Raw genomic sequence first — 55775 nt, 5'->3', positions numbered from 1 at the left:
GTCATGGACGTCATCGCAGGAGCTGCTTTCACGTACGCGGCGGGCGGATTCACAGCGGTACTCGACGGTATCGTCGGGCCGTGGATGCTCGATCACTTCCGCAGCCACACAACGGATATCGCCCTCCACTACGTCGTACTCCGGCCCGACCGCAGCACCGCTCTCTCGCGCGCTCAGGCTCGCACGGCGCCCGATGCGCTCGTCGACGAGCACCCGATTGTCACGATGTGGGCGCAGTTCGCGTCCCTGGGCGAGTACGAGCCGTACGTACTCGACACGTCGACCGACGATGCGCGCCGCACAATCGAACGCGTCACCGACGCCCTTGCTTCCAGTAGGTTTCGCCTTCGCCTCTAGCTCGGCAACGTCGGACGGTGAACACGCCAAGGAAGAAATTGGTGCGGCAGCCGCGACATCACAACTGGGCAGCCCAGCCTCGACGTCGCGGGCGTGGACGCGCCGCGCCGGGCGGCGCGTGCGGGGTCGACGGGGCTTGGACGCCCGCCGTGGAGCGAGCGGGCTGGCCGACGACTGCGTACGAGCCAGCCGAAGCCGTACGGCCGGTCCTGGAAGAGCGTGGACTGGAAACGCGGCGATGTTCATCAATGGTGGGTTGTTCTGGGCGGCATGCGGATTGGATAGGTTGACCAGTCGGTAATCACACTTAAGGCCGGCTCTTGATCACTCAAATCTGGATGGATTCCAGATGGATGGCATACAGGTGCCGCAGTCAGGTGTCGATTGGAGCAGTCCTGCGGCGGTGGCTGTGGTCGGACCGGGGCAGCGTAGACCTGCCTCACCCCGTCGTCAGCCCAGCGACCGTAGGTAGATGAGCGTCGCCTGCACGCGTCTGTCACCGTCCTGCAGCGGCAACTTCGAGAAGATGGACCCGACGTGCTTGCGCACGGCGGCTTCGGACACCGTCAACCGCTGTGCGATCAGGGAGTTGGTGTGCCCCTCGGCGACCAGTGAGAGGACCTCCCGCTCGCGGTCCGTGAGAACCGCCAGCGGCGCGCGGCTGCGGGTGGCCTTGACGAGAGCCCGCACGACGTCGGGATCGACGATGGTCTCACCACGAGCCACCCGATCCACGGCGTCGAGAAACTGACGGACATGTCCGACGCGTTCCTTCAGGAGGTATCCCACGCCGCCCCGTGCGGTGTCGTCGCCGAGCAACTCGTCGAGATAGGCGACCGAGACGTATTGGGACAGTACAACGATCGGGAGGTCCGCATCGCGCTGGCGGAGTGCCGCCGCCGCGCGCAGTCCGTCATCGGTGTTGGTCGGCGGCATCCGGACATCGGTCACCACGAGGTCCGGTCGGTGCGCCTCCCACGCGTGGAGGAGCCCCTGCGCATCCGCCACACCCGCGCACACCACGTGTCCGGCGGACGCCAGCACGCTCTCCACGCCGGCCCGTAGCAGTGGGCTGTCCTCTGCGAGCACGATCCGCAGCGGCCGTTCGGTCGGACTCACACCGGACACTCCATCCGAATTGTCGTGGGACCCCCGACCGGACTTGTCACAGAAAGGTTTCCGTCGAGAGCGCCGAGACGACCACGCAGCCTGTCCAGACCGCCACCGGCAGTGATGTGTGCGCCGCCCGCGCCGTCGTCGGTGACGGTTAACAGCCACATGTCCCCGACGCGGTCACCCTGCACGGTGACATGTCGAGTCTGTGCGTGTCGCACGGCGTTCGTCAGGGCCTCGGACACCAACACGTAGGACATGTGCTCGACCGGCGGCGACAGTCGTTCCCCCGCACCGGTGACACCGTCGAGCGCGATGGTCACGTCGAGCGGGACGTCTGCCACCAGGTCCGTCAGCGCGGGGGCGAGGCCCCGCTCGATCAACGCCCGCGGCGAGTAGCCGCGCAGCACGGCCCGCAACTCCGCGAGCGTCTCGTCCACCTGCCGGTGAGCATCGGCGGCGAGCCGGCCCGTCGGTCCGTCCGAGTCGGCTGCTTCGGCCAGTCCGAGGTTCATCGACAGCGCAACCAGTCGGTGCTGTACCCGGTCGTGTAATTCCGATTCGAGGAGGGTCCGCTCCGAGCCCTCTGCGTCGAGTAGCGCGGAACGGGTCGTCTCGAGGCGGGCCGCTTCGAGACGCCACGGATCGGCGTCGGACCCGAGGAGACGACGGGCCATCGCCGCCTCGAACGCGGCCCAGGCGCCGACCGCCACCAGCAGCAGCACCGTGCCGACTGCCCCGGCCAGCGCCAAACCCCAGGCACCCGAACTGGTTTCGACAGTCCACGCGCCGAGATCGAAGTGGTCGTCGCGGATGACCACGGGCGCGGCTAGAAGCATCCCGACAATGGTGACGCCGAAGATCGCCAGGAGGGTGGCGGCCCCGCCGGAGATCGCCGCACACAGGACGTACGCGACATGCCGCATCGTCGGCAGTCGCTCCTCGTTCGCGGACGCCGTCACCTCCACGTCCGCACGGTCCGCGATCGACCGATCGACCAGCCTCAGTCGCGCGCTGTGCGCGCGAAGCATCGGTTCCCACAACGCCGTCCGCAGTCGACGCGTCATGCCCAACAGCAGGACAGGGAGGATGCCGATCACGGTGACAACCGAGAGGACGCCCGCGGTGGCGAGGCAGGCCAACGACCGCCAGGGCCACACGGTGCGGAGGTACCGGGGGCCAGACCGCAGTGCTGCCGACACGCCACCCCTCACTGCTCGGCCCCGATCGCCGCGCGCCGACGTACCCTCGTCGTCCCGGCGATGAGGAGGACGACGGGAACGTAGGCGGCGCACATGAGAAGCGTAACGGCACTCGCGTTGGCGCCGGGATCCACGAAACGCTCGAGACCGACGGCCACGACGAGGTTGCTGCCGCCGTGCAGGATTGCGGGCGGCCACACGGACCCACTACGACTCCACAGCCAACCGATCACGAATTCCAGCAGCACCGACAACGGAAGCCACATCAGCATCGCCACGACCGCGTCGGTGGCGGTACCGCCGGCGCCGAAGTACCCCACCCAGGGCAGAGGCCAGTGCCACACACCCCAGATCAGGCCGGTCGCGACCGTCGTTGCGAACGGCCTGCCCGGAACGAGACGATCCCGCAGGTAAGCGGTCCAACCGAACTCCTCTCCCCAGAACACGGGCGCAGCCACAATTGGGACCACCACCGCGATCGCCACGAAGGTCAGGTCGTCCCGCCCGAAGTTCCACGCCGCGACGTCCCACACGCCCGTCACCGCGGCCGCTGCCAACGCGGTCGCGAGAACCGCTACCGGAAGCAGCGCGGCGATCAGGTACGACGACCACGCCCCACGCAGTCGGGGCCTCAGCCCCGCATCGGAGAACCCTTCGCGGGTGATCCACCGGCGCGTGACGATCGCGGCGACGGCGGGCACGAACGCGGCGGTGAGCAGTTGGACGACTGGGTCGTCGAGCGAGTAGCCGGCGGCCCACACGATTGCCCACGGAACCCAGGAAGCCCCGAACGCGAGAACGAGGAACCAGAGAACTCCACGTGCGCGCACGGACGAATCGAGGACGGTTGCAGATGGCCGAAAGGTCGAAGCAGTGGTCATGCCTCCACTTCACGACATGGTGAACGGAAAGGCTGTAGCCCACGCGACCGTCTCGGGGTGGCGTGCACGCTACCTATGACGCGATGCGTCGCTGCAACCGCGGCAGGCCAGAGGTGGGTGGATGGAGGGGTGTTCACCATGGCAGAGCGTTCTGGGCTGCATGCAGATTGGGCAGGTCTACAGGTCAGTAATCACACTTAAGAATGGCCCCGGATCACACAAATCTGGAGAAGTTCCAGTCTTTTGACCGTTGGGTGGGCTCGAGTCCGGGATAGGCCAGCCTTCCCGGACTGAGATGCAGGACGGGTTACCGGGACGCCTGCGCCGGCGTCTGATCCATCTCGGATTTGCTACGCCAATTCGAGATGGCCGTCCGACTTGGCGATCGCCTTGCAGGACAGCCGACAGCGATAGGGTCCGCCTATCGATGGAGGACGACGAGATCAGCCCCGGCCGAGGATCTCGGCCGGGGCTGATCAGTTTGAAGAGATTGGGTACCCGATGCCGAAGAAGTGCATCACAGCGGCAACAGTCGGCTGCAGCCAATTTCGGACCTCGAGCGGAAGGCCGGCGTACGGGTCGTAGCCACCCGGTGATGCATTTGCGACCCCGCCCCCGAGAAGACCGAGCACCCCTACTGTCGCAACGAGCGTTGCTGCTCTCATCTTGTTCATATCGGGAGAATCGCCCAAAACATACCGAGCGTTACGCCCAACTTGGGTGGGCGCCCAATCGGCTTCGCGCAAGCCTGAGGGCGTACTGGTAGCCGATCGTCATACAGGACCCGCGAACCCGTGCGCGGCGGATTGGGAAGAGCCGCGGCGGCAGTCATCCCCTCGGAAACGCCAAGAAGCGACGCGAGAACACCGCCACGTAACGCCGCGAGGCACAGACGAGGAGTCCAGATCGGTCCGCACCATCCACGCGTAGGATTAGCGGGAAGCCACCGATAGTGATGCGCGTCAGACCCGAGTGAAGGAACGACGGCCGCCATGTCTTCTGCTACCCAACAGGCGCCAACCAGCATCCTGACTGTCTCTATCAAAGCGGCGGACCTGCCAGATTTCGCCAGCGAAGGGCCGATCCTCGTCGAGGTGGACACCAGTGAACAATCCGGGCGGACATATCGCCGCAGCTACCTGGTCGAAACAACTGTTGAGCGTCGGCAAGACAATGAACCCCACAATCCGGAAGTCCGCGTCACCTTCGCTGAACCGGGCATCGACGCCATCACCTTCGCGCCAGCAGACGATGTTGTCGTGCACCGCCCATTCCTCGCCAAGCATCGGTAACCGGCAGACCCGTCGGGGCTGAATCTCGTGTCCACACAGAGGCTGCTCGGCAGCAGTCACGTTTTTAGCCATGAACTGTCGCCGAAACCTCTGTAGTGCAGAATATTTCAGGGATGAATTGCCCCGTGAAGGTTCTCGATGCTGCGCGCGTGGGTGGCGAGTTCTGCGCGCGCGGATTTCATCGCGGTGGCATGGCTGAGCGGGATCACCCGCCCTTGCACAGCCCCACCATCGTCCGGCCACCGTCGATTTGTTCCGGGCACCCGTTCCCTATCGTCTTTCACGCGCTGTCGATCCGCATATACGCGGCGTCTGAACGCTGCGTCTAGGGGTAGTGGCATGGGTTCCATTCTGTCAGTGCGGGGTTCACCGGCGGGAAATCGGGAGGCCGGGCGCGCACAGCTCACTCTCGGATGGCGCGCGCGCCGCCACGAGACCCGCTTCAAGCGCTCTGAACTGCAGGTTCGAGTGAGTGACCGCGCTCACGAAGATTCTGTAGTGGCGACTGTAGACAATCGAATGTCGCCGTTGTAATCTTCCAGCCGTAGATGAGAGACGGATCCAAGGGGCGTGGCAGAGGACGAACTGCCCGCATGAAGGAAGACCGGTAAGTAGGGCGGGACGCGTCGAGAAGATGTGTTGAGTGTGTTTCGGAAGACTCGACGCGTCCCGCCGCTCTACCGGGCAGTCAGATGAGCCCGGTAGAGCGGAACAGGAAGTTGCAGGAAATGCGACGCACGCAGGCGTCGCACCTGGGCGGTTGCAAGATCGCCGCGCAGGAACATTGAAAAGTCCCGACTAGGAGGTGGTGCACGGTCAGCTGTTACACGATCGCGTCCCGTCCGCCGAGGCGGGGAACCAGTAAGGAAGCCGGCCGAATGGCTGGTCTGTTCAAGTGAATCCCCTCGGGCCCCGGCGCCGCACAGGCGCCGGGGCCCCCGTCCGTGCATACGAAAGGTGCCACGAACATTCCGGCGAAACCGAACGACCGCGGCCCGGGAGACAGAATCGACGACGAGGACTTCCCGGCGTACAGCATGGGACGCGCCGCCGAACTCCTGGGCGTCACACAAGCCTTTCTCCGCAGCCTCGACACCGCGAACTTGGTCACCCCGGTGCGATCCGAAGGCGGCCACCGACGCTACTCCCGATATCAACTACGCGTCGCCGCCCGCGCCCGCGAACTAATAGACCAGGGCACCGCACTCGACGCCGCCTGCCGCATCATCATCCTCGAAGACCAACTCACCGAAGCCCAACGGATCAATACCGAATTCCGCCAGGCACAGCAGCACCCAGACCAGGCCACGAACACTGAAGCCACCACCGACTGACCCGGCTGTATAGCGCCATGGACTCACGACGCGGAGCTCGGGGAGCAGTCCCATTCCCTAGTTATCGCACCGATACCTGTCGGTCGCGCGGAGGAGGCTCTCGCTAGAGGTCCGCCCCCGTCGACTTCACTCGGACGGCAGTGCAGGAACAATGGGCCCGAAAGGAGTTACCGCACATAGCAGCTCACTATGTGCGGTAACCTCTGAGTCGTCCTGGCGCGATTCACCTGACCCGCGGGGACGACTCGGGAAACTATCTGCGGTAGCGGTCGGACTGCCCCCACTCAGGTTGACTCGTGGGGTTGAGCGGTTTGCAGGGCGAGCAGCGACGCCGACCCGGCCGGGTCCAACCTGCCCGCGAGTTGATTCCACAGACGCTTGTCAGCGACCTCACGGCCCGCGGCGACCAGCCTCTCCAACCCCGTGATGCCGGGCAGCAGGTTTGGCATGCCCGCAGCCACGCCACCGCGCCCTCGAAGATCACCTTCGGTCCGTCGCCGGTCATCCACGCCTGGTCCGCGATCCACCGCCAGCTCCGCCTCCACGTCCGCGAACGCGGCCAAGCCGTACTCCTGCGTGATCTCGGCCTGATGCTCGAACCGGGTCATTCGCCGATCTGCGTAGTCCTTCAGACATGCCGGGTCGTCGATGCCCAACTGCTCGGCCGGGTACTCCACCCAACTCCGGCGGCACATCCAGCGGGTAGGTCAGGAACATGCCCAAATGACAGACCGTGATCATCTGCACGGCGTAGCCGAGCCGGTTGTAATCGCGGCGACGGGCCGCGATCAGCCGCCGGTCCTCATCGTCCGGGTGGAAGAACCGCTCCATCTCCACACGTGAATACGAACCGACCCGGCCGTAGCCCCCATCCATCACGGCGCCATGAAATCACCTACACCGCAACACCGCTCACCGTTGCGTAGATCCGGCACCACAGCCCGGCCTCAAGCCCAAACCTCCGCTAATACTGCAACGGCGTTTTGATGGTCGGTGCTGTAGATGTATGAGGCCATGACGTTGGTGACGCCACGGTTGGGCATGGCGGCCGGTGGCTGGCCGCCGATGGCGTGCCGCAGCGAGGCAGTGATCCACGCGGCAGGTTGACAGCAACCGCGTGGTCACGGTGGAGGGTGCCCTGGGTCGCACTGCTTCGCGATCCAGAAGCAGATCACCTCCACGACATGGCTGCGTTCGGTGTCGCTGAGCGCACGGCCGGCTGGGATTGCGTGCCAATGCTGCAGGCAGATGCGGCAGCAGGTCGCGGTCGTGTGTTGAGCGACGAAGACAGGATGGCCGCAGTAGGGCGTTTGCCGGCCGTCGTTGTGTGGTTGGGCGGGGGCAAGCCGGTCACGGATCAGTTCGTCTGTGTGCCCGCGCACACAGTCGCAAATCCGCGGTGTTCGACCATTGCGCGGTCCCGGCCGCTCAGCTGGAACTTCGCGCGGAAGGGTTGCTGTCCGATCCGTTCCAGCTTGGCGTTCAACTCTTCGATCAACACGGGCGACTCCGTCGTGTTTCAGTTGTGCTGGGCGGTGATGTTGAACATCCAGCTGATCCCGAACTGGTCCACGAGCGAGCCTGCCTCGTCGCCCCAGACCTGCATTTCCAGCGGCAGGGTGACGGTGCCGCCGACGGACAGCTTCTGGAAGTAGTCGCGGAGTTCGCCGTCGTCGCCGCCGAGGAAGACCGCGACGTTGTTCCCTGGCCGATAGGGCGGATGGCCTGGCCGGTCGTCGGGGAAATCCCATGCCATCAGCGTGTAGCCGGCCGAAGTGTCTAGACGAGAGTGCATGATCTTGTCGGCGTTGGGTGCGTCCGGTAAGCCGAAGTCCGCGACGGTTCCTATCTCCAGCTCGCCGCCGAAAACCTGCCGATAGAACTCCATTGCCTGCCGCGCGTTGCCGTTGAACGTGATGCACGGATTGACCTGAGACCCCACTTGGACGCTCCTTCGTGAAGTGACCATCGGGCTGTCCGATGGGCGCAGAATCAAGGTCTCAACGAATCACGACACCTCCTGTCGTGATTACTGGTAAGTCTTTTGTTTATGCGCGCCGACCGGCTGGTCTCCCTGGTGCTACTACTGCGCCAGCGTGGACAGTGGACGCCTCATTCCGAACTCGCGCCACTCGCAGTCGATTATTGCGAACCCTGATCTCGGAGCCTGCCTGTCCTGGCCTTCTGGGCCTCCAGCGCCGGAGACGCATGGCCGCCCCAGCATCCGTTTTTCCGTACCCCTGGGTTCTTCTGTAGCAGGTGCTACCGGACGAGAATGGATATGTCAGGATTTCCCGGCGATGTCGGGAACAAATCCACTGAATTGGGAGAGATCATGCTCGGCCTCTTTCTGGGTCTGGGCAGCACCGCCCTCGCGCTGGGTCTGGGTGTGGGCTTGGCCCTCACCATCGGACTCGCCCTCGGCAGCGCGGCCCTCGGGCTCGGCTTGCTGATCAGCGACGCAGCCATCAAGTACAACATCGACGAACTCGAAGACTGACCGACATATCGTCGGGTTCCTCGTCGTCATGGGGTGATGTGCCAACCAAGGGTTAAATTTCAATACTGCGCGGCAAGGGGAGCTGAATGCCCTTGTGCGCGTTTCACGCCGAGAGCGGCCGACGACAGCTGCCAAGACGCATGCAGGCACAAAACTGTCCTGCCCAACGATCGTCAAACCGGACACCGGTGGACTGTAGAGAAGTTTGGCGTAGGGCCGCGGACTAGACGTGCTCGCACCATCGTCGGCGAGGATTTCCCGCATTCGGTGCTACGAGCCGCTCGCGCAATTCCCGTAGCTCGGTGCTGGTTTCCTGAGGTTCTCTGGTGGCGCGACGCGCTGCTCAACTGTGTTCGCTCCGCGGGTTTCGTGTGTCTGGTCACCCAGGTAGCGTTTCGCCGCCGATCGGGGCGAGCACCTCACCGGAGTAGTACGAGGACAAAAGGCAGGAGGCGAAGAAGACATAAGAGGGGGCGATCTCGTCCGGCTGCGCGGCTCGACCGAAGGGTGCCTGGCTACCGAACCCGGCGACCTTGTCGGCGCTCATCGTAGCCGGGATGAGCGGGGTCCAGACCGGTCCGGGTGCCACGCAGTTGACCCGGATACCGCGATCGAGGAGTGCCTGGGCCAGCGCGTAGGTGAGTGCGATGACCGCACCCTTCGTCGCGGAGTAGTCGATCAGGGTCCGGTTCCCGCGTAGGCCGTTGATCGAGCTGGTGTTGATGATCGATCCTCCATCTGGCAGATGGTTCAGTGCGGCTTTGGTGACATGGAAGTAGCTGTCGATGTTCACGGCGAAGGTGCGTCGCCACTGTTCGTCGGACAGTTCGGCGAGGTCCTCGACCGGGTTCTGGTAGGCGACATTGTTGACCAGGATGTCCAGCGCGCCCAGTTCGTCAACGGTGTGTTCGACCACGGCGCGGCAGTGTGCCGGTTCCGCTAGATCGCCTCTGAATCTGGCGCAGGTGCGTCCCTCGGCGGCCACCAGGGCGGTGGTGTGTTCCGCATCCCGCTCCTCCTCGAGGTAGGCGATGGCGACATCGGCACCTTCCTTGGCGAACGCGACCGCCACCGCGCGGCCGATGCCGGAATCGCCGCCGGTGATCAGTGCCTTCTTGCCCTCGAGCAAGCCACGACCCCGGTATCGGCGCATCTCGTCGTGCGGTTCCTCGGCCATCTCCTCCGTCTCGCCCGGATAGTCGATGGTGTGGGGGGTGTGCTCGGTGCTCATCGTCGTGGCCTCCGCGGCAGAACTTGGTTTCATCGACACCGGGCTACCCGACTGCACGAAGGCGAAACGCGAACCCTTCTGCCCGCCGTATGCGTATGCGTATGCGACCGGGGTATCCAACGGTAGGAACGCGAAGGGAGTCACGGTGAACGAGGACAGGGATGACATTCGAGATGACGCCAGGACCGCTCGACCGCACGCCGGCGAAGCGGTGATCGACACGCGCAGCTGGGTCGGCTACGCGGTGGTCGCGGCAGGCGTGGTGCTGATGGCGCTGTGCCTGGTGGCGGCCGGATACGGGTTCGAGGGTTGGGCATGGATCAGCGGTGTCACTGGCCTGAGCTTGTTTGTTGCCGGCGTCGCCCTGGTAGTCCTCGAACATCGGCGGATCAGGTCAGCGCCTCATGATCCGCTCACCCGAGGCTGAGTCGACCAGGTCCTTCGGAAGCTGCGTGACAACAGCGGGACAACCACATAGCCGCGCGCCGATCGCGATCGATCGACTGAGCCGTCGACAGCGACAGCGACCGGAGTGGGGGAACTTGAGCTAAGTCGTCGCCCGCCAAGTCACGCAGGGGCCCGGCTCAGGTACGACGTCCGTCGATCACGTCACGCGCCCGATCGAGCATGGCCGCGAATGGTCCGACGAGAATGTTCTCTGCCTTTGACTCGACTCCTGGATGCGGGCGTGTGGGTGCGATCGCTTCGGCCAATTTGACCGAGTTGGTCATGCGGGCGAGCTCTTCGTCGGTCAGGGCCTTGCGTAGCCGATCGAACTCCTCGTTCTCCTCATGCTCGGCGTGCTCGAGGACCGCGGACTGTAGCTCCCTGATCTTCGCGGTGAACTCGTCCGAGTCGACATCGAGCTCCTCGAGCTCGGACAGCGCCACCTTGGCTTCGTGTTCCTCTTCGAGCCGCTCCTCGATGAGTGGCTCTCCGTTGTCGAGGTCGCGTCGGGCGCGGGGATGAACGACCTCTTCCTCAGCGGCCTCGTGGATCGCGAGCAGTCGTCGGAGCTCGAAGAATGCTTCCTCTCGGGCTTGGCCAGACTGGGCGAGGACCTCGCGGAACAGGGTCTTGATCTGTTGGTGCTGGCCAACCAGGAACTGGACCACATCTTCGGTCGATCGGATTTGTGTCGTGGGCATCGGCTCGGCCTTCCGTGTCGCGGTCATTTGCCACACCTGGCCTACCCGCGGGGCCTGGGCACGAAACTCACCCAGGAAACACACAGCGAATTCCACAACGGCTGTCCACAGCCCTCAGCACGACGCGGTCGGTACGATCGAGCCGTGTTCGGCCTGCCCTTGGCGATGGCCCGATTCAACTACAGGCTCGTACGCCTACCGCTCCAGCTGATCGAGGATGTCGCTGTCGTGCGTCTCCCCGAAGAGTCGGCGCTGCGCCTGGGATACGAGCGAATCCTCATCGACTGCGATCGCGTGGCCGCTCATTTGCTGCGTGACGAGTCGGCCGCAGCTCGCGCCTGTCGACTGCATGAGGAGACGGCCCCGGCGCGCGTGACTCGCGCACTCGAACTGCGCAGGGTCGAGCAGCACGAAGAGGCCGTGCACGCGGCCGAGGCGGAACTGCTGCACGGGCATCGCGAGAGATTTCTGCGCCGCCTGAGCGAACACGTCTCGCAGAGTCCCGCCGGGCGATAGCCCAAGGGGCCCGGGTGCATCGAGCCGAAAAGGGGCCTGTACAGCGCGCGACGAGGGTGGTAGACCCTAGTTGGTTGAGTCCACAGCCGCCCCCGCTTGCCTCTCACGTGAGCCCGTGAGCAATCAGCATCTGCTTCCTGGCGTGGCGCACTCGACCCGGGAGGTGCAGCAAGAACCAGGAGGCCTGCTGTGTCGATTTCACCCATACTCACCCGCCGGCCGATGCCAGACGGCCCCGGAATTGGCCGAATCCCCGCAGGTGTACTCAGCGTCGGAATTGGCGCCATCGAGGTATCGGGGGAGGTGGACGCGCATACCTTGCCCGACCTCGAAAGGCGGCTCGACGCAGGAGCCAACGCCGCCGAATACGGCCTCGTCGTGGACCTCTCCAGAGTTACCTTCCTGGCGGTATCGGCCATCGAAGCTCTCACCCGGGTGCATTGGCGTGCCGGGTGCGCGGGGGTGGACGTCGTCCTGGTCGGCGGTCCCCACTGCGTGGAGCGCGCCCTCTCCGTCACGGGCGCTGACAAGCAGTTCCACTGCTTCGCCTCGCCGAAACGCGCATTCGAAGCATGCGAAAGCCGCTATCGGTGGTCCCTTTCTCTGGTGGTGCCGACCCAGATCCATTGCAGCGCTGCGGGGGTAAATTGCTAGTGGTGGAGGTTCGGCGTGCTCGTGCCGCTGCGTGGATTCAGCACGCCGAACAGGGGCCGTCGGAGGCAACTGTCGGCTGCCGACGGTCTCTGTCCTTGCGCAGGCCGTGGATCAGTTCCTTCAGCCAAGTCCGAGGCGGCCCCGCTGTATCGATCGACCGTCAGGATCCGGCCAGTGACGGAGGTGTAGATTTCCCTCCTCACGCGGCCTTATGTTCGATACGGTCGGTGCGTCCGCAACGCACACTCCCGCGGGCACGGCCCCCATCAAGCTGCTGCCCGCGCTGGTGGGGGCCGCCCAGGGAATGCGCCTTAGCTCGATAGCTCGACGAGATCGCCGAGTGTCGTGGTCATTTCAGCCGGTGGCGCGAAGTCTGCTCAGCATTAGTTGCTTGCCCTGCTCGGCGCCCTTCCGGCTGTCTGCCTGCGCGCGTCGAAAGAAGTCGCCAACCCTCGGCATCGCCACAGCGTTCGGCGTCGGCATTGAACGTATCCATCTTGAGCGCATTGGTTAAGCACGCTTCCGTGGACGAGACCAGAGTTTGGACGTCAGGTCGGCCGCCCGGCCATGCATCGAGGATGCCCAGTGCATACCGGGCGGACGGGACGGCGCACTCTGGTCCAGACGCGTAGTCAGTGATTGCGTAGCGCGTCGACGAGTTCCGACTTGTTCATTTTTGAATACCCTGATAGCCCAATCTCCTTGGCGCGCTTCTTCAGTTCTGGAACGGTGCGGTCCTCGTAGGACGCTCCCGACCCGCCCTTCTTGCCAGTGCTGGACCGGCCCCGGGTTGCGGCAGCGTTCGAGATCCGCGCCGCCTTTTCCTTGGAGTCCCCCTTCTTTCGGAGCTTCTCGTACATCTCCTGATCCTTCAGGTGAGAATCCGAACCCTTCCGTGGCATCCGCCCCTCCTTCAATTCGCTTCTGTCTGTTCCAGATACCCCGGGCGGGCCAGGATGAAACGGCTTCCGGCCCAGGTCTCGGTGGGTGCCAGTGCGTTCACCGTCGAGAACAACCCCTGCAAACGAATAGAGCGCGCGGACGATTGGCAGGTGTGAGGTCGTCCGAGCGCGCGTGGCCGGTACCCGGGTACCTGGCCACTGGCCTGGAGGAGAACGGGGCGGCCATTAGGCTGTCCACCAACAGAGACCGGGGTCGCTGCTGTCACGGCCGGTCGATGCCTCGACTCGCTCGGACCGGGACCGGAAGATCCGACCAACTTGGAGAGATCGTCGTCGAAGCAACAGCATTGGAAGGCCCCGCGGCCTGCCAGGAAATGAGTTTCGGTTTGTCCGAACGCGGAGGGGGTAGCCAACGCCTGCATGACCACAACCATGGAGGTGCGATCGTGGCAGAGAACAAGTCTGGGCCCGCCGAAGGCGTCAAGGGCGTCGCCGAGGGTATGAAAGGAAAGGCCAAGGAGGCCGTGGGCGCCGTCACCGGAAACGAGGAACTGAGCCAAGAGGGCCGGGCGCAACAGGACAATGCCGATGCGGAACGTGAGGCTGCGAGCAAGGAGGCCGCCGCTGAGAAGGCCCGAGGTAAGGCAGAAGCGCAGGAACAGCGGCAACGCTCCCATCAGGATTGACTCGATCAATCAAACAATCGCTATCGGCCTTCGGCAGATCGAAGGCCGAGGCGAGGAACTCTCGTGCTGATCGGTGCCGACCCAGTCGTAGACGACACTGAACAGGTAGATGTGGATCTTCGGTAGGTGGGCGAAGTCTGCGTTCCCTCAATCGGCGCGACGGCAGCCGAGCGAGGCGACCCGGCTCTGGAGACTGCGACACGCTTGTCTAGTCGACACGCTTGTCCAGTCGCACGCTCGTACGGAGGTCGAACTTGCGTGTTGCGCAGTACATTCGGTCCTGGATAGATGCGGGGATCGTCTGCGCTCACTCTCCGCCGGTGATGGTCGAACCCGTCCGCACCGTCTGCCTCGTCGATCATCCTGCACGTGTTCGCGTATCGCTTGATTCCTTCTCGGCCCGCAACCGTCGGTTCTCATCCACCGCCCTCTGGAGCGAGGGGAAGATTCGGAATTGGTCCGTCAGGCCGGTCACTTCAAGGGCTCGTTCCACACACTGTGGTGGCGCTACGAGGAGTAGCTGTAGACCATTGGCGGACGCATGGATATTTGCGCGGGCCAGTGCCTGTGCGCCAGAGACTCCTAGAAATGATGAGTGAGTCAGATCGATTATCAGGCTCATGACCGCTGAATCGATGCCGGCGTCGAGGGCTGATCGCAGAGTTCCGGCGGATGCGTAGTCGATTTCCCCTCTGATGTCGACGACCGTCGACCCGGGCCCACCGCGGCGATCCTGCCCTGCGCGCAGGCAGTCGTCCAAGCGGCTGTAGTGATGAATGTGAATCTTCATGTCACGGCCTCCGGTCTTGCGGACGTCGTCGCTCGAAGGAAACTGGATTGACCCTGGTGAGAAGAATGGCGTGGACTTGCCGCCCTGAGCGCTTCGGCTTGGCTGTGTTCTCTACCAGGTTCATGCCCACCAAGAAACATGGCGGATCTGAAGAGTGTTTCGCCGGGTGAACCCCTTTTTCAAGATCGCTGGGGTGGGTGTCAAGCATCGAGCATTCAAGCGCGAACTCGGCCTGCCATGCCCCCAGAGTGTGGCCTCAGTGCCGACAGGAACGATGTCGGCAGTGAGGCCATATTTCCCATGTCCCGAGCGTTGCGGGTGGTACCCAGGCACGGGATTGGACGGCGAACCAGGTCCGCCATCGACTGCGACCGGGCCAGAACGTTGAGTCAGGCGTCGATCACCTTTTGCTCCCGTTTGCCCGCGATCTCAATCCTGCGTGGTTTCGCCTTCTCCGCGACAGGAATGGACAATCTCAGGACCCCGTCCTCATAGCTTGCCTCGATGCCGGCGGTATCGAGGGTTTCGCCGAGGAACAGTTGCCGGCTGAACACGCCACGTGGCCGCTCGGCGGAGACCAGTTCACAATCCGTGCTCAACTCCGGGCGTTCTGCGTGAACGTTCTGCTCGACATCGAGATCGATCGAGTCGGCCTTCACCCCGGGAAGATCGAATTCGGCAATGAACTTGTCACCGTCGCGCCACGCATCCAGAGGCATCACAGCCGGACGCGCCACCGTCCCGAAGACCTGCTGGGCGAGGCGGTCGAAGTCACGGAACGGATCAGTACGCATCAACATCATCGTCACCTCCAGGCAACTTCATACAGATGAACAGTTGATACCCTTGTCAACGCGGGAAGGTAACCTCATGTTCCCGCCATAGATTATGATGGCACTATGGCTTACCTGGTGCAAGAGGATCAAAAGATGGAGGGCCGCGGATGGTGAACGAGTCCACCCCGCGCTCCCGGTTGGGTGTCTACGGCATCTCGGTCGCTTCCGAGTTGTCGGGCATCGACCCGCAGACATTGCGCCTGTATGAACAGCGAGGCCTGCTCACCCCAGCCAGGACGGAAGGCGGAACCCGGCGTTACAGCGACGACGATCTGGCAATCCTGCAGAGGGTCGCCGAGCTCGTTGACGCTGGTGTGAACCTCGCAGGTGTAGCGCGGATTCTGTCGCTCGAGGCGGACAATCTGCGCCTTGAGTCCGAGAATGCGGACCTGCGTGCTGGGCGCGAGGCCACTTCCCCTCGGCGGCAGGTCCGTTAGGGCGGTCTGCCTGCCGAGCTGCCCATCAATGCGGTGTCCGACCCGTGCCTCTCGCGGTTCCCAGCGATTCTTCCTCTTCTGATGAGTAGAGCAACTTTTCTATGCCGTATGGCATAGGAAAAAGGTAGTGAAGTCTGGAACCTAGCGACGTCCGGTGCTAGCTTGAAAGTGCACAGTGAGTCGCGTTCGCACTGGGCGGGCGCACAGGCGTCAGGGAGGTGCAGAGCTGTGCGCCGCGAAGATGATCACACGAAGCCCCGGGCCGGCGAGTCGACTATGCGTAGCCGCGACCCCGTTTCCCCCGCTGAGGATCCGGTCCATTGGCCGGATCCAAGCCCCCTCAACGAGTGGTGGCAGGCCGTGATGAAGGGCAATCGCAGTGCTTCGATCTGACGATGCAGCTTCCCGTCGATGGAGCTTGATTGTCCGCGGTGTCCAGGGTGCGCGACAGCGGAATCGGGTCTTCTGCGCAGGCGACCGGAAGGCTCCTCGCCGAGTGAATGCAGAGTCCGGACCGATGAGTTTTCGAGCGCCGGCGGGTCTACCTGAGGGAGTCGCCGATCGCCGTGCGCACTGGCGGGGCCGTCGCCGCCACCAGACGACCGGGAAGAGGGTGGTTCCGGGAGGTCGGCGGTGCGCGACCGCGCTTGACTACGAGGGGAACTACATGACAGTCACAGCAGACGACATGCGCTCGTTCGAGACCATCATCGGACGGTGGAGGACGTCGGGCACTGCGTTCGACGAGCAAGGGGAGCCCGCCGCGATAATCGACGGCACCGACGAGTACGAGTGGATGCCCGGCGGGCGATGGATCGTCCATCGTGTTGACGTCACGATGGGCGACGACCACGTGCAGGCCCTTGAGCTCATCGGTGACCACGACGCCGCGACCGACACGTACGCCATGCGGGCGTTCGACGGCTCCGGCGCGTACGGGAGGATGACCGCGAACCTGAACGCCGACCGATCATGGACGTTCCTGGGCGACGGGATGCGCAGCACCCTCCGGCCGTCCGAGGACAAGTCGTCCATGACGGCGCGATGGGAGCGGCAGGACGACACTGGCGGCTGGATTCACTGGATGGACATGCGATTCGTCGCTATGGCGTAGCGCACGCCCAACCCGGATTGCATTGGGTTCGAAGGGTGTCCTACTTGACGATCGCTAATAGTCGACAGCGATAGGTGTGGGTGATGGATGGATGGATGGATGGATGGAATGGAAGGGCGTTCACCAATGGCGGAGCGCGCTGGGCTGCACGCGAATTCACTAGGTTGACCAGTCGGTAATCACACTTAAGGATGGCTCCAGATCACACAAATCTGGATGAGTTCCAGGCTGTCAGTTGGCGTGACTCGTCAAACAGGACATTCAGGCATCGCGCCCGGGATTCGACTTGTCTACGCGCCTACCCAGCGGCGCGTGGTGGTCAGGCCCTGAGTGCGCTGGCTCGGCGCTCGAGGACCTCATCGGTTAGTCGACACGGGACCAGGGCGGTGACGCTGCGTCCCCAATTGCTCGCAGTCGAGCGGTGCTATCCGGGTGTCCCAGGAGGGGCGCTGTTGGTCCAAGCGCAGGCGAGTCGGTTCCTGCGTCGTTCCTTGGCCTCGATAGGTGCGGATGCTCCGTCTGGCTGGGGTGCACTGTGACTGCCGAACGCTCGGGATGGGGAATCGACACAAAAAGGACCAATCGGTTCGTTTAACTAGACGTGGGCTGGAACGTGTTCTACGTTCGGGTTCATGGCACTCAACATTGCACGCGATGACGTAGCTATCCCGAACGTCGGTGCAGTGGTTGGGGGTTGTGGTGAGTGCTCAGCCAGCCTTGCCGCCGAAAGGTGTTGACGAGTGGTGGACGTCCTCGACGAGGACTTCAGTGTGGTCGAGCCGATCGGGGCGTTCCTGGAGCACCTGACCGCGATCGATCGTTTCTTCGCCGTGCCCCAACCACGGTCCGATCGGTGCGGCCGGCATGGATGGATGGCGCGCGGCCCGTCACGGAGGAACAACGCTATGCGGCGCACGGGCGACGTGCCGCGTCGGCAACTCTCAAGCGCGACAGTGAAGGAAGCACACCGATGACGGACATGATCGCCGTGCGGTTCGACAGCATCGGCTCGCTGGACGCACTGCATCTCGACCGCGTCTCCCGGCCGCAAGTTGGCGAGGGCGAGGTCGTAGTGCAGATCCGTGCGGCCGGGCTCAATCCCAGCGATTTCAAGAATGTGCTCGGCAAGTTCCCATACACGACGGTGCCGCGGACCCCGGGCCGTGACTTCGCCGGCACCGTAGTTGCCGGCCCTGCCGACCTGCTCGGTCTCGATGTGTGGGGAAGTGGTCGAGAACTCGGGTTCACCCGGGACGGTTCACACGCCGAATTTGTCGCGCTGCCGGCACGCGGGGTGGCGGCCAAGCCAGAGAATCTGTCATTCGCAGCAGCAGCGGCGAGCGGTGTGCCGCACCTGACTGCATGGGAGGCCGTGGAGCGCTGCGGGATCGGCGCTGGGACGACAGTGGTTGTGATCGGCATGGGTGCGGTCGGCAGCGCCGCCCAGGCTCTAGCGGCCGCCCGTAAAGCCCGCGTCCTGGTGGCCGTCCGCCGCGCCGAGCACGCCGAGGAACTACGGGCCAGGGCCATCGAGGCGATCGTGCTCGATACCGGGCTGGACGCGCGGGTGCGTGACCACTTTGACGACGGTGCCGAGGTCGTGTTCGACACGACCGGATTCTGGCTGCCGGCCGCGATTCCGGTGTTGGCGGCCGGTGGACGGGTGGCGATCATTGCTGCTCCCGCAGACGGTCACGAGCGCGTTCCGGTGCTCGAACTCTATCGACGTGGAGCCACTCTTATTGGAGTCAATTCCGCCCGCCACGACACCATCAACAGTGCAGGCGGACTCAACGCCCTGCGGCCATTGTTCGAGTCCGGTGCACTCGACGCACCGGCAGACATCATCCCCCGTCCGCTGGACCAAGCGGTGGAAACCTATAGCGAACTGGCCGCCGGGGCTGCAAGCAAATTCGTCTTCGTCCCCTAGCGCTGACTGCGAACAACAAGACATACGAATAACTTCGCCGGGTGGAGGAAGACGGCGCTCGTGATGGAACGGCGGTTGGATGGTGGACGCGGTGGATGGTTGGGTCGGTCGCGTCGCGCCATGGATGGATGGAGGAAGGAAGGATGGACGATGGAGGGGTGTTCACCAATGCTGGTTCATGCGGGGTCGCAAGCGAATTGGGTAGGTTGACCAGTTGGTGATCACGATTAGCTAGGGCTCCTGATCACACAAATCTGGATTGGACCCAGGTTGTCTACAGCCAGATGCGTGGTCGGCGGTGTGCGGTTGGAGCAATAACATCGCGCCGCGTAGTGGGAAGCGGTGCGGCGAGGGTATCGTCCCGGATTCCCCACCTGCCAGTTGCTGCGACGACGTTGCCGCGGAAGACCGGCAGTCGGCTGTGAGGTATCCCGAACGTGGACCGTGGTGCTCGAGGGGTGTGGCTGGGGGCCGGTAACGGGTAGTGCACCGGCTGGCATGAGTTCGCAGGCCTTGGGATAAGGGGCTACAAGATAGCTTGCGCGGATCCCATCAGAATAGTGAGAGGACGGACGCGACCAAATGATCTCCGATGTCGATCTGGAGAAGCTCGACCTTGCCACGGAGACGTTCGCGGGGGTGCTCCGCGGCGAGGACGCGATCGGGGCCCAGCCCAGCCGGTGCCCGGGATGGAGTACGCATGACGTCGCCAACCACGTTCTCGGCGGGGCGATCCGCTACGCGCATTACTTTTCCGGTGTTGATCCCGCCGAGATTGCTTGGAGCCGAACCGCGGATCATGTCGGGGACGACCCAGCTGGAGCACACCGCAAGCTGGCGGACGCACTTCGCCGCGAATTCGTCGACCACCGCGACGAGGGCATCGTCCTGCACCATCCGCTCCAGGACGTTGACGCACAAACGCTGCTGGTGATGCGTGTGCAGGAGTTGGTGTTCCATGGCTGGGACATCGCCTCTGTCGCCGAGCCGAGTATCGAACTAGATCCGTCACTTTGTCGGTTTCTTCTCAACCGTGGTAAGGCAGTTCGCACGATGCTCCGCACACATGGGGTACTCGGGCATGTGACAACTTCGGCAGGTGGCGGGCTGACCGCCGAGGTGCTCGCCGAGTGGGGTCGTGGGTGACGTTCGGGGCCCGGCGCCCCGGCCGACTCAGGCATCCCGCATCGCTCCGCAGAACCTGGTTCCTCTGCGTGACTGACACCTCCCCCGCGGCATTCTCGACTCCTGGGGCGAGATCCTCGGCGAACCCGAGCCTGATGGAGCGGATGTGGATGGAGCTGTCTGGTGGAGTGGGTGGATGGATGGAGAGAGATCCGCGCCAGCGCTTCTGTGCGCGCGGGCCGCGAGCGAGATGGATGGAATGGATGGTGGATGTGGATGGATGATGGATGGACCATGGTGTTCACCAATGACGGTTCGTTCTGCGCTGCAGCCGGATTGGATAGGTTAACCAATCGGCAATCACACTTAAGGAGGGCTCCTGATCACACAAATCTGGATGAGTTCCAGCGTGCGCGCGACGGTCGGGTGAACCGTCCGAGTGACGTGTCAGGTCAGGGGTTGGCTGTCGGTGTCGATCACGTCAGCGACGTAGCGGTCAGGCAGGCCGAGTAGGTCGGTGAGCATGCGGCGGCGCTGCCCGTCGAGCCACCGCACCGTCGCCACCCGGTCACCTACCGCCGCGACATCGTGGAACTCCTGCCAGAACGGCAGATTCTCCTCGAAACCTCCGTGATTGATGAGGACGTCGATCATCTTCTCGATGACCTCGATAGGGTCACCTGTCCCGTAGAGGGCCCGCCACCCCGCCAACTGCGGCCACTGAAGAGGCCGGCGTTTGAGGTGATCGCGAAATGTGATCTCGAGCAGCTCAGTCATACGGCGGTCGCTGTGCAGAGTGAATCGCTCCATCGCCGGGCCGAGCGCCCACCAACACACCATCTCGACACCGGCATCAAGGTCGAACAGGTTGATCGAGGTCGGGTAGACGGCCGTATCACCCAAGTAATACCGCGTACTCGCATAGCCGTCCTGATCGAAAACGTAGGAACCCGGGTGTAGTGGCACCAGGAGCGGAAAGTGCGAGACCGTCAACTCCTCCCGATTCGGAGCGGCGGTGTTCCCGATCGCGCAATACCACCACCGCACCGGCGTCCACAGCAGCGATGCGTTGATGCCCTTGTCGATGACCACCCACTCCGGGCCGAGGCGTTCGGCGGCGCCGGCGAGGATCCGGTTCCACGCCGCACCGCGGCCCTTGCGGGGGCGTTCCTTCTCGTACAGTTCGCGGGCCATCCGCGCGTTGAACTCAGCGTTGGTCTCGGTCATCAGACCCGATCCTCCGGAGGTTGCGGTTGCTGGGGAGCGTGGTCCCAGGGCGGTTTCGTGAGCGGGTTCTCGTCCTGGCTGGCGGGTGCGACTGGCCCGCCCTGTGACGATTGGGGCGGGCCTTCGTCAGGGTCCCAGGGCGGTCCGACGGTTTACTCGTAGTGGTAGAGCCGGACCGTGTTTGGGTAGTGCAGCGGGCCATACACGTCGGCTCCACTGCCGCGGTGTGCGGCGGCGCCGCGGTCGGCGGAGATCTGCACGCTGTCGCCGAAGCTCAGACCGTTGTCGACGCTGCGGAGGTTCGGGTAGAGCGGGTTGAGGACGGGGCCGGCGATGTGTGCGTTTGCCAGCGCGGCCGTTTCGGCTGCGTTGAGTTCGATGGCGGTGCCGCCGGGGATCGGTGTGACGGTCAGTGCGGATGCGGCGCCGGCGCCGAGGGTCATGGCCGCGCCGATTCCTGCTGCGACGGTGGTGAATTGGATGGTTTTTGTGATGGTGTTTCGCATGGCGATTTCCTCCCCTGTTGGCTGCCGAGTGTCGGCAGCTACGAACCCCACCCGAACACATCGGCCGTGCGGTCACCACCTCTCGGTGGGCGTTTGTGTGGGGGATCACTCCGGGCTGCCGTCTCCATCGAGCAGCGCTATTCCCAGCTCGTATCTGGCTGCGGGAGTGGCACATTCGGGCACGATGACACTCGCAAGTCTGGCGTGTGGTGTGGGCGGATGGCCGTGAGTGCTTTCGCGTATCCCTTCCGGTGTCAGTCCTTTGGTCGTGCGGCTGCGCCGAGGATGGCCGCCAGGAGCGACCCGGCGAGGAGGAACAGGGCGATGCGCGTGCTCCGCTCGTCGCCGCTGAGGTCGCTCCAGGTCAGTGCCTGCGCGATCGTTGCCGTGAGGTACAGGCCGATCGCTGCGCTCTGATATCGGTTCATTCCAAGCTACCTCCGTAGGGACGGCGGGGTCGGGGTTGGGTCCGCACGGGTTGGACCGCGGATTGTGATGGACGACACTGCGGGCGCTTGTATGTAGGGCGGCTTTTGCCGCGTGACGAGGGTAAATGATGTTACTCGGGCCGGTGGGTGAGCGTGAGATTCTGTGATGGCGGGTTGCGGATATGTGGGGCGTGGGGCAACGTCAAGCGAGCTGGGCAAATGTCTAGCAAATACTCAGGGGAGGGGTATTGATGCGTAAGTTGTCTCGGATCAGGGGCGGAGCGGTGGCGGCGGGGGCCGTCGCGGTGGCCGCGGCACTCACGGTTGGGGTGGGTGTCAGCTCGGCGGATGTGTCACCACTGGCCGATGAGCAGCGCTCGATCACCACGCTCGGTGGGTGGCGGGCGGAGGCCGCGCTGCGGGACATGACGGTGACGCCGGTGCCGAATCTGGCGGTTGCGAACACCACGCGGGAGGGCTTCATCTCCGTGTTGGCGGCCGGGCAGGTGCAGCGCGGCGGGACCGGCGCCCTGCATGGCGCCGAGGTGGAGTTGTCGATTGACATCGGGTGCGGCCTTGACGTGTCCAATGGCGTGACCGTCGGGTTGCAGGGCAGCGTCGGTGCATCGGCGAACGTGAATATCGGTCCGGTGTCGGGTTTTTCGCCTGGTTTGAACGCGAGTGTGGGTCCGTCCGTGAGCACTCAGCTCAAGCCAGGTGCGATCTCGACCGTCAGTCTGGGTAAGAAGCAGCTCGAGCAGCCCACCAATCCGGGTGATCCGTTCCTAGGTGGGGTGCGGGTCGCGGAGTTGCCGATCAAGGTCAACAACTGCCTCGGTCCGGTTTCGACGCGGTTGGTGTCGAAGCTGACGGTGTCGACGACGGTGTCCAACGAGGTCGTCTACGCCTACAGCAAGCCGATGTGGCTCTAGCGCGAGGGCGGCGAATTACGTTGACACCGCGCCGAATTACGAACAGCAGCTGTCGTCGGGGCGCCGCTGCGGTCGCCGTGTTCGCGGCGATGTCCGGGGTGGGAATCGGGATGCTCGGATGCACCGCCACGGCCAACGCACAGGAAACCCCCGCCGAGCGCTGCGCACGAGAAACGGCCCAGTACAACCAGGTGTGGGTGCAGGGTTGGGTTGCCGCGCATCCCGGTTCCACCGCGGCTGACGCGCCGCCACCGTCCCCGCCGTACGTGTGCGTGGACCCTGGGCAGTCGCAGCCCACCACGACGACACCGCAGCCGACGATGGGTGCGGTGCCGACCGGTACCGACAACGGCACCGGAATCGGCGTAAACGTCGGCGGCATCGGGGTGGTCGGGGGCACGAGTGATCTCTCGCCTGAGAGCACCGGCGCCCAGCCGCCGTCGACGATGTTGGCGAGCCCTCAGACCAGGGCGGCCGGCGATTCCGCGGGCACCAACGCGCCGCCGGACGGCCTGAGCGCCCAACTGACTGCACCGACCACAGGTACTGTCTCCTCGCCAGTGGGCACGGACACCGCTCCGCCGAGCGCACCGGCGCCGATCCATCACGATGCGAGGGCGCTGCCGACCCCCGTCTCTGGTGGCAACACCGACGATGTGGGATTGGCATTGGTGATCGCTGCCGCCGCCTTCACCGCCGGGGGCCTCGGTGCGGGGCGCCGTCGGCGAGCCTCAACCACCGCCGCAGCCTCGCGAATCGCAGCGGCGCCGCCGGAGGCCCTGCTCTCACGACTGGTGACGACCGCCGCCGCACCGCTCATGCAGTACGCGCCCGGCGGGGTCGAGCGCCTCGCGATCGCTGAGGGCGGAGGATTCCGGACTCTGCTGCTCATCAACGACCCCACCTCGCCACGCGAAGGGGTCGTCGAGATCATGGCGGTGCCGCCGGGCGGGCGGATCGTCGTCGAGCTCGACGGTTCCGCCTCGATCCTCGACGCCGGGGGCAACCGGGTCGGCGGCGTCGCGATGCCGTGGGCGTACGACGCCAACGGGCGACCCGTGCTGACACGGTTCGTCGTCCGTGACGGACAGCTGATCCAGCAGGTCTTCGCAGACTCCGACACCGCGTACCCGATCCTCGCCGACCCCCCGCCGAACGGGGGCAAGTTCGGTGGCGGCGGTACCGCAGCTTCTGGCACCGGAACCCCTGTCGACAAGTCGCCCGGCCGCTCGGTTCCCCGCGCCACGAATCCGCCGACAGCCGAACAGGCGCCCGCCATCGGAAACCCGCAGATCGGCGCCACCGAAATGGCCAACGAGCTGGCCGGAAACACTGCGCCCACGACGTACAACACGGCCAACGCCGGTGACGGCACCGCACTGGACGCCATCGAGGAGCAGCAGGCAGGTAGTCCGCAGATCGGTGCCGGTGAATGGGGCAACGAACTGGCCGGAAACACCGCGCCCACGACGTACAACTCGACGCAGGGCAGCGGCCAGGGCAGCGCGCTCGAGGAAATCGTCACGGTGCCGCCGCCTGACCCTCCACAATCCGATGAGGACGCTGACCCGGGGGCCGGGGTCACCTCCGCCTCTGACTACTGGGCGGCGCTGACCCCTGCGCAGCGTGAGCGGGTGATCCGGACCTACCCGGAGTGGGTCGGCACACACGACGGGATCCCCGCTTCCGCACGTGACCGCGCCAACCGGGCTCGTCTGGCCACCGAACGCGCGCGCCTGACCGCCGAAGAAGCCCGACTCCGAAGCGAACTCGGCAAACCTCATCCGGGTAACGCGTTCGCGGGGGTCATGCCACCTGGGCAGGAACTGGCCGCGCGTGAACTCGCCGAAACGGAGCACAAGATCGCTTCTCTGGAGGCCATCGAGAACGTGCTCAACCGCGGTGATGGCCAAACCCGTCAGCTGCTTCTTCTTGACAACTCCGGCGACCTGACGAAGGCCGCGATCTCCGTCGGCGACGTCGATACCGCCGACAACGTAGCGGTTCGGGTTCACGGCTTCACAACCACAGTCGACGGTGGCATCGAAGCTTCGGACAGCGATGCCGCCAACCTGAAAAGCCAAGCTGAGCTCCAGCTCGATCGTGAACCGGGTAGGGAGAATCAGACTGTGGCGGTGGTGACGTGGATGGGATACGAGGCCCCGCAGATGAGCGCACCGCTGGGCGTGGCGACGTCGGGAAAGGCGGAGTCCGGTGCGGATCAGCTGACGTCGTTCCTGCGCGGCGTCGAAGCCTCGCGCCCCGCAGACCCGAATATGACGGTGCTCGCACATTCCTACGGCTCTTACACCGCCGGGCTCGCTGTGCAACAGAACACCCCCACCGACAACGTCGTGTTCTTCGGTTCCCCGGGCATCGGCACCGACACCGCCACCGACCTGCAGGGCACCCATGGCTACGCGCTAGCCGCGGACGGCGATCCGGTCGCCGGCCAGGCAGAAATACGCTCCTGGATTCCTCCCGTCGCTCAGCTCGCAATCAACCCACTGCTGGCACTCGGACAGTTCGGCGATGCCCCCACTGCCGTCGACGGCATCACCGAACTGTCGACTTCCGAGGGTGCGGTACCCGGTGATGGGCACCGGGTCGGCTCAGAGGGGCACAGCGAGTACTACAAGAATCAGTCCATGAGCCTCTACAACATGGCCGTCGTCGTCGCCGGATTGCCACATTTGGTCGTGACCGGATGAACACCATCAGGTTTCGGCGTCCCGCCGCCGCGATCGTGGCGGTGTGTGCGGTCGCCGTCTTGTCAGGAGGATGCATGAACCAGCCCGTCACCCACGACGAAGGGATGCGCGAGCTCCTCGCCCGTCCCACCAGTGAGGAAGCCGTCGCCACCTACCAGAGAATGCTCGGGGAGATCATCACTGCGCTCGGCCCGATCGTCCCCACACTGCGCTGGGAACCGTGGCGGACCGCAACGCACGCCGGCTGCTCCGATGACCTCGTCCATCTCGGCGGGCGAACCGTGGCCATCCCCGATTGGCATGCTGCCGGGCCGGTTCCTGACCAGGTGTGGCCCTCCGCCCTCGCGGTGGTCGAGGAGATCTCCGTCCGGTACGGATTTGACTCCACACTGGTCTACGCCAGCGAGCCTGGCCGCCATGAAATCCGGCGTGACAGCCCCGACGGCGGCTTCCTCGAATTCGGTCATCGCGGAAATACGAATCTCACGGCCACTACCGGCTGCCATCTTCCTGCCGCCGACCACCACGCCACGACCTCCCCGCCTGCTACCTCCTGAGGATCAGAACCCATGAACAGCACTGCAACTCACAACCCGACCAGCGACACCGCGCCCTCCTCCCCGGTTGAAATGACCCGCGCATGTCTGGCCCTACTTGCCGGACTCGCTCTGCTGATCGCCGCATTCGCGAATATGACCAACCTGACCCGCTGGGCGGACGCCCACGGAACCGTCACCGTGTACCTGGGGTTCTTCCTTGTGATGTCGGTCGCCGGTCGACTGTTCTGGAACGGAACGGACTCCGTTGTCGCGGCGGTGCGGGCACACTGACCGAGCTCGTACAGCATGGATAAAGTCGTAGAGGCACAGCAAGCAGTCGTGAGGGCATTGTTCAACAATGTGGTGCAGAAGCACGGCGGGGACTGCGTGGGGGTCTACCGATCGGCTGGCTTCGTTGGGGAAGACGAAGTCAGAGTGGTCGACTCCGGTCGCGGTATATCTCCGAGTATTTCGGGTGGTGGCCGAGTCGGGATGGCCTGGCACCGGCTACGGGAGGTCATGGCGGAGCAGCCTGGCCGCGGAGCTTGGTTCACGACTACGGTCCGGGTGTCAACAGACGGTCGGTACTCGTTCGACTTCGATTACGACAATGAACCGGACTGGCATATCCGGCCTTTGGATGAAACGTACATGGCGGATCTCGAAAAGTACCCGCGTCCGCCCGATCAGATTCCCGCCTGGCATCCGGGCCATCCGAGTCACCGAAAGTCCTAAGGTAGCCCCGAAATCGCTCAACCCCCGGGATCGAGGTCACCGTGCGATTCAGTACTGAATCCGATCGACCGACAGATGGAAAGACCACCGTAAGACCCTCAGGACCGCCCCGGGTTCGGTTGGCCCGCGGGGTGTAGACATGGATGGGCGAATGGATGGAATGGGATCGATGGATGGAGGGAGGGAGGAGAAGATGGAGGAATGGATGGATGGAATGGGATGGATGGATGGAGGGGTGTTCACCTATGCCGGTTCGTTCTGAGCGGCATGCGGATTGGATAGGTTGACCAGTTGGTGATCACACTTAACGGACACTTCAAATCACACAAATCTGGATGGGTTCCAGTTGTTGGCAGTCAGGTGCCCGCGGGTGCCCGTACGGAGGATCTTCGATCTTGACCAGGCCTGCGGGCTGACTATTCCGCAGATCGGTTGAGCTGAGATTCCATAGTCTCTGCCAGATGGTTCAACGCGGTGAGGACCTTCGCCCGGCCCTTCCCCAATCCCGCGAGCAGCTGCGCGTGGGCCTCGAGCTCACGGGGGAATACGTCGTCGACGGCGCGAATGCCTGCATCCGACAGTTTGATCAGCGCTGAGCGTCGATCAGCCGGATTGGGTGTGCGACTGAGCATTCCCCGGTGCTCGAGATTGGCCAGGGTCTTGCTCACCCCGGCCCTGGAGATGCCAAGGAGTTCGGCGAGACGGATGGCCGTGACCGGATTGTCTGCATAGCGCAGCGGAACGAGGAGCTCAACCTCAGCGACGGTGAGCATCGCTCCGGCGTAGGCGCGTTCGACGGCGAGCTCGAGCAATGAGGAGATCCGCTTCACCTGGGCCACGACCTCCATCGGTGACGTGTCCAGGGTGGGGTTGTGCTCGTTCCACAGCGCGATGGTCTGTGTTCGAAGCGACGGCTCGGCCATCCCCACCACCTTTGTTAACCAGTGAACAAATCTGTTAGGTTGCGAGCCTACCCGCGGTTCCGGGCTAGAGCAGTGCCGACCTATGCCTCCTGGTGCGTGGCCGGGCGGTTGGATCACCAGCTCCGCAGTCGGGCGCAGGCGCTGCTCGGAAACCGTGAGCGTCAACATGATCGACCTGTCGGCCCTGATCGATGCACGTCGGCGAACAGGGGCGGGGTGGTCTGGAGGGGGAGTTGTAGTGGAGCACGATGTTGTAGTGATCGGCGGCGGAGCTGCGGGGCTCAGCGCCGCGACGGTTCTTGCCCGGGCTCGTCGCCGGGTGACCTTGATTGATGCCGGCGAGCCTCGAAACGCCCCGGCACAGCATGTGCACGGCTTCTTGTCCCGGGACGGGATGGCGCCGGCGCAATTGCTCGCGATCGGTAGGGCCGAGCTGGCGGGGTACGGCGGGCAGGTTGTGCAGGCTCGGGCGGTGGCAATCGAGCAACTCGGTAGCGGAGGGTTCGTCGTGCGGTGTGACGGGAGCCCCGATCTCACAGCGCGTGGCGTTGTCGTGGCGACGGGCTTGCGCGACGAACTGCCCGAGATCCCTGGCCTGCGTGAACGGTGGGGCGTCGACGTACTGCACTGCCCGTACTGTCACGGATACGAGGTGCGCGACATGCCGCTCGCGGTGCTCGGTGGTGACAACCGGCCGTTCACGCTGCACCAGGCGTCGCTGGTGCGACAGTGGTCCTCGGACGTGGTCTTCTTCCCGAACCGGATCGTCCTGAGCGTCGAGGAACGTACTCGGCTGTCCGCTCGAGGGATCCGTATCGTCGAAGGCGAGGTCGCCGGCCTGGTGGTGAGGGGCCACCAGTTGAGCGGTGTCGAGCTTGCCGATGGCCAGATCGCACCGAGGTCGGCGGCGTTTGTCGGTCCGCGTTTCGTGCCCCGCGACGAGCTCCTGACCGGCCTGGGTTGTGAAGCGGGCGAGGACGGGTGGGTGAGCACCGATCCCACAGGCCACACGAGCGTGCCCGGGGTGTGGGCGGTGGGCAATGTCGTTGATTCGCCTGCTCAGTTGATCAATGCCGCAGGTGCCGGCACGAGAGCTGCGATTGCGCTCAACCACTTGCTCCTCGAGCAGGACGTTCAGCAAGCTGTCGCAGCGATTCCCAGCGATCACAGGTGACTGAGCGGGCAACCCTGCTTTTCGGGCTGTCCGGTGTCCGGGTCGTCGGCGTCAAACAAGAGGCGGACGGGGCTCGGGTGCTCGCGATGGCGACAGACGAGGAAGCCGCGGCGGCGGGTCCGTCTTGCTGGGTGTTCTCGACCTCGGTACAGGAACGCGTCGCGACCAGGGCGAAGGTCATTCGCTAGGGAGTATCGATGTCGCCGCGCCGAACAGGTTCAATGAGGGGAGGCGGGACGCAGAGGGTGCAGCTTCATCTCGACTACATCACGTGCAACAGGGGGAGATTCAAATGACGGATGCAGAGCTCTATGCCGGTTTCCTTCCGGAACGCTATCGATCGGCTCACCGCGAACCGGAGTCGACATGGTGGGAGTGGCGCGGTCGCCGTGTCCACATCGCACGCGCCGCTCGCCCAGATGCGCCCGTTCGTGTCATGGGAATCCACGGCGCCGGCGGCCACGCAAAGGCTCTCTGGCCCTTCGCGGCTCTCGCCGCCGACGAAGGCGTCGACATCCTTTTCCCCGACATGCCGATCTACGGGCTCACCGTCGAACCTCGACCTGGGCAGGTTCGCTACCGAGATTGGATCGACCTGCTCTGCGACTTGGTCGATGCCGAGCGGGCCTGCGATCCGCGTCCGCTGGTTCTCTTCGGAGCGAGTATGGGCGGGATGATGGCGTACGAAGTTGCAGCTCGCACAGGACAAGTCGCTGCGGTGCTGGCGACTTGCTTGCTCGATCCTGCTGATCCTGAGGCCCGCGCGGCTGTAGCCCGATGGGGAGCTGCTGGGACGGCTGCGCCGACACTTCTGCCCCCTGTTGCTCGAGTGGCTGGTGGCCTACGGCTGCCGATCAAGTGGCTTGTAGGCATGAACCGGATGAGCAACAACCCTGACCTGTCACGCTTGTGTGGGTCTGATCCACGCGGAGGTGGAGTCCGGGTCCCTCTCGGATTTCTCGCCGACTGGTTCACCTACCCGCACGCCGTACCCGAGCAATTCACCGCCGCCCCGGTCACACTTCTTCACCCCGCGTCTGACCGATGGACTCCGCCGCAGCAAAGCCAGCGATTCCTCGACCGTATCGCCGCGCCGACGCAGTCAATTCTCCTCGAGAACTGCGGGCACTTCCCAATCGAGGAACCCGGATTGACGCAGCTGACCACCGCTGCACGATCTGTGATCGCAGAAGTCGCAGAACACGCCTGACCAGATCGCCCTCACCCTGTTCTTTTGCCGTCGCGGGCCGAGGAGCAGCGCGCTGGAGCGCGGACGGAGCGCGCGTGGATGGAGAGAGCGCATGGATGGATGGAGTGTGGATGGATGGAATGGACGCGCCACGCAACGCACGCGAGGCCGTGGCCGGGCGGGCCGAGAGACCGACCGGGCGTGGAGTGCTGGACCCTGCTGGCTTGGGATTGTTGGAGGCCAGTGGATCAGATGGAATGGATGGAGCCGATGACGGGAATCGAACCCGCGTATTCAGCTTGGGAAGCTGATGTTCTACCATTGAACTACATCGGCATGCAGGGGTTTTGCCGCCAATGAGGCAGTGCAAGACCCTGCGAGCGGCAACTCTAGCAGACCGCTAACCTCTAGCTGTGCTGCTATCCGATCGCGACATCCGTTCCGAAGTTTCCACCCAGCGGCTGGGCATCGATCCGTTCGACGACTCGATGGTTCAGCCGTCCAGCGTGGACGTTCGCCTGGACCGTCTGTTCCGTGTCTTCAACAACACCCGGTACACGCACATCGACCCTGCTCAGCAGCAGGACGAGCTCACAAGCCTCGTCGAGCCGGCGGAGGGGGAGCCGTTCGTGCTGCACCCGGGCGAGTTCGTGCTCGGCTCGACGCTGGAGTTCTGCTCCCTGCCCGACGACCTGGCCGGGCGCCTCGAGGGCAAGTCCAGCCTCGGCCGTCTCGGCCTGCTCACCCACTCGACGGCCGGGTTCATCGACCCGGGCTTCAGTGGGCACATCACCCTCGAGCTGTCCAACGTCGCGAACCTGCCGATCACTCTCTGGCCCGGCATGAAGATCGGTCAGCTCTGCCTGATCCGGCTCTCCAGCCCCGCCGAGAACCCGTATGGCAGTGCCGCGGTCGGGTCGAAGTACCAGGGCCAGCGCGGGCCGACGCCGTCGAAGGCCTACCTGAACTTCGTGAAGTCCCCGACGCAGTAGCCCCGCGCCGCCGGAAAAGGGCCGGCCGCAACGCAATTGGCCGGGCCTCGCTAGTGTCCCAGGCGCATGAGGGCGAGCTGCGAGTCGTGGTTCAGGATGCGGTCGTTGCTGATCATGACCGCCGTCCCGTAGGCGTCGCGCAGGTGTCGGCTCATCGCGGGCTCGTGACCCGGCAGGGACCCGGTGAGCCCGCAGATGGTCAGCGCCCGGCCGACCAGGTCGATGAGGAGCGTCGAGGCGCTCGCCTTCACCGCGCTGAATTCCAGCAGCACCCCGACCGTCGACATCGCGGCCGGGTTCTTCGCGAGGGACTCGAACCGTGCGGCCGCCCCGAAGACCGTGTCGACGAGCTGCTGGTGCGCGATCACCAGCTCGGCGAGCCGGATCGAGCCGAGGGGCGCCGGGCCGGCCGAGCGGCGTCGGGCCGTCTGCACCGATTGCCTGGCCCGCAGCAGGGCCGCGTCGGCGATCCCGAGGCACGCGGCGGACCAGAGCACGTGCGACGCCGGGAGCATCGTCTGCGCCGAGATCTCCGCGTACGGATCGTCGAGCAGCGCGCCGGAGCCGGTGTCGACGGCGAGGCGGAAGCCGGGACTCCTGGTGCCGCGGAAGCCGATCGTGTGCCAGGTGCCGACCGGGGTCAGCCTCATCTCCGACCTCGGGCAGGCGAGCAGGACCTGATCGTTCGGCGCGCCGGCCGGGGTGCGGCGGGCGGTCACCAGCACCACGTCGGCGTACCCGCCGTACGAGATGACCGGCGCCGTCTTCGCCAGGCGGACGCGGTCGCCCCTGTGCTCCACCGCGCAGCCGCTGGAACGGACTCCGCCGCGGACGTCGATCTCGGTGGTGGCGGAGGTGAGCAGCAGCTGGTGCTCGGCGATGGCGGCGAGCAGCGCGCGCATCGACGCGCTGCGACCGTGCCGGACGACGCTGAGCACCTGTGTCTGGTGCATCGCGAAGATCATCGCGGACGAGCCGCACGACCGGCCCAGCGCGCGGGTGATCGCGGCGAGCCGGGTCAGCGAGAGCCCGGCGCCGCCGAGGTCGGTCGGCACCGCTGCGCCGAAGAGCCCGGCAGATCTGAGCGCGGCGACGGATTCCGCCGGGAACCGCCCCTCGCGATCGACCTCGTCCGCCCACACCGCGGCGACCCGCACGCATTCATCGAGACCGCGATGGGCGCCGACGGGCGGCGCGGTGTCCCTGCTCCGAACACTGGGACGGTGTGGATCCACCACTGTCGCAGCCGAACCTGTGCCTGTGCGGGGCGAATCCCGGCGCGTCGGGTCGAGAATCTCGGTGTCGAACTCGTCCTGCCCGATGCGGATGGATGCCGGCACCGAACCCCCTATCACCTGAACTCGTGCCGGTGGCCCGAAGTGGGACCCAGCCGGCGCACGATCTCCCTCCGGAGCGCCGCCGTGAACCTTATCGATCGGTACTGACCCCGTGTTAGCGCTCAAGCGGGATGTGGCGGAGGTTACCTCTCTCAATGCGCCGCCGGCGCGCGGTCGGCTGGGTTAGGGTGCTGGCGGATGACGTGGATTGAATGCTGGGGGGCAACCATGACGTCAGGGGAGATGGCGGTCGACACCGCCGCATTGGCACGGCTCGCGGGGGCGCTGGAGTCGGCGGCCGGGGCCATCGAAAAGATCGACACAGCGCCCGCGTTTCGGGGCACGGCCGAGGGGCTCGCCGGGTCTGCCACCGCCGCTGCCTACGCCGCTGGGGCCGACCTGATCGAGGCCGGCGTGCGCGCGATCGGGTCGAGGGTCCGGGTGATGTCTCAGATCGCGGCCGCCAACACCGCTCGGTACGACGACGCCGAGGCCAGGAACAGGAGCCTGCTCGCCCCGGCCTGGGGCGGCTGATGCGCCCCGCGCTCACCCAGCTTCGGGGCTGGAATCCGCAATGCCTCAACGGTTCCGCCGATGAGCTCGCCCGCGCCGCCGCCGAGCTGGACGAGCAGATCGCCCTCGTGGTCCGCGGCGTCGACGGTGTCCTCGACATCTGGCACGGCGACGCGGCACGCGGTGCCTGGGACCGCGCGGTGGAGGAACGGTCCGCGGGCAACAGGATCGCGATGGCTTTGCTGGAGACCTCCTCGTCGCTGCGGCGCGGCGCGGCGACCATCGAATCCGCTGCCGCGCACGCCATCGCGGTGATCGACGGCGCGCTCGGCGAGGGCTTCGCGGTGTCCGACGAGGGTGCCGTCACCGCGCCCGCGGCCGGTCCGGGACTGACCGTCGCCGCGGCAGGCGACGCCGCCCTCGCGCAGCGCGTCCTCGATGCCCGGGCACGGGAGCTCGCCGACGACATCGCCCGGGCGCTGGACGAGGTCGCGCTCGCCGACAGCCGCACCGCCGCCACGCTGACCGACTGCCTGGCGGACTTCGACCAGGTGCCCGGGGAACCGTCGCCGGGCCCGCGCGTCCAGGACATCGTCGACGGGCGATCCGTCCTGCCCGCCGGCGCGGCGGAGCTCCACGAGTTCTGGACGAGTCTGGCCGGCGAGGAGAAGGACGCGCTGTTCGCGCACGACCGGGAGGTCGGCAACCGCGACGGTCTCCCGGCCGCCGACAAGGATCGCTACAACCGGATGCACCTCGAGGACCTGCAGACCCGGGCGGCGGCGGCGCTCGACGCGGTGGACGCGCGGCATCCCGGATGGGCGGCGGGGGAGCAGGCGCCCACCCAGCCGGCGTCCAACTCCCGCGACGAGAAGGCGTGGAAGGCCTGGGCCGAGTACAACGCCTGGCGGGGCGAACGCGAGCAGCTGCGGACGAAAACCGACGAGTTCGGGGCCGTGCGCCGCGCCATCGACTCGGGGTCGGCGCCGCCGAGACTTCTCATGGGCATCGACGGCGACGGGCGCGCGGCGATCGCCCTCGGCAACCCCGACCTCGCCGACAACGTCGCCACTCTCGTGCCGGGCACCGGCTCACGCCTCGCCGGCATCGGGGGCGACATCGGCCGGTCCGCCCGCATGCTCGACGCCGCGACCCGCGCCGATCCGCTCGGCACGACCGCCATCGTCACCTGGTACGGCTACAACGCGCCGCAGAGCATTCCTGAGGCCGGGCTCGACAGGTTCGCCGAGCGGGGCGCGCCCCGGCTGGACAGCTTCCAGGACGGACTGCGGGCCGCGCACCAGGGGCAGGCGGCGCACCAGGTGATCGTCGGCCACAGCTACGGGAGCACCGTGATCGGAACGGCCGCTGTCGGCGGCCGATCGCTTGACGTCGACGACCTGGTCTTCGTCGGCAGCCCCGGGGTCAACGCGGAGCACGTCTCGGAATTGCATCTCGACGGCGTCAACGCGGGTGACGTCGGCGCGCACGTGTACTCGACCGCCGCCCGCTGGGACCCGGTGCCCTACCTCGGGGACGCGACGCTGGCCGGCAGGCACGTGCACGGCACCAATCCGACCGACCCGGACTTCGGGGGTCGGGTGTTCGCCAGCGACCCGGGTGATCCGGGCCCGCTCCTCGGGGCCAATCCCCGGGTCCACAGCGAGTATTGGGACCTGCGGAATCCGTCGCTGGAGGGCATGGGACAGATCATCGCCGGCTTGGGAGGGCCCTCGTGAGGCCCGGGATCGCACCGAGAACCCGCATGACACGGGTGCTGGCGGCGGGTGCGCTCGCGCTGCTCGCCGCCGCCTGCAGCTCAGACGAGGAGCCCGACATGGACACCGCACTGACCGAGGGCGCCGCGTCCGCCGCGCTGGTCGAGCACTTCGCCGAGGCCCTTGCCGCGCTGCCCGAGGGCGCCAGTTTGACTCTGGCGCATCCCAGTTCGCCCGTCGGTGCGTTCAACCCCGGCGGCGTCACGCCCTGCGACGACAACGGCGGCGACGGCGCAGGCCCGGTCTTCCTCACCCTCAACTACTGGGCGAGCGGGATCCAGGAGGGCGGCGCCGCACAGAACCTGGACGCGATCGCCGCCCACTGGGAGGGTCTCGACCGTCCGCTCGTCCGCCGATCGACGGGCGGTGGCCGGACCGCGGTCGCGACCATGCCCGACGGATCCGCGATCGTTGCTCACGACAACGGCCGGGGCAGCCTGTCGGTCTCGGGCACCTCCGCCTGTTTCCCGCGCGCCAACGCGGGTTCCGCCGACCAACCCGAGGTCATCGACCGCCCCTGACCGGCCGCTCGGCCGCCGTCGCCGGATGTACACCTGCTGTTGCCGCGACCCTTGCGCCGGGTATCCGCTGCGCTAACCCTGGGCGCCTATCAACTACCTATGCGCTGCACCGTTTTCGGAACCGGCTATCTCGGAGCCACGCACGCCGCCTGCATGGCCGAGTTGGGACACGAGGTGCTCGGGGTCGACATCGACCCGGGCAAGGTGGCCAAGCTCTCCGGGGGAGAGGTGCCGTTCTACGAACCCGGCCTCGCGCAGGTCCTCAAGCGGAACATCGACGCCGGCCGGCTGCACTTCACCACCTCCTACCCCGACGCCGCCGCGTTCGCGGACCTGCACTTCCTCGGGGTGGGCACCCCGCAGAAGAAGGGCGAGTACGGCGCCGACCTGCGGCACGTGCACTCGGTGATCGACACCCTCGCCCCGCTGCTGGACCGGCCCGCCGTGATCGTCGGCAAGTCGACAGTCCCCGTCGGCACCGCGGCCGAACTGGGGGCGCGGGCCCGCGAACTCGCGCCCGCAGGCGCGGAGGTCGAGGTCGCGTGGAACCCCGAGTTCCTGCGCGAGGGCTTCGCCGTCGAGGACACCCTGCGGCCCGATCGCCTGGTGCTCGGGGTCGACCCCGCCCGCCCCGGGCGCGCCGAGGCGCTGATCCGTCGGTTGTACGCGCGCCTGATCGAGGACGAGGTGCCGTTCCTGCTCACCGACCTGCCGACCGCGGAGCTGGTGAAGGTGTCCGCGAACGCCTTCCTCGCGACCAAGATCTCCTTCATCAACGCGATCTCCGAGGTGTGCGAGGCGACCGGCGCCGACGTCACCCAGCTCGCGGACGCGCTCGGCTACGACGCCCGGATCGGGCGCCGCTTCCTGAACGCGGGACTGGGCTTCGGCGGCGGGTGCCTGCCGAAGGACATCCGGGCGTTCATGGCGCGGGCGGGCGAACTCGGCGCCGATCAGGCGCTGACCTTCCTGCGCGAGGTGGACAGCATCAACATGCGCCGCCGGACCAAGATGGTCGAGCTGGCGACCAGGGCCTGCGGCGGCTCGCTGCTCGGCGCGAACATCGCGGTCCTCGGCGCGGCGTTCAAGCCGGAGTCCGACGACGTCCGGGACTCGCCCGCCCTCAATGTGGCGGGGATGATGCAGCTGCACGGCGCGGTGGTGAGCGTGTTCGACCCCAAGGCGCTCGACAACTCCCGCCGGCTGTTCCCGACGCTGAACTACGCGACCTCGGTCGAGGAGGCGTGTGACAACGCCGATGCGGTGCTGCTCGCCACCGAGTGGGACGAGTTCAAGGCGCTGCGTCCCGCGGACCTGGCGGAGACGGTGCGATCGAAGGTGCTCATCGACGGCCGCAACTGCCTCGATCCCGCTGAGTGGGCGGCCGCCGGGTGGACCTACCGGGGCCTCGGCCGCAGCTGAGGGGCATGAGCCGGACAGTCGGCCGGATCGTCGTCCAGTGCATCTCCGCGCGGAGGATGCAACTGGACACTCGTTCGTTATGCTCACGTGGTCCAAGTGCGCGCGATTCGAGCGTCGGCTGCGTGCAACCCCGATTTAAGGCGGCTCGATGAGTGCGGTTCTGGGTGTGTCGGTGGGGTCCAGCGCCGTGCGGATGGCGCGTCCCGACGTTGCCTCCCGCCGCGGACCGGGCGGGGTCGAGGCGTTCCAGCGCCAGGTCATCGCGACGGTGCCGCACCGCGCCGAGGAGACGGCCGCCCAGTCCATCGGGGTCCTGCTCGCGCAGGGCGGCGAGACCGTCGGCGCCACCGGGGTCGCGTACGCCACACAGCGCCAGGCCGACGCGATGCAGCAGGCGATGGCGCGCCAGCGCCTGCACAACTACCAATTGATCCCCGCGAGCACGGCCGCGATCGCGCGGCTGGAGGCCACCGGGGAGATCTACGACTACCGGACGCTGGTCCTCTACGACCTGGGCAGCTCCGGCCTGACGGTCAGCGTGGTGGACCGGGCCTCGGGGGAGGTGCTGGCCACCGAGCGCAGCACCGAGATCGCGGGCGACTACTTCGACTGGCTGATCAGCGAACACCAGGCGGGCGCGCAGGGCATCGTCTCGCCGGTGGGCGCCGACGAGGCGACCGCGTTCAACGAGCGGTGCCGCTTCGCGAAGGAGCAGCTCTCCGCCAGCGAGGCGATCGCCGTGCCGAGCGAGGCCGGGTTGATCCTGCTCTCCCGGGAGACCTTCGAATCGATGATCGTGGTGCCCGTCGAGGGTTCTGCGCGGTTCGCCCGCGGGGTGATCGCGGCGTCCGGCCGGTATCCCGATGCGGTGGTCCTGCTCGGCGGCGGCGCGCACATCCCGCTCGTCCAGTCCATCCTGCGTACCTGGCTCAACCTTCCGACGGTGGTGCCCGCCGAACCGGAGATGGTGACGGCGCAGGGCGCGGCCATGCTGGCGACACCGGTCTCGGTGCCGGAGCCCCAGCGGATCCTCACCGATGCCCCGAGCCCGCGCCGGACCCGCGGCGCGTCCCGGCGTCAGCTCGCGATCGCGGGGGCTGCGGCCGCCGGTCTGGTCGTCGTCGCCGGTATCGGCCTGTCCATGGGGCGCGACGGTGCCAACACCACCCAGGGCGAGGGCCGCGCGACGGCCGTGACCGAGGACCGCGAGACGCCGTCCACGACGTCGGCGCCCCCGACCACCACGACGACACCACCGCCGTCGACGCCCTCGCGTGCCCCTGCGCCGCCGCCCACCACAGAGTCGTCATCGGCGAACCCGGCGCCGCCGGTTCCTGGCCCGCCGCCGCGGCGCTACCTGAACCTGCCGGACCCCATCCAGATCGAGGTGCCGCCGGGCGTCGAGCTGCCGCCGGGCATGGTCCGCTGACGCCGGACGCCGAGCACGCCGCGAGGCGGCGCCCCGGCCGGGGCGTCAGCGCGCGTGTCTTCCCCCCGACCGCCCGGTGACCGCGGCGCCGGACCGCGGCGGGCGGGCCAGCATCACCGCGATCGCCGTGGTGAGCGGGACGGACAGGGCCAGCGCGATGCCGCCGACCGAGGAGCGCACGATCTCGATCGCGACCGCGTCACCGAGCAGCACATCGTTGATCGAGCGGCCCGCCACGCTGAAGAGCAGCAGCAGCGGCAGCGCGCCGCCTGCGTAGGCCAGCACCAGGGTGTAGACGGTGCTGGCGATGTGATCGCGGCCCACGCGCATCGCGGAGCCGAAGATCTGGCGGCGGGTGGCCTCGCGCTCGATGCCCGCGAGCTCGAACGCCGTCGAGGCCTGGGTGATGGTGACGTCGTTGAGCACACCCAGCGAGCCGATGATGAACCCGGCGAAGAGCAGGCCGGTGATGCTCACGTGCTCGATGTAGGTCTGCACGTTGGTGTTCTGTTCCTCGGACAGCCCCGTCAGGTGTGTCATCTCGATCGTGACCCACGACAGCAGCGCGGCCAGCAGCATCGACGCCAGGGTGCCGAGCAGGGCCGAACTGGTCCGCAGGCTCACCCCGTGCGCCAGGTACAGCACCGCGTAGAGGATGGCGGCGCCGCCGACGAGGGCGACCGGGATCGCGGGCTGGCCGTCGAGCAGGGCGGGCAGCATGAACCCGACGAGCACGCCGAAGGCGACGAGGAGCCCGATCAGGGCGCGCACGCCCCGCCAGCGGGCGACCGCGGCGATGACGATCACGAACGCCGCGACGATCAGCAGCAGTGGGAGCCCGCGGGCGAAGTCCTCGAATGAGTACATGGTGGCGCCGGACGGATCGGTCTGGCGCACGAGCCGGATGCTGTCCCCGACACGCAGATCCGGCTGCCCGGGGCCGGGCCCGATCTCCAGCAGCGTCGTCGTGCCCTCGTTCGGGCCGGATTCGATGTCGATGAGGCTGCGCTGGCAGTGGTAGGAGTCGTTCGGCGGAGGCTGCGGCGAACCCGTGAAGGGCCTACCGGCGGAGGCGCTTCCGCACGGCCCGATGTCCTGCAGCGTGACGGTGCCCGCCTCGGTGACGACGGCGCCGCCGCCGGAGGTCTGGAAGGGCAGCGGGATGTCGATGCTGCGGCTGCTCGGCCACAGGACGACCGCGCCTGCGAGCACCGCGATGCCGATCGCGACGAGCAGTCCGACGACCACGCGGGCCGCGACCGGGCCGACCGGGATGGGACCGCTGTGGCCGTGGCCGTGGCCGTGGCCATGTCCGTGGCCGTTTCGCAGCTCTGTCACGTTGGCCTGCTCGCCCGGATGGTGGCCGCGCGGCCCTGTCGACGCATCCGGCCAGGGTACCGACCTCGGGTGGACGGAAGATCGAGCCGCTCCGGCGCACGAGCGTCACCTGGAACGGCTCGGTGCCCGACGGCGATGTACCCGGTGACCGCTGATGCCGACGATGGGGGAACCGCACTGTGGACGTACCCACGCGAACCTGGGTGAGCGCGGTGGCCCTGGTACTTCCGGCTCTGGCCGTGTCCACCGCGTGTGGAGCGCCGGACCCGGATCACCCTGCCGGGGAGGCGCACGGGTTGCGGTGTCAACAGTTCGAGTCGTTCTCGGGGCGGCTCCTCGTCGGCGATTCGCCGTCGCTGCCGACCGTCCCCGACGTGGTGCCCACCCTGCCCACCGTGCCCGACGTGGTTCCCGTGGAACCAGGGGCGCAGCCATCGCCCGCGCCCGTTCTACCCACCCTGGATTCGATCGAGATCGAACCGACCGCCGCCGCGGACACCATCGTGTTCGGTCTCGGCGGAGATGGATCGATGGGGTGGAGCGCCCGCTTCGTGCAGATGCCGCTCCTGCACGGCACGGATGAACCGGTGTCGATCTCGGGTGCGTGCGTTCTGCAGATCGACCTGACCGGCGTGGACTCGAACATCGACTCGTTGCGGCGCGAGGTGCCGATGCGGATATCGCCCGAGGGCGAGGCGTCTTCCGTGGTCGAGGTTCTCGGCTACCCGAGCGGCAGCGCGCTGGTGCAGTCCTTCGTGGGAACACGGAGCGGTACGCCCACGGTCACGGTCGAAGCGTCGGTCGACCGCACCGCCATCACCGTCGCGATTTCGTCCTGAGAATGTTGCCTCTGTGTGGCTTTTTTGTGGCTTCGTGTGCTTCAATTGTGCCGCGTACGCGATGCGGAAACACGCCGAAATCAGCGCTGGGGAGCGCCTACTCGGTGGGGAGATCCGGGAGCGCGAGTGGTCAGCGCCGAATTCGGGGAAGTTTTGCAGCGGTGGCGGGGAACAGGGGGGTGTGTCCCCGCCACCGACCCGATTGCCCACAGGGGGGGGAGGGGCAATCGGGCTTGCTGGACACACAAGGTGTCTTGTGTGAATGTACATGGCGCGGATCTGGCTGTCATCGTGGGGGGTAGTCGGCCGTCCAGTTAGCCTCCGGGGCCTACCGCGAGCCCCGTTCGATAGGGTTCGCCGGTGGCCCGATCACTGGAAGTCGCGCGCAGGCGGGTGGACGCGTTCATGGATGCGCTGCCCATCGAGCGGCCCTGGTCCTTCGACGATTTCATCGGCTGGATGGAGGCCGAGCGCGGGCGACCGATCCGGTTGGAGCCGGTCGACGCCGCAGTGATCAGGGGCGCTCCATGCGGGTTGTGGATCGGTCGCGAACACGACGATGTCGTAATGTACGCCGCAGATGCCTCGGTCTACCTGCGAAGGCACATCATCTACCACGAACTGGCCCACATCCTCCGCGGCGATTCCGGCCTCAACGTCGACCTGACGACGCTGCAGAAGCTGGCCCCCGACGTGCGGCCCGAGACAGTGCGCTCGCTGCTCGGCCGGGCTGCCTACGACGACGAGGTGGAGCAGGAAGCCGAGCTCCTCGCGACGCGGCTGTTCCTGGCCGACTCGGGCGCGGTGAGCGCGCGATCCAAGGCCGGCGCCAAGCAGTCGGTGCGGGTGTCGCGGCTGAACAATGTGGTCTGGAGCCGAAGCTGACCTCCACCATGCCCGCGGCGATCATGTGGCCGCTGCTGATCGGCATCTGGGTGATCACGCTGATCCGGTTGGCCGTGATGCGGGAGGCACTGGCGCAGCGCCGGATCAATCTGGTCCTGCTCTTCTGGGCGGTGCCGGCGGCCCTGCGGGTGCCGGAGGTCCAGTCCGCCCTCGCGCCACATCTCACCGACATCGCGGTCATACGGCCGTTGACGCACCTCTGCGTGATGCTCGCAGGCGCCGCCATCCTCGGCCTTGCCACAGCGCTCAACGAGGGTGCGGACGAGCCGTACTGGCGTCAGCCGGCGGTGTACGCGATCACGCTCGCGCTGGGCGTCTCGCTGCTGATGCTGAGTCAGAAGTCCCGGGATGCCGGCCTCACGATCGAGGCGGCGGGCGGCTGGCAGTGCGCGGTCTACTTCGTCTTGTACTCGATCCCGATTGTCGTCGCGGTGTGTGTGGCCCTGGTGATCTGTTACGAGTTCCTGCGGTCCGGACCCGGCTGGCTCGAGTTGGTAATGATCGTGATTGTGGGCGTGATGTGCATGTTCTCCCTGGTGGACAACGTCGCGAGGCCGGTCGCGGCCTTCTTCTCGGCCGCCCAGGTGGACAACGCGTTGACGAGGTGGCGGGCCGGATCCAACGACGTCCTCTTCCTCCCTGAGGTGGCCCTGATCGCCGTGGTCAGCATGGTGCCCGTCGTCGCGATGTGGATGCGCCGACGGGAACTGCGTCAGCTCGAACCGATGTGGTCGACGCTGACGGCCGCGGTACCCCAGGTGGTCCTGCCGGCATCAGGGTTCGAGGAGCGTCTGCACCGGACGGTCGTCGAGATCTGGGACGCCACCATGCAACTGCAGCCGTACACCTCGGCCGCCGTCGACGCGGATCTGGAGGATGAGCTGGAGCGCCGCGGGCTGGACGGCGACACCAGGTCGGCGGTCCGCCGGTCGGTACAGCTGCTGCGCGCCTGCGAGCGGAAGCGGACCGGGGGTCCCCCGCTGGAGGCGACGGGCGCGGGGGAGGCGGACACCCCGCACGACGACCTCGTCGACGAGACACGCGCGCTGCTGCGCCTGGCCCGCAGCTGGCGGCTCGCCGCGACCATCGCGCACCAGACCGGCTCCCGAGCAACCGAACCGAGCGAGGCCCGAGGCCTTCGCCGCCCCGACACCCGAGAGAGGAGCGCGGTCCCCGGCCCACCAGTGGTGAGCGCGGGTTCTGCCATCTGATGGAGACACGACCGATCCCGCACCCACCGCGCCGAGTCCCCCTCGTGGGCGACATCCTCGGGATGGACCGCAGCGCCCCCAGTCAGCGCACGCTGTGGCAGCATCAGCGGCTCGGACCGATCTATCAGCGTGTCATCGTCGGCACCAAGCTCACGTTCGTGACCGGTTCGGAGTTGGTCGAGGAGATCAACGACGAGAAGCGGTTCCGCAAGCACGTCGGCCGGCCGCTGGAGAAGCTGCGGACCATCGTCGCCGACGGCCTGTTCACTGCGTTCCACCACGAGCCGAACTGGTCGAAGGCGCACAACATCCTGATGCCGGGCTTCACCAGGGAGGCGATGCGCGGCTACCACCAGACGATGCTGGAAACCACCCGCGAGCTGATCGGCCGCTGGGACGAGCACGCCACCACGGAGTTCGTCGACGTGCCCGCGGAGATGAGCAAACTGACGCTCGAGATGATCGGCCGCGCAGGATTCGGGTACAGCTTCGACTCGTTCGGCAGCGCGCACGGCGATCAGGAGGACCCGTTCGTCGGCGCGATGCTACGGGCGCTGCGGCACGCGGAACAGACCGCGATCCCGATCCCGTTCCGCTCGCTGTTCGCGGGCAAGGCCGAGCGGCAGAACGACGCCGACATCGCGTACGTGGCCGGCGTCGTGGACGAGGTGATCGCCGAGCGGCGCGCCAGCCCCGACGAGACAAGTCGCCCCGACCTGCTGGACCTGATGCTGGATTCGGCCGACCCCGAGACGGGCGAGCGGCTCGACGAGGTGAACATTCGCAACCAGGTGCTGACATTCCTCGTCGCGGGGCACGAGACCTCGGCCAATGCCCTGGCGTTCGCGCTGCACTTCCTGGCGCAGAACCCGGAGATTGCGTCCAGAGCGCGGGCCGAGGTGGAGTCGTTGTGGCCCGGCGCCGATCGGCCGGAGGTCTCCTTCGAGCAGGTCGCGAAGCTGCGCTACGTGCGCCGGGTGGTGGACGAGACGATGCGTCTGTGGCCGACCGCTCCCGGCTACTTCCGGGAGGCAGTCGCCGACACGACGATCGGCGGTGACAGCGATGGTGGGGGTTACGGGTTCGCGGAGAACGACTGGGCGTTCGTACTGGTGCTCGGTCTGCACCGCGATCCGGTCTGGGGGCCCGACGTCGAGACCTTCGACCCGGACCGGTTCCTACCGGAGAAGGTGCGGTCCCGCCCCGGCCACGTCTACAAGCCCTTCGGCACCGGGCTGCGGGCGTGCATCGGCCGGCAGTTCGCGCTGCACGAGATGGTGCTGGCGCTGGCGCTGCTCGTGCAGCGCTACGACCTCGAGCCGGAACCCGGCTACCAGCTCAGGGTCAAGGAGCAGCTCACCCTCAAGCCGGATGGGTTCCGGCTGCGGGTGCGCCGCCGGGTCCGTCCGTGACATCCCCCGTCGCTCCGCTCGCCCCGCCGAGCCGCGCCAGCAACCCGATCAGTTCCTCCATTGCCTGACGGGGCAGCGCCCCGCCGGCCGGGTCGGGGTCGGTGAGCGAGCGCATCGACAGGCTCCTCACCCCGGCGTCGCGGGCGCTGATGCAGAGCCGGACCTGGGTGTCGACGTACCCGTAGTCGCTGCCGGACAGGTACGCCCGTGAGACCTCGAAATGGTCGGCAACGGCATCGCGGAGGTCGAGGGGCGGATCGGCGAGGCTGCCGTCGCGGATGGACTTGACCATCCGCGGCTCGACGGGGCGCCGGAGTCGGTCGCCCAGCGCCAGCGCGACCTCCTCGTTCGTCTGCTCGGGGTCGCCGCGCCGGTGTCCCCACTCGAACAACCGGTTGACTCGGGTGGACAGGGGAATCGGCTGTACGTCCGCGTGGGTCATGCGTCTGCTCCTCGTCGTGCCTGCCACCGTCGGCGGAACCTCGAATCGAGGTCGGCGTCCGCGTCGATCGGCCGGCCGGCCAGCCACCGGCGGTAGAGCCGTTCCTCGGCGTCGGCCGGATCCTCACCGACAGGTTCGTCGAGGTGGTGGCCGAAGGCGAACTCGATCAGGGCGGGCACAGGGATGCCAGGGCCGCCGTTGCGCTCGAGCATGTCGGTGACATACACGCCGGTGATCCGGGAGATGGCCGCGTTGAGTGCGTCGGTGGCCTTGTCGAACTCGTCCTCGGTGACCTCGGACCACCGGCCACGGAACGAATTGAGCGTGGCGTGCGGGGCCAGGAGGTCGGCGATCATCTCGACCGACACCGCGACGGAGTCGGGCCCGAACTCGGTGGCACCGCGCGGCCTGCCCGGGGCGCGGTCGGGCTCGGTCTCGAGCGGGTCGGGGACGCCGCCGAGCAGGGTGCGGGCGGCGCTGCCCGCGGCCCAGTTCAGTCCGGTGTCGAGGCGTCGGAGGGTGCGCTGGCTGGGCTCGGGGCCGGTGCCGTTCTCGGCCCGCGTCTGGGCCGCGTCGGACGGGCCACCCGCGGCCCGGACCTCGTCCTGGGTCAGGTTCAGGGCGCGGCGGCGTTCGGAGACGAATCTGCCGAAGCGCGCTCTGCTCTCGGAGACCATGAGTGCACCCTATGTTGTCTGGGTCACCCAACCAACATCGAGACCATTGCTTTGTCGCTTGTTTGTGGCTTTTGGCGGAGCCTGATTCAGAAGCTTTCGCGGTGCACGGCCTCGGAGAGCGGCCTGCCGTCCCGCCAGCCGAAGCGCACCAGGTCGGGGGTCTCCTGGAACTCCGACACCGGGCCGACGCACAGCCAGGCGATGGGCCGCACCGGGGACGGGATCCCGACCAGCTCGGTGAGGTAGTCCTCCTCGTAGAACGAGACCCAGCCGACGCCGATGCCCTCGGCGACCGCGGCCAGCCAGATGTTCTGGATCGCGAGCACCGCGGAGAACACGCCGGTGTCCTCGACGGTGTGCCTGCCGAGCACGTTCGCGCCGCCGCGGCTGGCGTCGTAGGTCACCACCACGCCGGTGCCGGACTCCTGGATGCCCTCGATCTTGATCGGGTCGAAGGTGGCGCGGCGCTCCGGCGGCAGCGAGTCGGCGAAGTTCCGCCTGCAGCCCGCGACGTGCTCGGCGAACGTGTCGAGCGTCTCGGGCTTTTGCACGACGACGAAATCCCAGGGCTGGGTGTTGCCGACGCTGGGCGCGCAGTGTCCGGCCTGCAGGATCCGGGTCAGCTGCTCCTCGGAGACCCGCTCACCAGTGAACTCGGCGCGGACGTCGCGGCGCATCCGGATGGCGTCGTAGACCGAGAGCGGCTCGCCGGTCATGCGATCTGTCCTGCTGGGAAAATCCGAGGTGCGCACACCCCACTGACGGTAGCCGATCCGACGTCCCGGCCGCCGCGGCGCACCCTCGACCAGTACGCACACACGGTGACGAGATCGCACACGTTCTGGGCGAAGAATGGGTGTGCGATCTCGTCAAATGCTGTGCGACGCCGGTAACGCTTCGCCTGCTCCGGTCGGTAGACCGAGTGTGAACAGGATTCGAGTTGCCTTGACACTGTTGCTCGTCGGCGTGCTGTCGCTCCTCGGTTCGGGAGTTGCGGCGGCGAACCCTCCGGGGCCGGACCCGTTGGCGGGGGTACCGGAATCGCTGCGACCGATCGCCGGTGCCGCCATCGTGTTCCTCAGCAACGTCTGGAACGCCTTCGCAGACGTGGCGAACTTCATCATGTTCGGTTCGAGCTGACGCCCGCACCGAAGCGCTCCTGCTACTGGCTGTAGCCGGCCAGGAAGTTGCCGAACCGCTCGATCGCGACCGCCAGGTCGCGGGCCCACGGCAGGGTCACGATCCGCAGGTGATCGTGGTTGGGCCAGTTGAACCCGGTGCCCTGGACCACGAGGATCTTCTCCTGCAGCAGCAGGTCAAGGACCAGCTTGGCGTCGTCGTGGATCTCGTAGACGTTGGGGTCGAGCCGGGGGAAGGCGTACAGCGCGCCCTTCGGCCGCACGCAGGTGACGCCCGGGATCATGTTCAGCCGCTCCCATGCGACGTCGCGCTGCTCGAGCAGCCGGCCGCCGGGCAGGATCAGTTCCTCGATGCTCTGGTGCCCGCCGAGTGCCACCTGGATGGCGTGCTGCGCGGGCACGTTCGGGCACAGCCGCATCGAGGCGAGCAGGTCGATGCCCTCCAGGAAGCTCGCCGCGTGGTCCTTCGGGCCGGTGATGGCCAGCCAGCCCGAGCGGTACCCGGCCACCCGGTAGGCCTTGGACAGGCCGTTGAACGTCAGGCAGAGCAGGTCGGGGGCGAGGGTGGCCAGCGAGATGTGCTTGGCGTCGTCGTAGAGGATCTTGTCGTAGATCTCGTCGGCGAGGAGCAGCAGCTGGTGCTTGCGGGCCAGCGCGACGATCTGGCTCAGCACCTCGGCCGTGTAGACCGCGCCGGTCGGGTTGTTCGGATTGATCACCACGATCGCCTTGGTGCGCGGGGTGATCTTCGATTCGATGTCGGCGATGTCCGGGTTCCAGCCGTCGGACTCGTCGCACAGGTAGTGCACCGGGGTGCCGCCCGCGAGGCTGGTCGTCGCGGTCCACAGCGGGTAGTCGGGCGCCGGGATCAGCACCTCGTCGCCGTTGTCGAGTAGCGCCTGCATCGTCATCGTGATCAGCTCGGACACGCCGTTGCCGAGGTAGACGTTGTCGACGTCGAGGTCGGGGAAGCCCGGGACCAGCTCGTAGCGGGTGACGATGGCGCGGCGGGCGGACAGGATGCCCTTGGAGTCGGAGTAGCCCTGCGCGGTCGGCAGCGCGGCGATCATGTCGCGCATGATCACGTCGGGCGCCTCGAAGCCGAACGGGGCCGGGTTTCCGATGTTCAGCTTGAGGATGCGGTGGCCCTCGGCCTCGAGCCGGGCGGCGTGCGCGTGTACCGGTCCACGGATCTCGTACAGCACGTTCTGCAGCTTCGCGGACTGGTTGAGCACGCGCGGCTGGATGTGGGTGTGGTGGGAGGGCTCCGAGACGGTCACCGGTCCATGGTGCCACCCCGGTTCAAGCGGATTTCTCCCGCTACCCCGCATGTGGCGCAGGTAACGGGCTGATCGGACGCGGTCCGCACCACGGAATCGTTGTTCGGCGGCACCAGGGGAGAGGACCCTGAAAGACGGAACGAACTCCGCACGGAACTGGCATTCCCATGAACGCACCGAGCTTTCCCCGGCCCGCGCCCGTCGACCTCGCGCACCACTCGCACCTGACGGGGATCTTCGAGCCGCAGCGGGAGGAGGTGGACGTCCGCGGCCTCGAGATCGTCGGTGAGCTGCCGTCGGACCTGCGCGGCGCGTACCTGCGCAACGGGCCCAACCCGCGGTTCGACCCGATCGGCCGCTACGTCTACCCGCTCGACGGTGACGGCATGGTGCACCGGATCGAGCTGGCGGACGGTGCCGCCCGGTACACCAACCGCTTCGTCCGGACGCCGATGGTGGTGGCGGAGGAGAAGGTCGGCCACGCGATCTGGGCAGGCGTGACCGACCTGTACACGCCGAGCGAGGCCGAGGTCGGGCCCGAGCTGGCCGGGACGCCGCGCGAACTGCCGGACATCAACGTGGTCCGGCACAGTGGTCGGCTGATGGCGATGGCCGAGACCACCAGGCCCTACCTGCTCGACCCAGCCGATCTGCGCACCCTCGGGCCGGAGAGCTGCGACGGCGCGATGGCGGTCGGCAGCACCGCACACCCCAAGATCGCCCCGACGACCGGGGAGCTGGTGTTGTTCAACTACCTGCTCGATCCGCCATACCTGACCTGGTCCGTGGTCGCGGCCGACGGATCGCTCGCCCGCCCGCCCACACCGGTCGCGGGGATGGACAAGGCGCTGATGATCCACGACATGGCCCTGACCGGGCGCTACATCGTTCTGTTGGTGTGCCCGTTGGCTTTCGACATGGCCGGCCTGCTCACCGGCGGGTCGGTACTGGACTGGCGGCCGGACGACGGCACCAGGGTGGCCCTGATCCCGCGCGACGGCGGCCCGGTCCGGTGGGCGAGCTGCGAGGCGTTCTGGGTGTGGCACTTCGCGAACGGGTTCGACCTGCCCGACGGGCGGGTGAGCGTCGACTACGCGCAATGGTCGTACCCGGGCGGGTTCGCGGACGCCGATCACCCGAACGTCGGCACGCTGATGCGGGCGGTGATCGATCCGGAGACCGGCGCGGTGCAGCGAACGGCCGTGTCGGACAGGGACGTCGAATTCCCCCGCATCGACGACCGCAGCCTCACCAGGGGCCACGGCACCGTCGCGACCGTCGGCAAACTCGCAGGCCCAGAGGGCCCGATGGATTCTCTGTGGTTCTTCGGGCCGTCGGGATCCGAGGCGCACTGGGATCCGGGCAGCCTCACGGTGGGCGAACCGGTCTTCATGCCCGGTGCGGCACACGACTACTGGGGGATGATCGGCACCGACCGAGCCGACATGTCGTCGTGGTTCTGTGTGCTCCCCGCCGAGGATCCCGGATCGGGCCCGCTCGGCAGGGCGCGATTGCCGCTCCGGGTGCCCGCCGGGCTGCACGGGGCGTGGTTGCCCGCGTGATGTGTCGATATCGCGGTCGCTGATAGATTCTGCGCGGGAGCGCGTCGAATGGGCGTGCAGGGGTAATGCGCGGGGGCGAAATGGCAGATTTCAGAGTCAATCCGGATGACCTGGATAAATTCGCAGCAACATTGGCTGATCTGGCCACACAGGCATCGCAGGCCGAGGAGTACCTGAACAAATGGCTCCAGATCGGATACGCCGAGGGTCGTCTCTTTGCCCCTGTGGTCGAGAAGATCTCGGATGTGCTGTCGACGTTGACGCCTGCCTACGCGACTCTGACGACGCTGAGTGGTGACGCGGGCAACGAGCTCGGCCGAGCCGCTAATTCGTACCGCGTCACGGATGTTAATACCGCAGGGCAACTCGACGCTACGTATCAGGAGTCGTGATGCCTCCAAACCCGATCGAGCATCTCAAAGATCCCGCATCCATGGATCCCGTACCGGACCTGGTGGAGAACATCCTCGGCGCATCCCAGTACATCAGCGTGTCGTACTGGCTGGGTCAAGCGGCCGCATTGGCGACAGGCACCAACCCATGGGAGTGGGTGGCAGAGCAGTTTGCGGGGGACTGGGAAGCCGTCAACAAAGCGGGACAAGCGCTGTCGAACCTCGACGAGTTCAACCGCAGCTACGCTGCCGCAGTCCGCATCGGGATGGAGGGTGTTGACCACTCGTGGGATGGGCATGCAGCCGACGCGGCGGCCGAGTACTTTTCGCGGTTCAGTGGTTCTGTGAACGGCCAGGCACATGTCATTGGTGAGATCGGCGACCAATTGAAGATGATGTCGACCGGAATGTATGAGACGGCGCAGGCCATCAAGGGCTTGTGGGAGTTCTTATTGGATCTACTCATCGCAGCTGCCCTGGAGATGGCAGCTGCGGCCGCGACAGGGGTGACCGTCATCGGTCCGGTACTCGCGGGAGCCGCGGCGGTCGCAACGATCGCCAAGGCGATGGGCGTGTGGGGCGAGGTATTGACTCTCCATTCGAATACTTGGAATGCCGCACAAGGCACGATTGGGGTCATCGCAGGCAGTCTCGGTGGCTTGCAGGACTTGGAGGCCAATGTCCTTCCCACACGCTCCTATGATCACCCGGGGGTTTGAATGAACTCTGAAACTGACATACCTGTGGATATTGCCCGGGGTGATCGTGGACTTTCGTCCCACCTGAAGGCCTGCATGCAACTCCTTGCAGAACGGAGTGAGGACGCCGAGTTCAAGGCGGCCATCGCAGATGCGGTCGCGGGCAAGCGAAGCCTGCGGGACTTGGTTGGGTCGGATTCATTCGAGCGGGTTCTCAGCCCATTGGTCGATTCCTTCGCTGAGCAATACCGTGAGCTCAGTGACACCGATCGAGAGGCGATGGCGGTGGAAGGTCAACGTCAACTCGATCGGCTCGGCGCGACTTCACCGAATCTTGAACCTGCGGACGAGGATGAAGGCTATGGGTCCCGTGGAGTTTTGAGCTCGGATTGGTAGAAGGTCTCAGCAAGTTCGAATGGCTAATGCGTGAATGAACTTGGGGTCCGGGTGTTCCACGATGAGCCCTGAGCCATCGGCGGCAGCGTGAGTTCCCGTCAATCTGGGCAGCGAGCCGAGGACGAATGGAACCACTGAACCCAAAAAAAGGGCCAGCCCGATCAGAAATGGCCAGATCAGGCTGGGGCTCGCATCGCCCGTCGCGCGGATCAAGACCACAGCGATCAGTGCCAGCAGACCCGACGCGAGCATCAGCAAGAACGATCCGAAATAGACGCGGCGGCGGAGATCGCATTGCCGGCACAGCGGCCAACGGGCCTTCACGAGGACAGCGTGCTGAGAATCCTCCGACACGCCGGCGGCCGTCGAGAAGATATTCGCGGTGATGCCGAAGCGCCGGCCGGGTGCTCTGGACGCCGACGGCTTCGTCCTCACCATCATCTTGACGCGTCGCGATTCCGGAAGCCCATGCGCTGAACATGCTCGGGGGGCCCGCTCCTCCAGAACATAGAGGTATGGCCCCTTGCGATGCGAGGCCTCTGCTGATGGCACCCCTCGACCGGCCAGTGCCCGTGTCGACAGCTTGACTGCTTCTTGATCCCCCACGAATACATATTGGACTATCGCCTTCGAGTCGACCCGGCTGGCCGCCGCTGTGCGCGATTGTCGGCGACTCGGCCTAAGTTGGACCGCATGCCACAGCGCGCACCCTACGGTTCCTGGCTCTCGCCCATCACCGCCGCGGACCTCGCCTCCAGCGGGCACCCGGTCGACGCCGGCCACTTTGTCGGCGAGGAGATCTGGTGGTCCGAGCTGCGTCCCAGCGAGGGCGGGCGGACCTCGATCCGGCGCGCGGGCAGGCGCGGGGAGCCCGAGGACGTGCTGCCGCCGCCGTGGAACGCCCGCACCCGGGTGCACGAGTACGGCGGCGGCGGGTGGACGGTCACCCACGACGGTCGGCTGGTGTTCGCGGAGTTCAGCGACCAACGCGTGTACGCGCTCCGTCCGGGCGAGCACCCGATCCCGCTCACGCCGCCGCCAGCGGTCCGGGCGGGGCTGCGGTACGGCGAGCTGAGCGTCGTCGGCGACGAGGTGTGGTGCGTACGCGAGACCCATTCGGCCGACGGCGAGGTACGTCGCGACATCTGCGCCATCCCGCTCGACGGCTCCGGCGGCGGCGATCCCGCACGGCTGCGGTCGGTGGTGTCCGGCTCGCACTTCCTGGCCTACCCGCGGCTCTCGCCCGACGGCAGGCGACTCGCCTGGATCGCCTGGGACCACCCGCAGATGCCATGGGACGGCACCGAACTGCGGGTCGCCGAGCTCGACGAGAACCGTGTCTGCGGCCCGGGCCGGGTGCTGCTCGGCGGGCCCGAGGAGTCGGTGCTGCAGCCGCAGTGGTTCGACGACGGCTCCCTCTACGCGATCAGCGACCGCAGCGGCTGGTGGAACCTGTACCGGGTGGATCTCGGTGCTCAGCCGCCACAACCCGTGTGCCCGTTGGACGCGGACTTCGGCGCGCCCCTCTGGCATCTCGGTGTCCGCTGGTACGCCGAGCTGGCGGACGGTCGCCTGCTCGCCACCCGCACCGTCGGCACGGACACGCTGGCACTGGTCGACCCATCCGACGGCTCGATCCGGGACCTCGACCTCGGCGACCTCACCTCCCTCGGCATCACGGACGTACACGGCGATCGGGTGTTGCTGCGCAGCGGTGGCGCGCAGACGCCTGGCGGGCTGCGGCTGCTGGACCTGGGCACGGGTGGGGTCACCGATGTCCGGCTCGGCGTCGACGATCTGCCCGATGTCGCGTATCTGCCGACCGCGCAACCGATCACGGTCACCGGGCCACAAGGGCGTGAGGTGCACGCGTACACCTATGCGCCGCGCAACCCGGACTACACGGGGGTGGACGGTGAGCTGCCGCCGTACGTCGCGTTCGTGCACGGTGGCCCGACCGCACACGTCGCGCCCGCGCTGAGCATGGTGTTCGCGTATTTCACCAGCCGCGGGATCGGCGTGATCGATGTGAACTACGGCGGGTCGAGCGGATACGGCCGCGAGTATCGCAACCGGCTGCGTGGGCAGTGGGGGATCGTGGACGTCGAGGACACCATCGCCGCCGTCCGCGGGTTGGCCGACGTCGGGCTGGCCGATCCGACGCGGCTCGCGATCGAGGGAGGCTCGGCGGGCGGCTGGACGGTGCTGGCGGCGCTGACGACCTCCGATGTGTTCGCCTGCGGTGCCTCGTATTACGGCGTCGCCGAGCTCGAGCTGTTCGTCCAGGAGACGCACGACTTCGAGTCCAGGTACATCGACGGCCTGATCGGTCCGCTGCCGGAGAGCAAGGAGCTCTACGCGCGGCGGGCGCCGGTGAACAACGTCGACGGGCTCTCCTGCCCGGTGCTGCTGCTGCAGGGCCTGTCGGATCCGATCGTCCCGCCGTCGCAGGCGGAGCGGTTCCGGGATGCGATGGTCCGCAAGGCGATACCGCACGCGTACCTGGCGTACGAGGGGGAGGCGCACGGCTTCCGGAAGGTGGAGACCATCGTCAGCTCGCGGGAGGCGGAGTTGTCGTTCTACGGCCAGGTGCTCGGCTTCGAGACGCCCGGGATCCCGCGGCTCGAGCTCTGGCGTCCGTAGCCGGCGTCGCGCTTCGTCTTGCTTGCACACCCTTTGGCAAGGTCGCACGGGTATTCCGGTGCCAGAGGGTGTGCGATCTCGGGAGAGGGTGTGCGGGGGAGCGAGAGGTCACGGCTTCGGCGTGCACGCCACCCGGCCGCGGGGCGGCGGCGACAGGCGGGCTCGCTCGATCGCGTCGAGGATGCGGCCGGCCACCACGCGCGGCGTCGCCAGGTCCTGCCAGGTCCACCGCGCCACCTGCCAGCTCGCGGCGCGAAGGGCGTCCTCGCGCTGCTTCTCCGCCCACAGCACGTCCGCGGGCGTCTGGCCCTCCGGCACCAGGCGGCCGTACTTGACCTGGCCGTCGAATTCGCCGACGACTCCGAGCTCCTCGAACAGGAAGTCCACCCGGCCGAGGTGGGCGCCGTCCGGGGCGTACAGGTTCGGCTGACAGTCCGGGACGGGGAGTTGCTCCCTGACCATCAGCACTCGGCTGCGTGACTCGCCGACGCTCTCCGATCGACCGTCGAGCAGATCCACGACGCGGTGGGCCCTGCGGCGGCCCGAGCGCTCGGGCAGGCCGCCGACGGCCTCGCCGAGTTCGGCGGCGGTGAGCGCGGTCGTGCGCAGCGCGTGGTCACCAGCGACGACTGCCTCCTCGAAGGGGAGCGAGCGCGCCAGGTCGAGGACGGTGCGGGCGAGCGTGGTCACGCGCAGCCCGTCGACCTCGGTTGTCTCGTGGTCGGCGAGCTCCGCCACGTGCACGTGCCGCAGCCCGGTCCTGCGCCCGCCGCCCGTGCGGTTGCGAGTCAGGTGGACTCGACGCAGGGGCGTGTTCCACATCTCGAGGCCATGTACCGCCGCGGCGGACTGGTGGCTCAGCACGGCATCCGGCGACGCGACCCGCAGCGCTGCCTCCGCCACCAGCCGGTGAACCGCAACGGGATCGAGCGTGTCCAGGTCGTCGCGGGGCGCATACGTTCCCGGCCGCAGCCGCTCCCAGGCCCCGGTGCGGCACTGGCGCTGCAGTTCGTGGTCGGTGGCGCCGCGTCGCAGTGCCTCCTGGCGTCGGATGATGTGTGCCCCCATGCGATGAAGGCTGCACCTCGGCTCGGGGGTTCGGCGTTCGGAGCGCTGGGCGAACCAGCAGCCTGTGCACGGGTCGTGGGTTGTGCACAGGCGGCTGGTTTTGCGTCGGGCGCACACCCGTTGCCAAGGTCGCACTGGGTTTGGGCGCCCAACGGGGGTGCGAACTTGCCAAAAGGTGTGCGGCCAAACAGAACGCGCCCCCACCGAGAGTCGGTGGGGGCGCGTTGCTGGGTGTTGCTACTTCTTGCGGCCCGGGGCCTTGGCGCCGGCCTTGAACCCGAGTCCGCCCGCCTTCGGCTGGGGCAGCGGAGCGGCCTCAGCGGCAGGTGCACCGTTGTCGGCAGGAGCACCATTGGCCTCCGGTGCACCGTTGGCGGAGGGAGCCTCGTCGGCAGGTGCACTCTCGACGGCCGGTGCGGCCTCGGCAGGTGCACTCTCGGCGGCGGGGGCAGCCGGGGCCGGAGCCGCGGGCGCGGCGGCGGCCGGGGCGGCCTTGCGCGCACCCGGGGCCTTGGCGCCGGCCTTGAATCCGAGCCCGCCCGCCTTCGGCTGCGGCGGCGCGGCAGGTGCCGGTGCCTCAGCAACCGGTGCCTCGGCAACCGGAGCCTCGGCAACCGGAGCCTCGGCGGCAGGTGCCGGTGCGGCGGCGGCCGGAGCGGCAGCCTTCGCGCCGGGAGCCTTGGCCCCACCCTTCATCTGCAGACCCTTGCCGGGAGCCTTGGCGCCGGACGCGAGGCCCAGACCCTTCGGCTTGGCGACGGGAGCAGCGGCCTCGGCAGCGGGTGCCTCGGCGGCGGCCGGAGCGGCCTCGGCGGCGGGAGCGGCGGCGGGCTTGGCGCCCGGAGCCTTGGCCCCACCCTTCATGCCCAGACCCTTGCCCGGTGCCTTCGCGCCACCCTTGAGGCCGAGGCCCTTCGGAGCGGCGGACGGAGCCGCAGCGGTCTCGGCGGCAGGAGCAGCCTCGGCGGCGGGAGCGGCAGCGGCGGGCTTGGCGCCCGGAGCCTTCGCACCAGGGGCCTTCGCGAGACCCTTCATGCCCAGACCCTTGACCGGGGGCTTGGAGGCAGGAGCAGCCTCGGCAGCGGCGGGCTTGGCGCCCGGAGCCTTCGCGCCCGGGGCCTTGGCGAGGCCCTTCATGCCCAGACCCTTGACCGCGGGCTTCGCGGCGGCGGGAGCAGCAGCAGCAGCCTCGGCAACCGGAGCTGCCTCCGCGACGGGTGCCGGTGCCTTCTCGCGGGGTTCGACCTTGATGTTCGCGGTCAGTGCGGCCGGCTCGAGGCGGGTGATGGATTCGAGCATCATCTGCGCGACGTCGACGACCTCGACGCCTTCGCCCTGGCCCGATTCCTGGCGTGCGGTGACGCCGTC

59 protein-coding genes, 1 tRNA gene and 3 pseudogenes (1 of these 63 running past the window's edge) are annotated in these 55775 nt (G+C 66.9%); 36 read left to right on the top strand and 27 right to left on the bottom strand.

The window, feature by feature from the left end; translation table 11 throughout:
- A protein-coding gene (locus tag C8K38_RS11550; RefSeq protein ID WP_097211612.1) for an AAA family ATPase crosses the window boundary here: on the top strand, positions 1-357 show its 3' portion. 180 nt of this gene lie to the left of the window's left edge; the window shows 357 of its 537 coding nt (coding positions 181-537); its start codon lies beyond the left edge, outside the window; it ends in the stop codon at positions 355-357.
- A gap of 450 nt (positions 358-807) precedes the next feature.
- Here C8K38_RS11550 and C8K38_RS11545 read toward each other — a convergent pair whose 3' ends face one another.
- The 3 genes from C8K38_RS11545 to C8K38_RS11535 are packed head-to-tail and all read right to left on the bottom strand — an operon-like array spanning position 808 to position 3502.
- Positions 808-1476 carry a response regulator gene (locus tag C8K38_RS11545; RefSeq protein WP_097211793.1) on the bottom strand — a complete coding sequence of 223 codons (669 nt, stop codon included), beginning with the start codon at positions 1474-1476 and terminating at the stop codon, positions 808-810.
- On the bottom strand, positions 1473-2672 hold the full coding sequence (locus C8K38_RS11540; protein WP_257017454.1) for a sensor histidine kinase: 1200 nt from the start codon (positions 2670-2672) through the stop codon (positions 1473-1475). Before C8K38_RS11540 ends, C8K38_RS11545 begins: the two co-directional genes overlap by 4 nt.
- Positions 2673-2680: 8 nt before the next feature.
- Positions 2681-3502, bottom strand: coding sequence for a CPBP family intramembrane glutamic endopeptidase (locus C8K38_RS11535; RefSeq protein WP_257017453.1), 822 nt, complete (start codon positions 3500-3502; stop codon positions 2681-2683).
- Between the two features lie 1043 nt (positions 3503-4545).
- Here C8K38_RS11535 and C8K38_RS26865 point away from each other — a divergent pair.
- Both C8K38_RS26865 and C8K38_RS11530 read left to right on the top strand, forming a co-directional pair.
- Complete coding sequence (locus C8K38_RS26865) at positions 4546-4845, top strand: hypothetical protein (RefSeq protein WP_143548442.1); 300 nt, start codon at positions 4546-4548, stop codon at positions 4843-4845.
- Between the two features lie 944 nt (positions 4846-5789).
- Positions 5790-6179, top strand: a complete 390-nt coding sequence (locus tag C8K38_RS11530) for a helix-turn-helix domain-containing protein (protein WP_097211609.1) — start codon at positions 5790-5792, stop codon at positions 6177-6179.
- Between the two features lie 284 nt (positions 6180-6463).
- Here the strand turns inward: C8K38_RS11530 and C8K38_RS27625 are convergent, their stop codons facing one another.
- From C8K38_RS27625 to C8K38_RS11515, 4 genes and pseudogenes are all read right to left on the bottom strand, one after another.
- Positions 6464-6856: a DUF4158 domain-containing protein gene (locus C8K38_RS27625; protein WP_257017452.1), complete on the bottom strand. Its 393-nt coding sequence runs from the start codon at positions 6854-6856 to the stop codon at positions 6464-6466.
- 13 nt (positions 6857-6869) lie between these two features.
- Positions 6870-7055, bottom strand: a pseudogene (locus C8K38_RS28165) (DUF4158 domain-containing protein); the annotation flags it as partial.
- 245 nt (positions 7056-7300) lie between these two features.
- Positions 7301-7561 (bottom strand): DUF4186 domain-containing protein, encoded by a 261-nt coding sequence (locus tag C8K38_RS11520; protein ID WP_257017451.1) that lies wholly within the window; start codon positions 7559-7561, stop codon positions 7301-7303.
- A 137-nt stretch (positions 7562-7698) separates the two neighbouring features.
- Positions 7699-8121 (bottom strand): VOC family protein, encoded by a 423-nt coding sequence (locus C8K38_RS11515; RefSeq protein WP_097211607.1) that lies wholly within the window; start codon positions 8119-8121, stop codon positions 7699-7701.
- A gap of 393 nt (positions 8122-8514) precedes the next feature.
- On the opposite strand from C8K38_RS11515, the gene C8K38_RS27130 reads away from it, so the two are divergent.
- Positions 8515-8679 carry a hypothetical protein gene (locus C8K38_RS27130; RefSeq protein ID WP_179800536.1) on the top strand — a complete coding sequence of 55 codons (165 nt, stop codon included), beginning with the start codon at positions 8515-8517 and terminating at the stop codon, positions 8677-8679.
- Between the two features lie 379 nt (positions 8680-9058).
- Here the strand turns inward: C8K38_RS27130 and C8K38_RS11510 are convergent, their stop codons facing one another.
- Positions 9059-9910, bottom strand: coding sequence for an SDR family oxidoreductase (locus tag C8K38_RS11510; RefSeq protein ID WP_097211606.1), 852 nt, complete (start codon positions 9908-9910; stop codon positions 9059-9061).
- On the opposite strand from C8K38_RS11510, the gene C8K38_RS27980 reads away from it, so the two are divergent.
- Complete coding sequence (locus C8K38_RS27980; RefSeq protein WP_306455728.1) at positions 9903-10337, top strand: hypothetical protein; 435 nt, start codon at positions 9903-9905, stop codon at positions 10335-10337. The two genes, C8K38_RS11510 and C8K38_RS27980, sit on opposite strands and share 8 nt — an antisense overlap.
- Before the next feature lie 157 nt (positions 10338-10494).
- Here the strand turns inward: C8K38_RS27980 and C8K38_RS11500 are convergent, their stop codons facing one another.
- A complete protein-coding gene (locus C8K38_RS11500; RefSeq protein WP_097211791.1) occupies positions 10495-11058 on the bottom strand; it encodes a hemerythrin domain-containing protein in 564 nt (187 codons plus the stop codon).
- Positions 11059-11202: 144 nt separating this feature from the next.
- Here C8K38_RS11500 and C8K38_RS11495 point away from each other — a divergent pair, with 144 nt between their 5' ends.
- On the top strand, positions 11203-11574 hold the full coding sequence (locus C8K38_RS11495; protein WP_097211605.1) for a hypothetical protein: 372 nt from the start codon (positions 11203-11205) through the stop codon (positions 11572-11574).
- Positions 11575-11796: 222 nt separating this feature from the next.
- The gene (locus C8K38_RS11490) at positions 11797-12228 is read left to right on the top strand and encodes an STAS domain-containing protein (protein ID WP_097211604.1); all 432 of its coding nucleotides are present in this window, start codon (positions 11797-11799) and stop codon (positions 12226-12228) included.
- A 354-nt stretch (positions 12229-12582) separates the two neighbouring features.
- Here the strand turns inward: C8K38_RS11490 and C8K38_RS27615 are convergent.
- Positions 12583-12808, bottom strand: a pseudogene (locus tag C8K38_RS27615) (hypothetical protein).
- A 52-nt stretch (positions 12809-12860) separates the two neighbouring features.
- On the bottom strand, positions 12861-13130 hold the full coding sequence (locus C8K38_RS11480) for a DUF7218 family protein (RefSeq protein WP_097211603.1): 270 nt from the start codon (positions 13128-13130) through the stop codon (positions 12861-12863).
- Between the two features lie 446 nt (positions 13131-13576).
- On the opposite strand from C8K38_RS11480, the gene mbp1 reads away from it, so the two are divergent.
- Positions 13577-13816: a microaggregate-binding protein 1 gene (gene mbp1, locus C8K38_RS11475; protein WP_097211602.1), complete on the top strand. Its 240-nt coding sequence runs from the start codon at positions 13577-13579 to the stop codon at positions 13814-13816.
- A 358-nt stretch (positions 13817-14174) separates the two neighbouring features.
- On the opposite strand, the gene C8K38_RS28080 is transcribed toward mbp1, so the two are convergent.
- Positions 14175-14606, bottom strand: a complete 432-nt coding sequence (locus C8K38_RS28080; RefSeq protein ID WP_097211601.1) for an STAS domain-containing protein — start codon at positions 14604-14606, stop codon at positions 14175-14177.
- Positions 14607-14995: 389 nt separating this feature from the next.
- Positions 14996-15409 carry an Hsp20/alpha crystallin family protein gene (locus C8K38_RS11465; RefSeq protein ID WP_306455729.1) on the bottom strand — a complete coding sequence of 138 codons (414 nt, stop codon included), beginning with the start codon at positions 15407-15409 and terminating at the stop codon, positions 14996-14998.
- A 140-nt stretch (positions 15410-15549) separates the two neighbouring features.
- Here C8K38_RS11465 and C8K38_RS11460 point away from each other — a divergent pair, with 140 nt between their 5' ends.
- The 5 genes from C8K38_RS11460 to C8K38_RS11440 all read left to right on the top strand — a co-directional run bounded on the left by C8K38_RS11460 (position 15550) and on the right by C8K38_RS11440 (position 20069).
- Positions 15550-15879 carry a MerR family transcriptional regulator gene (locus C8K38_RS11460; protein ID WP_097211600.1) on the top strand — a complete coding sequence of 110 codons (330 nt, stop codon included), beginning with the start codon at positions 15550-15552 and terminating at the stop codon, positions 15877-15879.
- Between the two features lie 667 nt (positions 15880-16546).
- The gene (locus C8K38_RS11455; RefSeq protein ID WP_097211599.1) at positions 16547-16993 is read left to right on the top strand and encodes a DUF1579 family protein; all 447 of its coding nucleotides are present in this window, start codon (positions 16547-16549) and stop codon (positions 16991-16993) included.
- A gap of 740 nt (positions 16994-17733) precedes the next feature.
- Positions 17734-17967 carry a hypothetical protein gene (locus tag C8K38_RS11450; protein ID WP_097211598.1) on the top strand — a complete coding sequence of 78 codons (234 nt, stop codon included), beginning with the start codon at positions 17734-17736 and terminating at the stop codon, positions 17965-17967.
- Complete coding sequence (locus tag C8K38_RS11445; protein WP_218840968.1) at positions 17964-18923, top strand: quinone oxidoreductase family protein; 960 nt, start codon at positions 17964-17966, stop codon at positions 18921-18923. Before C8K38_RS11450 ends, C8K38_RS11445 begins: the two co-directional genes overlap by 4 nt.
- Before the next feature lie 582 nt (positions 18924-19505).
- Positions 19506-20069 (top strand): maleylpyruvate isomerase N-terminal domain-containing protein, encoded by a 564-nt coding sequence (locus C8K38_RS11440; RefSeq protein WP_097211596.1) that lies wholly within the window; start codon positions 19506-19508, stop codon positions 20067-20069.
- 426 nt (positions 20070-20495) lie between these two features.
- On the opposite strand, the gene C8K38_RS11435 is transcribed toward C8K38_RS11440, so the two are convergent.
- From C8K38_RS11435 to C8K38_RS27125, 3 genes are all read right to left on the bottom strand, one after another.
- Positions 20496-21275, bottom strand: a complete 780-nt coding sequence (locus tag C8K38_RS11435; RefSeq protein ID WP_097211595.1) for a hypothetical protein — start codon at positions 21273-21275, stop codon at positions 20496-20498.
- Positions 21276-21427: 152 nt separating this feature from the next.
- Entirely contained in the window at positions 21428-21781 is a 354-nt protein-coding gene (locus C8K38_RS11430) for a hypothetical protein (protein ID WP_097211594.1), read from the bottom strand.
- Positions 21782-22035: 254 nt separating this feature from the next.
- A complete protein-coding gene (locus tag C8K38_RS27125; protein ID WP_179800534.1) occupies positions 22036-22209 on the bottom strand; it encodes a hypothetical protein in 174 nt (57 codons plus the stop codon).
- Positions 22210-22460: 251 nt separating this feature from the next.
- On the opposite strand from C8K38_RS27125, the gene C8K38_RS11425 reads away from it, so the two are divergent.
- The 4 genes from C8K38_RS11425 to C8K38_RS11410 all read left to right on the top strand — a co-directional run bounded on the left by C8K38_RS11425 (position 22461) and on the right by C8K38_RS11410 (position 26682).
- Positions 22461-23141, top strand: a complete 681-nt coding sequence (locus tag C8K38_RS11425; protein WP_097211593.1) for an MspA family porin — start codon at positions 22461-22463, stop codon at positions 23139-23141.
- 110 nt (positions 23142-23251) lie between these two features.
- Complete coding sequence (locus tag C8K38_RS11420) at positions 23252-25852, top strand: alpha/beta hydrolase (RefSeq protein ID WP_179800533.1); 2601 nt, start codon at positions 23252-23254, stop codon at positions 25850-25852.
- Positions 25853-25926: 74 nt separating this feature from the next.
- The gene (locus tag C8K38_RS11415; protein ID WP_179800532.1) at positions 25927-26409 is read left to right on the top strand and encodes an LppA family lipoprotein; all 483 of its coding nucleotides are present in this window, start codon (positions 25927-25929) and stop codon (positions 26407-26409) included.
- A 12-nt stretch (positions 26410-26421) separates the two neighbouring features.
- A complete protein-coding gene (locus C8K38_RS11410) occupies positions 26422-26682 on the top strand; it encodes a hypothetical protein (RefSeq protein ID WP_143548437.1) in 261 nt (86 codons plus the stop codon).
- Positions 26683-27542: 860 nt separating this feature from the next.
- Here C8K38_RS11410 and C8K38_RS11405 read toward each other — a convergent pair.
- Positions 27543-28049, bottom strand: a complete 507-nt coding sequence (locus tag C8K38_RS11405) for a MarR family winged helix-turn-helix transcriptional regulator (RefSeq protein ID WP_097211589.1) — start codon at positions 28047-28049, stop codon at positions 27543-27545.
- Positions 28050-28287: 238 nt separating this feature from the next.
- Between C8K38_RS11405 and C8K38_RS11400 the strand changes: the two genes are divergently transcribed.
- The 3 genes from C8K38_RS11400 to C8K38_RS11390 all read left to right on the top strand — a co-directional run bounded on the left by C8K38_RS11400 (position 28288) and on the right by C8K38_RS11390 (position 30433).
- The gene (locus C8K38_RS11400) at positions 28288-29223 is read left to right on the top strand and encodes an NAD(P)/FAD-dependent oxidoreductase (protein ID WP_257017450.1); all 936 of its coding nucleotides are present in this window, start codon (positions 28288-28290) and stop codon (positions 29221-29223) included.
- Positions 29220-29411, top strand: coding sequence for a hypothetical protein (locus tag C8K38_RS11395; protein ID WP_097211588.1), 192 nt, complete (start codon positions 29220-29222; stop codon positions 29409-29411). The genes C8K38_RS11400 and C8K38_RS11395 overlap by 4 nt, the downstream gene beginning before the upstream one ends.
- Positions 29412-29515: 104 nt before the next feature.
- Positions 29516-30433: an alpha/beta hydrolase gene (locus C8K38_RS11390; protein ID WP_097211788.1), complete on the top strand. Its 918-nt coding sequence runs from the start codon at positions 29516-29518 to the stop codon at positions 30431-30433.
- Between the two features lie 241 nt (positions 30434-30674).
- Here C8K38_RS11390 and C8K38_RS11385 read toward each other — a convergent pair.
- Positions 30675-30748: transfer RNA gene (locus tag C8K38_RS11385), tRNA-Gly, on the bottom strand.
- A gap of 77 nt (positions 30749-30825) precedes the next feature.
- On the opposite strand from C8K38_RS11385, the gene dcd reads away from it, so the two are divergent.
- The gene (gene dcd / locus C8K38_RS11380; RefSeq protein ID WP_097211587.1) at positions 30826-31404 is read left to right on the top strand and encodes a dCTP deaminase; all 579 of its coding nucleotides are present in this window, start codon (positions 30826-30828) and stop codon (positions 31402-31404) included.
- 50 nt (positions 31405-31454) lie between these two features.
- Here the strand turns inward: dcd and C8K38_RS11375 are convergent, their stop codons facing one another.
- A complete protein-coding gene (locus C8K38_RS11375) occupies positions 31455-32744 on the bottom strand; it encodes an acyl-CoA dehydrogenase family protein (RefSeq protein WP_179800531.1) in 1290 nt (429 codons plus the stop codon).
- A gap of 225 nt (positions 32745-32969) precedes the next feature.
- Here C8K38_RS11375 and C8K38_RS11370 point away from each other — a divergent pair, with 225 nt between their 5' ends.
- From C8K38_RS11370 to C8K38_RS11350, 5 genes are all read left to right on the top strand, one after another.
- The gene (locus C8K38_RS11370) at positions 32970-33275 is read left to right on the top strand and encodes a hypothetical protein (protein WP_143548436.1); all 306 of its coding nucleotides are present in this window, start codon (positions 32970-32972) and stop codon (positions 33273-33275) included.
- Positions 33275-34993, top strand: a complete 1719-nt coding sequence (locus C8K38_RS11365; protein ID WP_097211584.1) for an alpha/beta hydrolase — start codon at positions 33275-33277, stop codon at positions 34991-34993. Before C8K38_RS11370 ends, C8K38_RS11365 begins: the two co-directional genes overlap by 1 nt.
- Before the next feature lie 26 nt (positions 34994-35019).
- Positions 35020-35553, top strand: coding sequence for a hypothetical protein (locus C8K38_RS11360; RefSeq protein ID WP_097211583.1), 534 nt, complete (start codon positions 35020-35022; stop codon positions 35551-35553).
- A 99-nt stretch (positions 35554-35652) separates the two neighbouring features.
- Positions 35653-36975, top strand: a complete 1323-nt coding sequence (locus tag C8K38_RS11355) for a UDP-glucose dehydrogenase family protein (RefSeq protein WP_097211582.1) — start codon at positions 35653-35655, stop codon at positions 36973-36975.
- A 148-nt stretch (positions 36976-37123) separates the two neighbouring features.
- Positions 37124-38404 (top strand): Hsp70 family protein, encoded by a 1281-nt coding sequence (locus tag C8K38_RS11350; protein ID WP_097211581.1) that lies wholly within the window; start codon positions 37124-37126, stop codon positions 38402-38404.
- A 45-nt stretch (positions 38405-38449) separates the two neighbouring features.
- On the opposite strand, the gene C8K38_RS11345 is transcribed toward C8K38_RS11350, so the two are convergent.
- Entirely contained in the window at positions 38450-39733 is a 1284-nt protein-coding gene (locus C8K38_RS11345; RefSeq protein WP_097211787.1) for a YibE/F family protein, read from the bottom strand.
- 188 nt (positions 39734-39921) lie between these two features.
- Between C8K38_RS11345 and C8K38_RS11340 the strand changes: the two genes are divergently transcribed.
- From C8K38_RS11340 to C8K38_RS11325, 4 genes are all read left to right on the top strand, one after another.
- Entirely contained in the window at positions 39922-40581 is a 660-nt protein-coding gene (locus C8K38_RS11340; protein ID WP_097211580.1) for an AMIN-like domain-containing (lipo)protein, read from the top strand.
- A 360-nt stretch (positions 40582-40941) separates the two neighbouring features.
- The gene (locus C8K38_RS11335) at positions 40942-41466 is read left to right on the top strand and encodes a hypothetical protein (RefSeq protein WP_143548435.1); all 525 of its coding nucleotides are present in this window, start codon (positions 40942-40944) and stop codon (positions 41464-41466) included.
- 8 nt (positions 41467-41474) lie between these two features.
- Positions 41475-42698 (top strand): MAB_1171c family putative transporter, encoded by a 1224-nt coding sequence (locus C8K38_RS11330; RefSeq protein WP_097211578.1) that lies wholly within the window; start codon positions 41475-41477, stop codon positions 42696-42698.
- A complete protein-coding gene (locus C8K38_RS11325; protein WP_097211577.1) occupies positions 42698-44110 on the top strand; it encodes a cytochrome P450 in 1413 nt (470 codons plus the stop codon). Before C8K38_RS11330 ends, C8K38_RS11325 begins: the two co-directional genes overlap by 1 nt.
- Here the strand turns inward: C8K38_RS11325 and C8K38_RS11320 are convergent.
- The 3 genes from C8K38_RS11320 to bluB all read right to left on the bottom strand — a co-directional run bounded on the left by C8K38_RS11320 (position 44061) and on the right by bluB (position 45945).
- A complete protein-coding gene (locus tag C8K38_RS11320) occupies positions 44061-44552 on the bottom strand; it encodes a hypothetical protein (protein ID WP_097211576.1) in 492 nt (163 codons plus the stop codon). The genes C8K38_RS11325 and C8K38_RS11320 overlap by 50 nt on opposite strands.
- A complete protein-coding gene (locus C8K38_RS11315; RefSeq protein ID WP_097211575.1) occupies positions 44549-45229 on the bottom strand; it encodes a helix-turn-helix domain-containing protein in 681 nt (226 codons plus the stop codon). The genes C8K38_RS11320 and C8K38_RS11315 overlap by 4 nt, the downstream gene beginning before the upstream one ends.
- A gap of 86 nt (positions 45230-45315) precedes the next feature.
- On the bottom strand, positions 45316-45945 hold the full coding sequence (bluB, locus tag C8K38_RS11310) for a 5,6-dimethylbenzimidazole synthase (protein WP_097211574.1): 630 nt from the start codon (positions 45943-45945) through the stop codon (positions 45316-45318).
- Positions 45946-46174: 229 nt separating this feature from the next.
- On the opposite strand from bluB, the gene C8K38_RS11305 reads away from it, so the two are divergent.
- On the top strand, positions 46175-46369 hold the full coding sequence (locus C8K38_RS11305) for a hypothetical protein (protein WP_097211573.1): 195 nt from the start codon (positions 46175-46177) through the stop codon (positions 46367-46369).
- Between the two features lie 22 nt (positions 46370-46391).
- On the opposite strand, the gene C8K38_RS11300 is transcribed toward C8K38_RS11305, so the two are convergent.
- Positions 46392-47699, bottom strand: coding sequence for a pyridoxal phosphate-dependent aminotransferase (locus tag C8K38_RS11300; protein ID WP_373560251.1), 1308 nt, complete (start codon positions 47697-47699; stop codon positions 46392-46394).
- 116 nt (positions 47700-47815) lie between these two features.
- Between C8K38_RS11300 and C8K38_RS11295 the strand changes: the two genes are divergently transcribed.
- From C8K38_RS11295 to C8K38_RS26860, 4 genes are all read left to right on the top strand, one after another.
- Entirely contained in the window at positions 47816-49210 is a 1395-nt protein-coding gene (locus tag C8K38_RS11295; RefSeq protein WP_097211571.1) for a carotenoid oxygenase family protein, read from the top strand.
- Between the two features lie 80 nt (positions 49211-49290).
- A complete protein-coding gene (locus tag C8K38_RS11290) occupies positions 49291-49602 on the top strand; it encodes a type VII secretion target (protein WP_179800530.1) in 312 nt (103 codons plus the stop codon).
- On the top strand, positions 49602-50321 hold the full coding sequence (locus C8K38_RS11285) for a WXG100 family type VII secretion target (protein WP_097211786.1): 720 nt from the start codon (positions 49602-49604) through the stop codon (positions 50319-50321). Before C8K38_RS11290 ends, C8K38_RS11285 begins: the two co-directional genes overlap by 1 nt.
- The gene (locus tag C8K38_RS26860) at positions 50322-50696 is read left to right on the top strand and encodes a hypothetical protein (protein ID WP_143548434.1); all 375 of its coding nucleotides are present in this window, start codon (positions 50322-50324) and stop codon (positions 50694-50696) included. It begins immediately after the preceding gene.
- Between the two features lie 6 nt (positions 50697-50702).
- Here the strand turns inward: C8K38_RS26860 and C8K38_RS11280 are convergent, their stop codons facing one another.
- Positions 50703-51137 (bottom strand): hypothetical protein, encoded by a 435-nt coding sequence (locus tag C8K38_RS11280; RefSeq protein WP_097211569.1) that lies wholly within the window; start codon positions 51135-51137, stop codon positions 50703-50705.
- A gap of 252 nt (positions 51138-51389) precedes the next feature.
- On the opposite strand from C8K38_RS11280, the gene C8K38_RS11275 reads away from it, so the two are divergent.
- Positions 51390-53339, top strand: a complete 1950-nt coding sequence (locus C8K38_RS11275; protein ID WP_097211568.1) for a dipeptidyl-peptidase 5 — start codon at positions 51390-51392, stop codon at positions 53337-53339.
- 108 nt (positions 53340-53447) lie between these two features.
- Here C8K38_RS11275 and C8K38_RS11270 read toward each other — a convergent pair whose 3' ends face one another.
- Both C8K38_RS11270 and C8K38_RS11265 read right to left on the bottom strand, forming a co-directional pair.
- Positions 53448-54407, bottom strand: a complete 960-nt coding sequence (locus C8K38_RS11270) for a type IV toxin-antitoxin system AbiEi family antitoxin domain-containing protein (RefSeq protein ID WP_097211567.1) — start codon at positions 54405-54407, stop codon at positions 53448-53450.
- A 237-nt stretch (positions 54408-54644) separates the two neighbouring features.
- Positions 54645-55775 (bottom strand): annotated as a pseudogene (locus C8K38_RS11265) (Fe-S oxidoreductase); the annotation flags it as partial.

This window comes from Rhodococcus sp. OK611, from assembly GCF_003050885.1.
Taxonomy (GTDB): domain Bacteria; phylum Actinomycetota; class Actinomycetes; order Mycobacteriales; family Mycobacteriaceae; genus Rhodococcus_G; species Rhodococcus_G oryzae.
The sequence above is the reverse complement of the archived record's forward strand: the minus strand, read 5'-3'. Positions and strand labels throughout refer to the sequence as shown.

Coding starts and splice junctions, on each gene's coding strand:
- C8K38_RS11410 (WP_143548437.1), top strand. CDS start 26,422: ATGAACAGCACTGCAACTCACAACCCGACCAGCGACACCGCGCCCTCC.
- C8K38_RS11415 (WP_179800532.1), top strand. CDS start 25,927: ATGAACCAGCCCGTCACCCACGACGAAGGGATGCGCGAGCTCCTCGCC.
- C8K38_RS11460 (WP_097211600.1), top strand. CDS start 15,550: ATGGTGAACGAGTCCACCCCGCGCTCCCGGTTGGGTGTCTACGGCATC.
- C8K38_RS11510 (WP_097211606.1), bottom strand. CDS start 9,910: ATGAGCACCGAGCACACCCCCCACACCATCGACTATCCGGGCGAGACG.
- C8K38_RS11440 (WP_097211596.1), top strand. CDS start 19,506: ATGATCTCCGATGTCGATCTGGAGAAGCTCGACCTTGCCACGGAGACG.
- C8K38_RS11355 (WP_097211582.1), top strand. CDS start 35,653: ATGCGCTGCACCGTTTTCGGAACCGGCTATCTCGGAGCCACGCACGCC.
- C8K38_RS11295 (WP_097211571.1), top strand. CDS start 47,816: ATGAACGCACCGAGCTTTCCCCGGCCCGCGCCCGTCGACCTCGCGCAC.
- C8K38_RS11365 (WP_097211584.1), top strand. CDS start 33,275: ATGCGCCCCGCGCTCACCCAGCTTCGGGGCTGGAATCCGCAATGCCTC.
- C8K38_RS11425 (WP_097211593.1), top strand. CDS start 22,461: ATGCGTAAGTTGTCTCGGATCAGGGGCGGAGCGGTGGCGGCGGGGGCC.
- C8K38_RS11350 (WP_097211581.1), top strand. CDS start 37,124: ATGAGTGCGGTTCTGGGTGTGTCGGTGGGGTCCAGCGCCGTGCGGATG.
- C8K38_RS11275 (WP_097211568.1), top strand. CDS start 51,390: ATGCCACAGCGCGCACCCTACGGTTCCTGGCTCTCGCCCATCACCGCC.
- C8K38_RS11420 (WP_179800533.1), top strand. CDS start 23,252: ATGCTCGGATGCACCGCCACGGCCAACGCACAGGAAACCCCCGCCGAG.
- C8K38_RS28080 (WP_097211601.1), bottom strand. CDS start 14,606: ATGAAGATTCACATTCATCACTACAGCCGCTTGGACGACTGCCTGCGC.
- C8K38_RS11285 (WP_097211786.1), top strand. CDS start 49,602: ATGCCTCCAAACCCGATCGAGCATCTCAAAGATCCCGCATCCATGGAT.
- C8K38_RS11390 (WP_097211788.1), top strand. CDS start 29,516: ATGACGGATGCAGAGCTCTATGCCGGTTTCCTTCCGGAACGCTATCGA.
- C8K38_RS11430 (WP_097211594.1), bottom strand. CDS start 21,781: ATGCGAAACACCATCACAAAAACCATCCAATTCACCACCGTCGCAGCA.
- C8K38_RS11480 (WP_097211603.1), bottom strand. CDS start 13,130: ATGCCACGGAAGGGTTCGGATTCTCACCTGAAGGATCAGGAGATGTAC.
- C8K38_RS11270 (WP_097211567.1), bottom strand. CDS start 54,407: ATGGGGGCACACATCATCCGACGCCAGGAGGCACTGCGACGCGGCGCC.
- C8K38_RS11455 (WP_097211599.1), top strand. CDS start 16,547: ATGACAGTCACAGCAGACGACATGCGCTCGTTCGAGACCATCATCGGA.
- C8K38_RS11445 (WP_218840968.1), top strand. CDS start 17,964: ATGACGGACATGATCGCCGTGCGGTTCGACAGCATCGGCTCGCTGGAC.
- C8K38_RS11315 (WP_097211575.1), bottom strand. CDS start 45,229: ATGGTCTCCGAGAGCAGAGCGCGCTTCGGCAGATTCGTCTCCGAACGC.
- C8K38_RS11490 (WP_097211604.1), top strand. CDS start 11,797: ATGCCAGACGGCCCCGGAATTGGCCGAATCCCCGCAGGTGTACTCAGC.
- C8K38_RS11435 (WP_097211595.1), bottom strand. CDS start 21,275: ATGACCGAGACCAACGCTGAGTTCAACGCGCGGATGGCCCGCGAACTG.
- C8K38_RS11300 (WP_373560251.1), bottom strand. CDS start 47,699: ATGCGGGGTAGCGGGAGAAATCCGCTTGAACCGGGGTGGCACCATGGA.
- C8K38_RS11280 (WP_097211569.1), bottom strand. CDS start 51,137: ATGATGGTGAGGACGAAGCCGTCGGCGTCCAGAGCACCCGGCCGGCGC.
- C8K38_RS11500 (WP_097211791.1), bottom strand. CDS start 11,058: ATGCCCACGACACAAATCCGATCGACCGAAGATGTGGTCCAGTTCCTG.
- C8K38_RS26865 (WP_143548442.1), top strand. CDS start 4,546: ATGTCTTCTGCTACCCAACAGGCGCCAACCAGCATCCTGACTGTCTCT.
- C8K38_RS11330 (WP_097211578.1), top strand. CDS start 41,475: ATGCCCGCGGCGATCATGTGGCCGCTGCTGATCGGCATCTGGGTGATC.
- C8K38_RS27130 (WP_179800536.1), top strand. CDS start 8,515: ATGCTCGGCCTCTTTCTGGGTCTGGGCAGCACCGCCCTCGCGCTGGGT.
- C8K38_RS11290 (WP_179800530.1), top strand. CDS start 49,291: ATGGCAGATTTCAGAGTCAATCCGGATGACCTGGATAAATTCGCAGCA.
- C8K38_RS11325 (WP_097211577.1), top strand. CDS start 42,698: ATGGAGACACGACCGATCCCGCACCCACCGCGCCGAGTCCCCCTCGTG.
- C8K38_RS11465 (WP_306455729.1), bottom strand. CDS start 15,409: ATGATGTTGATGCGTACTGATCCGTTCCGTGACTTCGACCGCCTCGCC.
- C8K38_RS27125 (WP_179800534.1), bottom strand. CDS start 22,209: ATGAACCGATATCAGAGCGCAGCGATCGGCCTGTACCTCACGGCAACG.
- bluB (WP_097211574.1), bottom strand. CDS start 45,945: ATGACCGGCGAGCCGCTCTCGGTCTACGACGCCATCCGGATGCGCCGC.
- C8K38_RS11320 (WP_097211576.1), bottom strand. CDS start 44,552: ATGACCCACGCGGACGTACAGCCGATTCCCCTGTCCACCCGAGTCAAC.
- C8K38_RS26860 (WP_143548434.1), top strand. CDS start 50,322: ATGAACTCTGAAACTGACATACCTGTGGATATTGCCCGGGGTGATCGT.
- C8K38_RS11405 (WP_097211589.1), bottom strand. CDS start 28,049: ATGGCCGAGCCGTCGCTTCGAACACAGACCATCGCGCTGTGGAACGAG.
- C8K38_RS11370 (WP_143548436.1), top strand. CDS start 32,970: ATGACGTCAGGGGAGATGGCGGTCGACACCGCCGCATTGGCACGGCTC.
- C8K38_RS11360 (WP_097211583.1), top strand. CDS start 35,020: ATGACACGGGTGCTGGCGGCGGGTGCGCTCGCGCTGCTCGCCGCCGCC.